The organism is Streptomyces sp. NPDC002643 (genome assembly GCF_053592555.1).
In genome coordinates, this window is the sequence record NZ_JBSFVY010000003.1 from 1 (window position 1) to 57,671 (window position 57,671).

General features: G+C 71.3%; 41 protein-coding genes, 1 tRNA gene and 2 pseudogenes (1 of these 44 running past the window's edge). 29 read left to right on the forward strand and 15 right to left on the reverse strand.

Annotation, left to right across the window (positions count from 1 at the left end; all coding sequences use genetic code 11):
* Positions 1 to 220 precede the first annotated feature (220 nt).
* The 6 genes from ACWD4G_RS04875 (at position 221) to ACWD4G_RS04900 (ending at position 7,352) form a co-directional block, all read left to right on the forward strand.
* The gene (locus tag ACWD4G_RS04875) at positions 221 to 778 is read left to right on the forward strand and encodes a beta-class carbonic anhydrase (protein WP_451290780.1); all 558 of its coding nucleotides are present in this window, start codon (positions 221 to 223) and stop codon (positions 776 to 778) included.
* A 370-nt stretch (positions 779 to 1,148) separates the two neighbouring features.
* Positions 1,149 to 1,628: an NAD(P)H-dependent oxidoreductase subunit E gene (locus ACWD4G_RS04880; protein ID WP_451290781.1), complete on the forward strand. Its 480-nt coding sequence runs from the start codon at positions 1,149 to 1,151 to the stop codon at positions 1,626 to 1,628.
* Complete coding sequence (locus tag ACWD4G_RS04885) at positions 1,625 to 3,238, forward strand: formate dehydrogenase beta subunit (protein ID WP_451290782.1); 1,614 nt, start codon at positions 1,625 to 1,627, stop codon at positions 3,236 to 3,238. The genes ACWD4G_RS04880 and ACWD4G_RS04885 overlap by 4 nt, the downstream gene beginning before the upstream one ends.
* The gene (fdhF, locus tag ACWD4G_RS04890) at positions 3,235 to 6,069 is read left to right on the forward strand and encodes a formate dehydrogenase subunit alpha (protein ID WP_451290783.1); all 2,835 of its coding nucleotides are present in this window, start codon (positions 3,235 to 3,237) and stop codon (positions 6,067 to 6,069) included. The genes ACWD4G_RS04885 and fdhF overlap by 4 nt, the downstream gene beginning before the upstream one ends.
* A 1-nt stretch (position 6,070) precedes the next feature.
* Positions 6,071 to 6,283: a formate dehydrogenase subunit delta gene (locus tag ACWD4G_RS04895; protein ID WP_451290784.1), complete on the forward strand. Its 213-nt coding sequence runs from the start codon at positions 6,071 to 6,073 to the stop codon at positions 6,281 to 6,283.
* 73 nt (positions 6,284 to 6,356) lie between these two features.
* The gene (locus ACWD4G_RS04900; RefSeq protein WP_451290785.1) at positions 6,357 to 7,352 is read left to right on the forward strand and encodes a LysR family transcriptional regulator; all 996 of its coding nucleotides are present in this window, start codon (positions 6,357 to 6,359) and stop codon (positions 7,350 to 7,352) included.
* A gap of 51 nt (positions 7,353 to 7,403) precedes the next feature.
* On the opposite strand, the gene ACWD4G_RS04905 is transcribed toward ACWD4G_RS04900, so the two are convergent.
* The gene (locus ACWD4G_RS04905; RefSeq protein ID WP_451290786.1) at positions 7,404 to 9,023 is read right to left on the reverse strand and encodes a FadD7 family fatty acid--CoA ligase; all 1,620 of its coding nucleotides are present in this window, start codon (positions 9,021 to 9,023) and stop codon (positions 7,404 to 7,406) included.
* A 254-nt stretch (positions 9,024 to 9,277) separates the two neighbouring features.
* On the opposite strand from ACWD4G_RS04905, the gene oxc reads away from it, so the two are divergent.
* Both oxc and frc read left to right on the forward strand, forming a co-directional pair.
* A complete protein-coding gene (gene oxc, locus ACWD4G_RS04910; protein WP_451290787.1) occupies positions 9,278 to 11,026 on the forward strand; it encodes an oxalyl-CoA decarboxylase in 1,749 nt (582 codons plus the stop codon).
* 66 nt (positions 11,027 to 11,092) lie between these two features.
* Positions 11,093 to 12,349, forward strand: a complete 1,257-nt coding sequence (frc, locus tag ACWD4G_RS04915) for a formyl-CoA transferase (RefSeq protein WP_451290788.1) — start codon at positions 11,093 to 11,095, stop codon at positions 12,347 to 12,349.
* A 106-nt stretch (positions 12,350 to 12,455) separates the two neighbouring features.
* Here frc and ACWD4G_RS04920 read toward each other — a convergent pair whose 3' ends face one another.
* Both ACWD4G_RS04920 and ACWD4G_RS04925 read right to left on the reverse strand, forming a co-directional pair.
* Complete coding sequence (locus tag ACWD4G_RS04920; protein WP_451290789.1) at positions 12,456 to 12,881, reverse strand: PAS domain S-box protein; 426 nt, start codon at positions 12,879 to 12,881, stop codon at positions 12,456 to 12,458.
* A 299-nt stretch (positions 12,882 to 13,180) separates the two neighbouring features.
* Positions 13,181 to 14,152 carry a 2-dehydropantoate 2-reductase gene (locus ACWD4G_RS04925; protein WP_451290790.1) on the reverse strand — a complete coding sequence of 324 codons (972 nt, stop codon included), beginning with the start codon at positions 14,150 to 14,152 and terminating at the stop codon, positions 13,181 to 13,183.
* Between the two features lie 300 nt (positions 14,153 to 14,452).
* On the opposite strand from ACWD4G_RS04925, the gene ACWD4G_RS04930 reads away from it, so the two are divergent.
* From ACWD4G_RS04930 to fusA, 3 genes are all read left to right on the forward strand, one after another.
* Positions 14,453 to 15,130, forward strand: coding sequence for a GntR family transcriptional regulator (locus ACWD4G_RS04930; protein WP_451290791.1), 678 nt, complete (start codon positions 14,453 to 14,455; stop codon positions 15,128 to 15,130).
* A gap of 127 nt (positions 15,131 to 15,257) precedes the next feature.
* Positions 15,258 to 15,342 (forward strand) — tRNA-Leu (locus ACWD4G_RS04935).
* A gap of 389 nt (positions 15,343 to 15,731) precedes the next feature.
* Complete coding sequence (gene fusA, locus ACWD4G_RS04940) at positions 15,732 to 17,822, forward strand: elongation factor G (protein WP_451290792.1); 2,091 nt, start codon at positions 15,732 to 15,734, stop codon at positions 17,820 to 17,822.
* Between the two features lie 147 nt (positions 17,823 to 17,969).
* On the opposite strand, the gene ACWD4G_RS04945 is transcribed toward fusA, so the two are convergent.
* Positions 17,970 to 19,340: a glycoside hydrolase family 43 protein gene (locus ACWD4G_RS04945; protein WP_451290793.1), complete on the reverse strand. Its 1,371-nt coding sequence runs from the start codon at positions 19,338 to 19,340 to the stop codon at positions 17,970 to 17,972.
* A 336-nt stretch (positions 19,341 to 19,676) separates the two neighbouring features.
* Between ACWD4G_RS04945 and ACWD4G_RS04950 the strand changes: the two genes are divergently transcribed.
* The 6 genes from ACWD4G_RS04950 (at position 19,677) to ACWD4G_RS04975 (ending at position 29,689) form a co-directional block, all read left to right on the forward strand.
* Positions 19,677 to 20,615, forward strand: a complete 939-nt coding sequence (locus ACWD4G_RS04950; protein ID WP_451290794.1) for a hypothetical protein — start codon at positions 19,677 to 19,679, stop codon at positions 20,613 to 20,615.
* A gap of 121 nt (positions 20,616 to 20,736) precedes the next feature.
* Complete coding sequence (locus ACWD4G_RS04955) at positions 20,737 to 21,189, forward strand: peptidase inhibitor family I36 protein (RefSeq protein ID WP_451290795.1); 453 nt, start codon at positions 20,737 to 20,739, stop codon at positions 21,187 to 21,189.
* A gap of 183 nt (positions 21,190 to 21,372) precedes the next feature.
* Positions 21,373 to 25,347, forward strand: coding sequence for an nSTAND1 domain-containing NTPase (locus tag ACWD4G_RS04960; protein ID WP_451291134.1), 3,975 nt, complete (start codon positions 21,373 to 21,375; stop codon positions 25,345 to 25,347).
* 158 nt (positions 25,348 to 25,505) lie between these two features.
* The gene (locus ACWD4G_RS04965; protein WP_451290796.1) at positions 25,506 to 26,474 is read left to right on the forward strand and encodes a C40 family peptidase; all 969 of its coding nucleotides are present in this window, start codon (positions 25,506 to 25,508) and stop codon (positions 26,472 to 26,474) included.
* 213 nt (positions 26,475 to 26,687) lie between these two features.
* Positions 26,688 to 29,180, forward strand: a complete 2,493-nt coding sequence (locus ACWD4G_RS04970; RefSeq protein ID WP_451290797.1) for an AAA family ATPase — start codon at positions 26,688 to 26,690, stop codon at positions 29,178 to 29,180.
* On the forward strand, positions 29,177 to 29,689 hold the full coding sequence (locus ACWD4G_RS04975; protein ID WP_451290798.1) for a hypothetical protein: 513 nt from the start codon (positions 29,177 to 29,179) through the stop codon (positions 29,687 to 29,689). The genes ACWD4G_RS04970 and ACWD4G_RS04975 overlap by 4 nt, the downstream gene beginning before the upstream one ends.
* A gap of 31 nt (positions 29,690 to 29,720) precedes the next feature.
* On the opposite strand, the gene ACWD4G_RS04980 is transcribed toward ACWD4G_RS04975, so the two are convergent.
* The 3 genes from ACWD4G_RS04980 to ACWD4G_RS04990 all read right to left on the reverse strand — a co-directional run bounded on the left by ACWD4G_RS04980 (position 29,721) and on the right by ACWD4G_RS04990 (position 32,825).
* Complete coding sequence (locus ACWD4G_RS04980) at positions 29,721 to 30,734, reverse strand: Gfo/Idh/MocA family protein (protein WP_451290799.1); 1,014 nt, start codon at positions 30,732 to 30,734, stop codon at positions 29,721 to 29,723.
* Positions 30,735 to 30,858: 124 nt separating this feature from the next.
* Complete coding sequence (locus ACWD4G_RS04985) at positions 30,859 to 31,620, reverse strand: SDR family oxidoreductase (RefSeq protein ID WP_451290800.1); 762 nt, start codon at positions 31,618 to 31,620, stop codon at positions 30,859 to 30,861.
* 26 nt (positions 31,621 to 31,646) lie between these two features.
* The gene (locus tag ACWD4G_RS04990) at positions 31,647 to 32,825 is read right to left on the reverse strand and encodes a phytanoyl-CoA dioxygenase family protein (protein WP_451290801.1); all 1,179 of its coding nucleotides are present in this window, start codon (positions 32,823 to 32,825) and stop codon (positions 31,647 to 31,649) included.
* A 219-nt stretch (positions 32,826 to 33,044) separates the two neighbouring features.
* Here ACWD4G_RS04990 and ACWD4G_RS04995 point away from each other — a divergent pair, with 219 nt between their 5' ends.
* The gene (locus ACWD4G_RS04995) at positions 33,045 to 34,097 is read left to right on the forward strand and encodes a LacI family DNA-binding transcriptional regulator (protein WP_451290802.1); all 1,053 of its coding nucleotides are present in this window, start codon (positions 33,045 to 33,047) and stop codon (positions 34,095 to 34,097) included.
* Positions 34,098 to 34,143: 46 nt separating this feature from the next.
* A pseudogene (locus ACWD4G_RS05000) lies at positions 34,144 to 34,350 on the forward strand (NADP-dependent oxidoreductase); the annotation flags it as partial.
* An 85-nt stretch (positions 34,351 to 34,435) separates the two neighbouring features.
* On the opposite strand, the gene ACWD4G_RS05005 reads toward ACWD4G_RS05000, so the two are convergent.
* Positions 34,436 to 35,269 (reverse strand): CDP-alcohol phosphatidyltransferase family protein, encoded by an 834-nt coding sequence (locus ACWD4G_RS05005; RefSeq protein ID WP_451290803.1) that lies wholly within the window; start codon positions 35,267 to 35,269, stop codon positions 34,436 to 34,438.
* 122 nt (positions 35,270 to 35,391) lie between these two features.
* Between ACWD4G_RS05005 and ACWD4G_RS05010 the strand changes: the two genes are divergently transcribed.
* The 5 genes and pseudogenes from ACWD4G_RS05010 to ACWD4G_RS05030 all read left to right on the forward strand — a co-directional run.
* Positions 35,392 to 36,372, forward strand: coding sequence for a zinc-dependent alcohol dehydrogenase (locus ACWD4G_RS05010; protein ID WP_451290804.1), 981 nt, complete (start codon positions 35,392 to 35,394; stop codon positions 36,370 to 36,372).
* Between the two features lie 166 nt (positions 36,373 to 36,538).
* Positions 36,539 to 36,937: a 6-pyruvoyl trahydropterin synthase family protein gene (locus ACWD4G_RS05015; RefSeq protein WP_451290805.1), complete on the forward strand. Its 399-nt coding sequence runs from the start codon at positions 36,539 to 36,541 to the stop codon at positions 36,935 to 36,937.
* Positions 36,934 to 38,208, forward strand: a complete 1,275-nt coding sequence (locus tag ACWD4G_RS05020) for a glycosyltransferase family 4 protein (protein ID WP_451290806.1) — start codon at positions 36,934 to 36,936, stop codon at positions 38,206 to 38,208. Before ACWD4G_RS05015 ends, ACWD4G_RS05020 begins: the two co-directional genes overlap by 4 nt.
* Positions 38,209 to 38,210: 2 nt before the next feature.
* Positions 38,211 to 39,266, forward strand: a complete 1,056-nt coding sequence (locus ACWD4G_RS05025; protein ID WP_451291135.1) for a class I SAM-dependent methyltransferase — start codon at positions 38,211 to 38,213, stop codon at positions 39,264 to 39,266.
* Positions 39,263 to 40,384, forward strand: a pseudogene (locus tag ACWD4G_RS05030) (lysylphosphatidylglycerol synthase transmembrane domain-containing protein); the annotation flags it as partial. The gene ACWD4G_RS05025 and the pseudogene ACWD4G_RS05030, both read left to right, overlap by 4 nt.
* A gap of 107 nt (positions 40,385 to 40,491) precedes the next feature.
* Here the strand turns inward: ACWD4G_RS05030 and ACWD4G_RS05035 are convergent.
* Positions 40,492 to 41,268, reverse strand: a complete 777-nt coding sequence (locus ACWD4G_RS05035; RefSeq protein WP_451291136.1) for a creatininase family protein — start codon at positions 41,266 to 41,268, stop codon at positions 40,492 to 40,494.
* A gap of 144 nt (positions 41,269 to 41,412) precedes the next feature.
* Between ACWD4G_RS05035 and ribA the strand changes: the two genes are divergently transcribed.
* From ribA to ACWD4G_RS05055, 4 genes are all read left to right on the forward strand, one after another.
* Positions 41,413 to 42,072: a GTP cyclohydrolase II gene (gene ribA / locus ACWD4G_RS05040; RefSeq protein WP_451290807.1), complete on the forward strand. Its 660-nt coding sequence runs from the start codon at positions 41,413 to 41,415 to the stop codon at positions 42,070 to 42,072.
* A gap of 109 nt (positions 42,073 to 42,181) precedes the next feature.
* Entirely contained in the window at positions 42,182 to 43,378 is a 1,197-nt protein-coding gene (locus ACWD4G_RS05045) for an NAD(P)/FAD-dependent oxidoreductase (protein ID WP_451291137.1), read from the forward strand.
* Positions 43,375 to 44,415, forward strand: coding sequence for a saccharopine dehydrogenase (locus ACWD4G_RS05050; protein ID WP_451290808.1), 1,041 nt, complete (start codon positions 43,375 to 43,377; stop codon positions 44,413 to 44,415). The genes ACWD4G_RS05045 and ACWD4G_RS05050 overlap by 4 nt, the downstream gene beginning before the upstream one ends.
* Before the next feature lie 42 nt (positions 44,416 to 44,457).
* Positions 44,458 to 45,612, forward strand: a complete 1,155-nt coding sequence (locus ACWD4G_RS05055) for a saccharopine dehydrogenase family protein (RefSeq protein WP_451290809.1) — start codon at positions 44,458 to 44,460, stop codon at positions 45,610 to 45,612.
* A 296-nt stretch (positions 45,613 to 45,908) separates the two neighbouring features.
* Here the strand turns inward: ACWD4G_RS05055 and ACWD4G_RS05060 are convergent, their stop codons facing one another.
* Positions 45,909 to 49,058: an AfsR/SARP family transcriptional regulator gene (locus ACWD4G_RS05060; protein ID WP_451290810.1), complete on the reverse strand. Its 3,150-nt coding sequence runs from the start codon at positions 49,056 to 49,058 to the stop codon at positions 45,909 to 45,911.
* Between the two features lie 211 nt (positions 49,059 to 49,269).
* Between ACWD4G_RS05060 and ACWD4G_RS05065 the strand changes: the two genes are divergently transcribed.
* The gene (locus ACWD4G_RS05065; RefSeq protein ID WP_451290811.1) at positions 49,270 to 51,405 is read left to right on the forward strand and encodes a tetratricopeptide repeat protein; all 2,136 of its coding nucleotides are present in this window, start codon (positions 49,270 to 49,272) and stop codon (positions 51,403 to 51,405) included.
* Positions 51,406 to 51,628: 223 nt separating this feature from the next.
* On the opposite strand, the gene ACWD4G_RS05070 is transcribed toward ACWD4G_RS05065, so the two are convergent.
* The 5 genes from ACWD4G_RS05070 to ACWD4G_RS05090 form a co-directional block, all read right to left on the reverse strand.
* On the reverse strand, positions 51,629 to 52,873 hold the full coding sequence (locus ACWD4G_RS05070) for a hypothetical protein (protein WP_451290812.1): 1,245 nt from the start codon (positions 52,871 to 52,873) through the stop codon (positions 51,629 to 51,631).
* Positions 52,874 to 52,972: 99 nt separating this feature from the next.
* Entirely contained in the window at positions 52,973 to 54,199 is a 1,227-nt protein-coding gene (locus ACWD4G_RS05075) for a serine hydrolase domain-containing protein (protein WP_451290813.1), read from the reverse strand.
* Positions 54,187 to 55,662, reverse strand: coding sequence for an MFS transporter (locus ACWD4G_RS05080; RefSeq protein ID WP_451290814.1), 1,476 nt, complete (start codon positions 55,660 to 55,662; stop codon positions 54,187 to 54,189). Before ACWD4G_RS05080 ends, ACWD4G_RS05075 begins: the two co-directional genes overlap by 13 nt.
* Positions 55,659 to 56,246 (reverse strand): TetR/AcrR family transcriptional regulator, encoded by a 588-nt coding sequence (locus ACWD4G_RS05085; RefSeq protein WP_451290815.1) that lies wholly within the window; start codon positions 56,244 to 56,246, stop codon positions 55,659 to 55,661. Before ACWD4G_RS05085 ends, ACWD4G_RS05080 begins: the two co-directional genes overlap by 4 nt.
* A 166-nt stretch (positions 56,247 to 56,412) precedes the next feature.
* A protein-coding gene (locus ACWD4G_RS05090; RefSeq protein WP_451290816.1) for an MFS transporter crosses the window boundary here: on the reverse strand, positions 56,413 to 57,671 show its 3' portion. It continues 91 nt past the right edge of the window; 1,259 of the gene's 1,350 nt are visible here — the last part of the coding sequence; its start codon lies off the right edge, out of view; it ends in the stop codon at positions 56,413 to 56,415.

Consider the following 57,671-nt stretch of genomic DNA (forward strand, 5'->3'; position numbering starts at 1 on the left):
CAAACTCTCCGACTCCCCCACCCACATCACCCCCTCCCCCCTCCTCGGCCAACACACCCACGACATCCTCACCAACGAACTCGGCCTAGAAGAAGGAGAGCTGGAGCTCCTCAAAGCCCAGGGAGTGATCTGACCACCCGCTTCCACCGCGTCCCGGGCATGGCGTCGACCGTCCCCGGGACGGTTCCCGTTCGAACCCGACCCAGTGAGGCAGCCCAGCATGTCGACACACGCCCCCCGTTTCGCCCAGCCCGCGCGCGACGCGGCACCCGGCCGCCCCAAGACCGTCATCGACCGGCTCGTGGAGTCCAACCACGCCTACGCCGCCGGATTCGCGGACCCCGGAATGGGCGCCTGCCCCGTCCTGCGCGTGGCCGTCGTGGCCTGCATGGACGCCCGTATCGACCTGCACGCCTCGCTCGGCCTGCAACTCGGCGACTGCCACACCGTCCGCAACGCCGGCGGTGTGGTCACCGACGACACGATCCGCTCCCTGACGATCAGCCAGCGTGCGCTCGGCACCCGCAGTGTCGTCCTCATCCACCACACCGGCTGCGGTCTGCAGACCCTGACCGAGGACTTCCGGCACGAGCTGGAACTGGAGGTCGGCCAGCGTCCCGCGTGGGCGGTCGAGGCCTTCCGGGACGTCGACCAGGACGTACGGCAGTCGATGCGGCGGGTGCGGACCTCCCCGTTCCTGCCGCACACCGACGACGTCCGGGGCTTCGTCTTCGATGTGACGACAGGTCTGCTGAGGGAGATCGATCCGAGGGCCTGAGCCGAGGATCGCCCGCTGGCACCGAACGCCGACGCGAATGCCGACGGCGAACGCCGACAGCTGACCCCGCCTCGCGTCGCGCCGAACCCTGGCGCCCAGCGGACGCATGCAGAATACTGTATGCAATCATTCTCGCCGCCGTCCGACGGCGGACCGGAAACCGGTCCCGAGGGGGTCACTCCGTGTCGTACCGCACCGCTCTCGCACAAGTCCTGACCCGTGTCGTCGCACCCTGCGCCGAACTGACCGGTGCGGAGCCAACGACGGTCCCCGTATGACTGTCGTCTGTATACAGAAGCCTGTATGGGGTATTGTTTCAGTCTCCTGCAAGCACTCGCCGGGGACCCGTGTGACGGAAGGCGAAGCGATCATGACGACCAGCGGGAGTGATGTGACGGTCGAGAGCGTGGTCCGGAAGGCGGTGGTCGATCACCGGGGCGAGCGCGGCGCGCTGCTGCCCGTACTGCACGCGGTCCAGGCCGAGTTGGGCCATGTGCCCCAGGAGGCGATACCGGTGCTCGCCGACGAGCTCAACCTCTCCCGGGCGGACGTCCACGGAGTGGTGACCTTCTACCACGACTTCCGCCGCGAGCCAGCGGGCCGCACCACGGTCCGTATCTGCCGTGCCGAGGCATGCCAGGCGCTGGGCGCCGACCGCCTGGTGAACTACACGCGCGAGGCCGGACTGAAGCTGGGCGAGACAACGGCGGACGGTTCGGTCACCGTCGAGCAGGTCTTCTGTCTGGGCAACTGCGCGCTGGGGCCATCGGTGGAGGCGAACGGACGGCTGTACGGACGGGTGGGCCCGGCCCGACTGGGCTCGATCCTGGGCGGGACGGTCTCCTCATGAACACCTCCTCGCACTCGGCGGCGACGGTCTACGTCCCCCGTGACTCGGCGGCCAGGTCCGTCGGCGCGGACGAGGTCGCCGGCGCCCTCCAACGCGCCGCCACCCGCGGCGACTTCGCCATCGACGTCGTACGCAACGGATCGCGCGGCATGCTGTGGCTGGAACCGATGATCGAGGTCGTGACCCCGCGAGGCCGCGTCGGCTACGGCCCGGTCGCCCCCGAGGACGTGGACGGACTCCTGGCCGCCGGGATGCTGGACGGCGCGGACCATCCGCTGCGGCTGGGCCCCGTCGACGAACTGCCCTGGCTGGCCCGACAGAACCGGGTCACCTTCGCCCGAGTCGGCGTGACCGATCCCCTGTCGCCGGAGGACTACGTCGCACACGGCGGGCTGAAGGGTCTGCGGGCAGCCCTGGCGATGGCCCCCGCCGATGTGGTCGCCGAGGTCGCCGAGTCCGGACTGCGCGGCCGCGGCGGCGCCGGATTCCCGGCCGGCATCAAGTGGAAGACCGTACTCGACTGCGCCGACGAGCTGAAGTTCGTCTGCTGCAACGCCGACGAGGGCGACAGCGGGACCTTCGCCGACCGCATGGTGATGGAGGGCGACCCGTTCCTGCTCATCGAGGGCATGACGATCGCCGCGCACGCGGTCGGCGCGAGCGAGGGCTATATCTACATCCGCTCCGAATACCCGGACGCCATCGCCACGATGCGGGAGGCGATCGGGATCGCCCGCGAGCAGGGCTGGCTCGGCGGGAACATCCTCGGCTCCGGACTCGCCTTCGACCTGCACATACGCGTCGGCGCCGGCGCGTACATCTGCGGCGAGGAGACCTCCATGCTGGAGAGCCTGGAGGGCAGGCGGGGCATGGTCCGCGCGAAACCGCCGATCCCGGCGATCGAGGGCCTGTTCGGCAAGCCGACCGTGGTGAACAACGTACTGACCCTCACCACCGTCCCGGTCGTCCTCGCCGACGGCGCCAAGGCGTACCAGGACCTCGGCGTCGGCCGCTCCCGAGGCACCCAGGTCTTCCAGCTCGGCGGCAACATCGCGCGCGGCGGCATCGTCGAGACCGCCTTCGGTGTCACCCTGCGCGAGCTGATCGAGGACTACGGCGGCGGAACCCGCACCGGGCGCCCCGTACGCACGGTGCAGGTCGGCGGGCCGCTCGGGGCGTATCTGCCCGAGGCGCAGTTCGATCTCCCCATGGACTACGAGGCGTTCGCCGAGGCCGGCGCGATGCTCGGGCACGGCGGGATCGTCGTGTTCGACGACACCGTCGACATGGCCGCGCAGGCCCGCTTCGCGATGGAGTTCTGCGCCGAGGAGTCCTGCGGCAAGTGCACCCCGTGCCGGGTCGGCGCGGTGCGCGGCGTCGAGGTGATCGACAGGATCGTCGCCGGCACACACCGCGACGAGAACCTGGCCCTCCTCGAAGACCTCTGCGACCTGATGACCGACGGCTCGCTGTGCGCGATGGGCGGACTGACCCCGATGCCCGTACGCAGCGCCCTCACCCACTTCCCCGACGACTTCCTCGGCGGCCGTCGGCTGCTGGACATCCACCCCGTGACCGCGAGCGGCGTGCGGAAGGAGGGCACGGCATGAGCCTGCTCAAGGAACCCGACTTCGGAACCCCGGAACGGCCCGGCCCGGCGACGGTGTCGGTGGAGATCGACGGACTGCCGGTGACCGTCCCGGAGGGCACCTCCGTGATGCGCGCCGCCGCCGAGGCCGGAGTCGACATACCCAAACTGTGCGCCACCGACAGCCTGGAGGCGTTCGGCTCCTGCCGGCTGTGCGTCGTCGAGATCGACGGCCGGCGCGGCACCCCGGCCTCCTGCACCACCCCGTGCGCCGACGGGATGAGGGTGAGCACCCAGACCCCGAAGGTGGAGAAGCTCCGCCAGGGCGTCATGGAGCTGTACATCTCCGACCACCCGCTGGACTGCCTCACCTGCCCGGCCAACGGCGACTGCGAACTCCAGGACATGGCGGGCGTGGTGGGGCTACGGCAGGTCCGCTACGGCTACGAGGGCGAGAACCACCTCGACGCCGAGAAGGACACCTCCAACCCGTACTTCGACTTCGACCCGTCCAAGTGCATCGCCTGCTCCCGCTGCGTCCGCGCCTGCGGCGAGATCCAGGGCACCTTCGCCCTCACCATCGAGGGCCGGGGCTTCGACTCCAAGGTCTCGCCCGGCGCCGGCGAGACCTTCATGGACTCGGAGTGCGTCTCCTGCGGCGCCTGCGTGCAGGCCTGCCCGACGTCCACGCTCCAGGAGCGCTCGGTCGTCGAACTCGGCATGCCCACCAGGTCGGTGGTGACCACCTGCGCGTACTGCGGCGTCGGCTGCTCCTTCAAGGCCGAGCTGCGCGGCGACGAACTCGTGCGCATGGTGCCGTACAAGGACGGCGGGGCGAACGAGGGCCACTCCTGCGTCAAGGGCCGCTTCGCCTTCGGCTACGCCACCCACCCCGACCGCATCCTCAAGCCCATGGTCCGCGACCGGATCACCGACCCGTGGCGCGAGGTCGAGTGGGACGAGGCCATCGGCACGGTCGCCCGGCGTATGCGGGAGATCCAGGCCCGGCACGGCTCGGGCGCGGTCGGCGCCATCACCTCCTCGCGCTGCACCAACGAAGAGGTGTACGTCGTCCAGAAGATGGTCCGGGCGGCCTTCGGCAACAACAACGTCGACACCTGCGCCCGGGTCTGCCACTCGCCGACGGGATACGGGCTCAAGCAGACCTTCGGCGAGTCGGCGGGCACCCAGGACTTCCGTTCGGTCGCCGAGGCCGACGTCATCATGGTGATCGGCGCCAACCCCACCGACGGACACCCGGTGTTCGCCTCCCGGATGAAGCGCCGGCTGCGCGAGGGCGCCCAGCTGATCGTCGTCGACCCGCGCCGCATCGACCTCGTACGCTCCCCGCACATCGAGGCCGAACACCACCTCCAACTGCGGCCCAGCACCAATGTCGCCGTCGTCAACGCCATGGCGCACGTCGTCGTCACCGAGGGCCTCGTCGACCGGTCCTTCGTGGACGCGCGGTGCGAGGGCTTCGACGCGTGGGCGGAGTTCATCGCCCGCCCGGAGAACAGCCCGGAGGCCGTCGAGGAGATCACCGGCGTACCGGCCGCCGAACTCCGCGCCGCCGCCAGGCTCTACGCCACCGCACCCAATGGCGCCATCTACTACGGTCTCGGCGTCACCGAACACAGCCAGGGCTCGACCATGGTCATGGGCATGGCCAACCTGGCGATGGCGTGCGGCAACATCGGCCGTGACGGCGTCGGCGTGAACCCGCTGCGCGGCCAGAACAACGTCCAGGGCTCCTGCGACATGGGCTCCTTCCCACACGAGTTGCCCGGCTACCGGCACGTCTCGGATGACGCGGTCCGCACGGTCTTCGAGAACCTCTGGGGCGGAACCCTCCTGCCCGAGCCGGGACTTCGCATCCCGAACATGTTCGACGCGGCGATCGACGGCACCTTCCGCGGCTTGTTCGTCCACGGCGAGGACATCGCCCAGTCCGACCCGAACCTCCAGCATGTCACGGCCGCGCTCAAGGCCATGGAACTGGTCGTCGTCCAGGACCTGTTCCTCAACGAGACGGCCAAGTTCGCGCATGTCTTCCTGCCCGGGGCGTCGTTCCTGGAGAAGGACGGCACCTTCACCAACGCCGAACGCCGTATCAACCGCGTCCGCGCGGTGATGAAACCGAAGACGGGCAAGCACGAGTGGCAGATCGTCAGCGAGATCGCCACCGCCATGGGCTACCCGATGGCGTACGACCATCCGGGCCGGATCATGGACGAGATCGCCGCGGTCACCCCGACGTTCACCGGAGTCTCCTTCGAACTGCTGGACAAGCTCGGCAGCGTCCAATGGCCGTGCAACGAGCAGGCCCCGGAGGGCACGCCCATCATGCACGTGGACGAGTTCGTGCGCGGCAAGGGCAGGTTCGTGGTCACCTCCTATGTGCCGACGAACGAGCGCAGCACCCGCCGCTTCCCGCTCGTCCTCACCACGGGGCGGATTCTCAGCCAGTACAACGTCGGCGCGCAGACCCGCCGTACGGGCAATGTTTCCTGGCACCCCGAAGACGTCCTGGAACTGCACCTGCATGACGCCGAGGTCCGCGGCATCAAGGACGGCGACATGGTCACCCTCGCCAGCCGCGTCGGGGAGACGACACTGCGCGCGGAGATCTCCGACCGGATGCCGGCCGGCGTCGTCTACACCACCTTCCACCACCCGGTGACCGGCGCCAACGTGGTGACCACGGAGAACTCCGACTGGGCGACCAACTGCCCGGAGTACAAGGTGACCGCCGTCCAGGTCGGCCTCGCCCGCCCGGACCGGCCCAGCGACACCGAGGTCACCGAGGTCACCGAGGCCACTGAGGACGAGCTCGTGACGGTGGTGGACTGAGATGACAGCCACCGTGCCGTCGGAGCGCAGGATGGCGAACGACATCGCCAGGAACCTCGCACACCTGCCCGAAGAACGGGCCGCCGAGGAGATCGCCGGCCACATCGGCCGGTTCTGGGACCCACGGATGCGGGCCAGGCTGTACGAGTTCGTCGACTCCGGAGCCGACGGCCTCGACCCCCTGGTGGTGGCCGCCGTGAGGCTCCTGCGCTGACAGTCCGCGCCCGCGACCGCCCGCCGAGGGACGTGCGGCCGCAGGCGCCCCCTTGGGCAGAGAGGAGTCGTTCATGCTGTTCCGGCAGCTCGAATACTTCGTGGCGGTGGCGAGGGAACGGCACTTCGCCCGGGCGGCGCAGTCCTGCTACGTCTCCCAGCCCGCGCTCTCGGCGGCGATCGCCAAGCTGGAGCGGGAGCTGAACGTCACGCTCATCAACCGGGGGCACACCTACCAGGGCCTCACCCCGGAGGGTGAACGGCTGGTGGTGTGGGCCAAGCGCATCCTCGCCGAACAGGACGCGTTCAAGGCCGAGGTGGCCGCCGTGCAGTCCGGCATCACGGGCACCCTGCGCCTCGGTACGGACCCGACGGCCTCCACGACCCTCGCGCTCCCCGTGGCCGCGTTCTGCGCGGCCCACCCGCTGGCCAAGGTGCAGGTACGGTCCCGGCTGTCGACGAAGGAACTCCACCGCCAGCTGCGCGACTACGAACTCGACGTCGCGATCGCCCACTTCGACCCCGGCGACCAGGAAGGCCTCCAGGTCGTCCCCCTCTACCAGGAGCGCTACACACTGCTGGTGTCGGACGACCATCTGGTGGCCCAGTCCACCACCGTGACCTGGGCGGACGCGGCCCAACTGCCGCTCGCGCTGCTGACGCCCGACATGCGTATCCGCCAGATCGTCGACACCGTCTTCGCGGAGAAGGGGTTCGTGGTGACCCCGCAGGTGGAGACGGACTCCATCGCCTCCCTCTACGCGCACGTGGGCGGCGGCGAGTGGGCGAGCATCGTGCCGCACACCTGGCTGCGCGCGATGCCGGTGATCGGCCGGACCAGAGCCCTGCCCCTGGTCGACCCGGAGGCCGGCGCCCAGGTCTCGGTGGCGATCCACGCGGCCACCCCCGGCTCGGTGGCCGCCCGAGCCTTCGTCAACGCGGCGACGGGCCTGTCCCTGGACGACTTCTTCGCCCGGCCCCTCCCGGCCGCGGCGGCCGACCGCAGGGTCCGTGTACCGCCTCCTGACCGTCGCCGTCGCGGCGCGTACCGGGCCCGCAGGGCCTCCTGACCGCCCCCGTCACGGCGCGTCCGATCCCGTACGGCCTCCTGACCGCCCCCGTCACGGCGCGTGCCGATCCCGCACGGCCCTGCGGTCCAGACCCCCCTTCGCGGTGTACGGCAGCGCGGCGACCAGCTCGATCCGGTCGGGCACCTCGAACGCGGCCAGCCGGTCCCGGCAGTACCGCAGGATCTGCGCCGCCCCGACCCCCTCGCCCTCGCCCTCGCGTACGACCACGGCGGCCCCGACCCTCCCCCACCCTTCGGGCGGGGGGACCCCCATCTCGCTTCGCTCGCCGTACACGGGGTCGGGGACGGCGAACACGGCCGCCTCGGCCACCCCCGGGCAGCCGGCGAGGACGTCCTCGACACGCTCGGGCGAGATCTTCCGGCCGCCCCGGTCGATGAGGTTCTCGATCCGCCCGGTCAGGGACAGCTGGCCGTCCTCGTCCAGCGCGCCCAGGTCCCCGGTGCGCAGCCACCCGTCGACGAAGGTGTACGCCGTCCCCTCCCGGTCGGCGAGATAGCCGCGGGCCACGGTGGGCCCCCGCACCCACACCTCGCCCTCGACACCCACGGGACAGACCCGCCCGCTCCGGTCCACGACCCGGACCTCGACCCCCGTCGGACGGCCGACCGACCCGTGCTTCAGCGCGCCCCGGCCCGGCAGCGGCTCACTGGTCGCCTGGTGCGAGGACTCCGTCATCCCGTACGCGGACAGCAGCGGCACGCCGAACGTGCGCTCAAGTGCCCGCTGGGTTGCCGTGTTGAGGGGAGCGCTGCAACTGCGGACGAACTTCAGCGGGGGCGCCTGTGCGCCCGGGTCCTCCCGCTCGGAGCGGTCCAGCAGGATCTCGTGGATGGCCGGGACCGCGGTGAACCAGGTGGCCGACACGGCACGCATGTCGTCCCAGAACGTGCCCGCCGAGAACCGTCCCCGCTCGGGCAGCAGCACACAGCCCCCGCCGGCCAGGGACGCCAGCAGCGCCGCGAACAGCCCGTGGCCGTGGAAGAACGGCATCACCGCGACCGTCGCGTCGTCCGGGCCCAACTCGTAGGCGGCACAGATGTTGTGGACCGACGCCGCCACATTGGAGTGGGTCAGCGGGACCATCTTCGCCCGGCCGGTGGTTCCGGCGGTGAACAGGACGAGGGCGTCCTGCTCCGACAACTCCTCGGCCGCACCCCGTACACGAGGAGCGGCACCGGGATCGAACGCGACCGCCGCCGTGCCCGCCCGGGAGACGTCCACGCGCACCGGCCAGGCCGGCACCGGAAGCGGGACACCGGTGGCATCGGGCCCCACGAGCACGGCCCTCGCCCCCAACGCCTCGATCCTCGCGGCGAGTCGGGTCGCGGGCAGCGCCGGATCGAGCGGAGCGACCACGAGCCCGGCGCGCGCCGAACCGAGCAGCGCGACGACGAACTCCGCGGTGTTGGCGCAGATCAGGCCGACCGCGTCACCGCGCCGCAGCCCGGTCCCGGCGAGCCGGGCGGCCACGTCGCCGGCCAGGGCGCCGAGCCCCCGGTAGGACAGGTGCACCCGCTCACCCGTGACGACGAGGGCACGGGCGTACGGGCGGGTCCGCACCTGCGCGTCGAGGAGATCGACGAGGCCCGTGACCGTCGGAGGCCGGTACCCGTCCGCGTCCCGCACGGATGCCGCGGCAGCGACGGCCATGACCCCACCCCCTCGCGCCGGATTCATGAAGCGGTCCACTGCGAGCCTGCGGCGGCACACGGCGCACGTCCAATACGCGCTGGCGAACGGTCGATAGCGGCCGTCTATCAAGGGAGCTGCAAGGCCGTGACCAGCCGTCGATAGACGCTGTTTATCGGCTGGTCGCCGATGGGTCTTGGACGCGGGCGGGCGCGCTGCGGATCGTGAGAGAAGTAGCCGCTCCGGCAGGACCTGCCCAAGGAGGACCTCGGACCATGACCGCCCCCTCGCCCCTGGAGACCGCGGCAGCAGCCGACGTTCCGACCGAGCTCACCGACGGGTACCACCTGGTCGTCGACGCGCTCAGGATGAACGACGTCGACACCATCTACGGGCTGGTCGGCATCCCGATCACCGACCTGGCCCGCCTCGCCCAGGCCCAGGGCATCCGCTACATCGGCTTCCGTCACGAGAGCAACGCCGGACACGCGGCGGCCATCGCCGGCTACCTCAACAAGAAGCCCGGCGTCGCCCTGACGGTGTCGGCACCGGGCTTCCTCAACGGCCTCGTCGCGCTGGCGAACGCGACCACCAACTGCTTCCCCATGGTCCAGATCTCCGGCTCCAGCGAGCGCCACCTCGTCGACCTCAAGCAGGGCGACTACGAGGAGATGGACCAGCTCGCCGCCGCGCAGCCGTTCGTCAAGGCCGCCTACCGGGTCGGCCGGGTGGAGGACATCGGCCGGGGCATCGCCCGCGCGCTGCGCACCGCGATCTCCGGGCGCCCCGGCGGTGTCTACCTCGACATCCCCGCCGCGGTGCTCGGCGCCATCATGCCCAAGGCGGAGGGCGACAAGACGCTGAGCCGCCTCGTCGACCCCGCCCCGCGCCAGCTGCCCGCGCCGGACGCCGTGGACCGCGCCATCGAACTGCTGGCCTCCGCCGAGCGCCCGCTGGTGGTGCTCGGCAAGGGCGCCGCGTACGCGCGGGCCGACGCCAAGATCCGCGAGTTCATCGAGTCCACCGGCATCCCGTACGTACCGATGTCGATGGCGAAGGGCCTGCTGCCCGACAACCACCCCCAGTCGGCCGCCACCGCCCGCTCCCTGGCGCTGAAGAAGGCCGACGTCGTGATGCTGATCGGCGCCCGCCTCAACTGGCTGCTGGGCCACGGTCAGACGGGCTGGAACCCCGACGCCAAGTTCGTCCAGATCGACATCGACCCCAAGGAGATGGACAGCAACCAGCCCATCTCCGCCCCGCTCGTCGGTGACATCGAGTCGGTCCTCGACGTGCTCGCCGACCGCACCAAGCCCGGCCAGATCCAGGCCCCGCAGGCCTGGCGGGACGAACTCGGGGCGCGCTCGGCGCAGAACGTCGCCAAGATGGCGGGGCGCCTGGAGGCCGACCCGCACCCCATGCAGTTCATGGGCGCCCTGAAGGCCGTACGCGACGTCGTGCGCCGGCACCCGGAGACGTACATCGTCAACGAGGGCGCCAACGCCCTGGACATCGCGCGCAACGTCATCGACATGCACGTGCCGCGCCACCGTCTCGACAGCGGCACCTGGGGCGTCATGGGCATCGGCATGGGCTACGCCATCGCCGCCGCCGTGGAGAGCGGCGCCCCGGTCGTGGCCGTCGAGGGCGACAGCGCCTTCGGGTTCAGCGGCATCGAGATCGAGACGATCTGCCGTTACAACCTGCCCATCGTCACCGTGATCATGAACAACGGCGGTGTCTACCGCGGCGACGACGTCAACCCGTACGACGACGCCCCCTCGCCCACGACCCTCATGGCGGCCGCCCGCCACGACCTGCTGATCGAGGCGTTCGGCGGCAAGGGCTACCGCGCGACCACGCCCGCCGAGGTCACCGCCGCCCTCACCGAGGCCCTCGCCTCCGGCGGTCCGGCGCTCATCGACTGCGTGATCGACCCCTCGGCCGGCACCGAGAGCGGCCATATCTCGCACCTGAACCCCAAGGGCATCACCGTCGGCAACATCACGCCGGCGAAGAAGTGACGACCCCTGTACCTCGAACTCCCGCTCCGTACGCGTACGTTCATCGTTCACGAGAAGGAAGCAGACATGAGTGAAAAGCCGCTCGCCGGAATCAAGGTGATCGACTTCACCGGGGTCCAGGCCGGTCCCGCCTGTACGCAGATGCTCGCCTGGTTCGGCGCCGACGTCCTGAAGGTGGAGCGCCCCAACGGCGGCGATGTGACGCGCCGTCAGCTCCGGGACATCGAGGACCTGGACGCGCTCTACTTCACGATGCTCAACAGCAACAAGCGCTCCCTGGCCATCAACACCAAGACCGCCGAGGGCAAGGAGGTGCTGGAGAAGCTCATCAAGGAAGCCGACGTCCTGGTGGAGAACTTCGGCCCGGGCGCCCTGGACCGCATGGGCTTCTCCTGGGAGCGCATCCAGGAGCTCAACCCGCGCCTGATCTTCGGCTCGGTCAAGGGCTTCAGCGACCAGTCGTCCTGGAGCGACCTCAAGGTCTACGAGAACGTCGCCCAGTGCGCGGGCGGCGCCGCCTCCACCACCGGCTTCTGGGACGGCCCGCCGACCATCTCCGGCGCCGCCATCGGCGACACCAACACCGGTATGCACTTGGCGATCGGCATCCTCACCGCGATCATCGACCGCAACAAGACCGGCAAGGGCCAGAAGGTCTCCGTCTCCATGCAGGACGCCGTGCTCAACCTCTGCCGCGTCAAGCTGCGCGACCAGCAGCGCCTGGAGCGGGTCGGCCACCTGGAGGAGTACCCGCAGTACCCGGGCGGCGAGTTCACCGACGTGGTGCCGCGCGGCGGCAACGCGGGCGGCGGCGGCCAGCCCGGCTGGGTGCTCAAGTGCAAGGGCTGGGAGACCGACCCGAACGCGTACATCTACTTCACCATCCAGGAGCAGAACTGGAAGCGCACCGCCGAGGCGATCGGCCACCCCGAGTGGGCCGAGGACCCGGAGTACGCGACCGCCCGCGCCCGCCAGAACCACATCTTCGAGATCTTCGAGGAGATCGAGAAGTGGCTCGCGGACAAGACCAAGTACGAGGCGGTCGACATCCTGCGCGAGTGGGAGGTGCCCTGCGCCCCGGTGATGAGCATGAAGGAGATCGCCTACGACGAGGACCTGCGCAGGAGCGGCACGGTCGTCGAGGTCGAGCAGAAGGGCCGCGGCACGTATCTGACCGTCGGCAGCCCGGTGAAGTTCTCCTCCTTCCAGCCCGACGTCGTCGGCGCCCCGCTCCTCGGCGAGCACAGCTCCGAGGTCCTGGTGGAGCTGGGCTACGACGAGGAGACCATCGGCCGGCTGAAGGAGACCGGCGTCATCGTCTGACCCGGTCCGTCCCACGCGAAAGCGGCCGTGGCCTCTCGGGCCACGGCCGCTTCTCCGTTGCCGGTGCTCCGGTGTTGTCCGGCGCTCCGGCATTCCGCGCCACGGCTCAGACCGTGGCCTCGGCGCGCCGCCGCATCAGCTCCCGCTCACGCGCGCGTCGGGCGGTGACGTCCCGGATGACCGCGCCGACGTAGGTGCTGCCGTCGGGGCCGGGCAGCAGCACCACGCTGAACTCGATGGACAGCTTGCGGCCGTCCGCCGCCAGCGCGGGAACGTTCAGCAGGTCCGCCGTCCCGTACTTGGTGGACCCGCGCTCCATGGCCTCCTGGAAGCCGTCCCAGTGACGCTTGCGGTGCCTCTCGGGGATGATCACGTCCAGACTGCGACCGTCCACATCGGCCGCCGGGAACCCGAAGATGCGCTCCGCACCCCGGTTCCAGTAGCGGATCAGTCCTTCGCCGTCGATGATCACGATGCCGTCGGGCGCCTGGGCGGCCATTCCCAGCACCACCTCGGGATTCAGATCTTCCATGTCGCCTCCGAGCCGGGGCCATTGGATGCTGAACGTATGTGACGGCAGTATACAGATAATCGTATACAGAATCCAAGGGCCTTTCTTCGCGCCCGGTCCCGTCGAGTGGGCCATACCCGGCCCATACGACTGAGGCGGGACCTCGGCGGCGCAGGGGGCGCTCCCCGCCGCCGGAGGTCCCGCCGTCGTGCAGCGGGGGGCCGGTCAGCCCCGGGTGGCCGCGCCCCGCAGGGTGATGCGGTCCGCTCCCGCGTGCACGTTCATGGAAGTGCCGTCCCGTGTCGGCGAGTCGGGCCGCCTCATGCGGCGGCCCGGTGGGCGAGGAGGTCGCTGATGGCGTGGACGGTCCGGAGGGTGGGGACCTGGGTGCTGGTGATGCCGGCGAGTTCGATGACGGCGGTGAGGAGGACGTCGAGTTCGAGCGGTTTGCCGGCTTCGAGGTCCTGGAGGGTGGAGGTGCGGTGGTCGCCGACGCGTTCGGCACCGGCCAGGCGGCGTTCGATGGACACGCCGACCTCGCAGCCGAGGGACTCGGCGACGGCGAGGGTCTCTTCCATCATGGTCCGGATGACATGGCGGGTGCCGCCGTGGTGGCACATCTGGCGCATGGTGGCGCGGGCCAGCGCGCTGATCGGGTTGAAGCTGATGTTGCCGAGCAGCTTGAGCCAGATGTCGTTGCGGAGATCCCTTTCCATCGGGCACTTCAGCCCGCCGGCCTGCATGGCGTCGCTGAACGCCCGGCAGCGGGCCGAGATGCCGCGGTCGGGTTCGCCGACGGAGAAGCGGGTGCCCTCCAGGTGGCGGACCACGCCGGGGGCGTCCAGTTCCGTGGCGGCGTAGACGACACAGCCGATGGCGCGTTGCGGGGCGAGCACCGCGCTGACCGCCCCGCCGGGGTCGACGCTCTCGACGCGATGGCCGTCGTGCGGTCCGCCGTGGCGGTGGAAGTACCACCAGGGGATGCCGTTCTGGGCGGCGACGACCGCGGTGTTCCGGTGGAGCAGGGGCTCGATGAGCGGCCCGCACGCCGCGTACGAGTTGGCCTTCAGCCCGAGGAAGACATAGTCGACGGGGCCGATGTCGGCGGGGTTGTCGGTGGCGTGGGCGTGGGCGGTGAAGTCGCCGCGAGGGCTGAGGATCTTCACGCCGTGGCGCCTCATGGCCGCCAGATGCGGTCCACGGGCGATGAGGTGGACGTCGGCTCCTGCGCGATGCAGGGCGGCGCCGACGTAGGCGCCGATGGCCCCGGCGCCGAGAACTGCGACTTTCACTGGATGGCGCTCCGTTCGGTCGAGGGTGTACCGCGGAACTGTCGAAAAATGTCGACGAAATATTGTCTACAGGATGGAAGGTAGGGCGACAAGGGTTCGGGACACCGCCCGACGGCGATCGAACGCCTCGTGAGGTGCGGCGATCCCCGGCCCCTCCGGGGCGCGTGAGCTGCTGCTACGCCTCTCGCGAAGGGGGCCATCGCCTCCTGTCCAGACGTTCATGGGCCGTAGACTGTAGGCGAAAGCCAATTCATACTTGGCTCTTGCGTTCAGCGATGACGCTGCTGAGAAGGGGGCCTGATGTTGTCGACGACAGGACTGCCGCAGGGCGCGGTGCCCAAGCTCGAACGACCCGGCCCGCTGCGGGACCGCGTCTACGAGGCACTGCTCGAACTCATCACCACCCGTGCCCTCCAGCCCGGCCAGCACCTGGTGGAGAACGAACTCGCGGGCCACCTGGGAGTCTCCCGGCAGCCGGTGCGCGAGGCACTCCAGCGGCTGAACACCGAGGGGTGGGTCGATCTGCGCCCTGCCCAGGGCGCGTTCGTGCACGAGCCCACCGAGGAGGAGGCCGACCAACTCCTCACCGTCCGCACACTGTTGGAGGCCGAGGCCGCCCGGCTCGCCGCCGCCAACGCGGGGGCCGCCGCCATCGGGGCGCTGGAGGAGATGTGCGCGGAGGGCGAGCGCGCGGTCGCCGCCGACGACGTGGACGCCGCGGTCGCGATGAACGCCCGGCTGCACGCGAAGGTGATGGAGCTGGCGGGCAACGCCGTACTGGCGGAGCTGGCCGCACAGGTCGACCGACGTGTCCGCTGGTACTACACACCGATCGCCCGGCAGCGCGGCCGCCAGTCCTGGACCGAGCACCGCGAGCTGATCGCCGCGATCGCGGACCGCGACGAACAGCGCGCCACGGCCGTCATGCGCGCCCACACCGAACACACCCGGAAGATGTACCACGAGCGGGAGAAGTAGGGATCTGCCCGGGCGTCCGGGACCACTGTCCCGAGGCACGGATACGCAGGTGAAAGGCACTCCGAAAGCTTGGTATTGTTGTCCGTGTCGCCACGGGGAACACCCCTGGCAAGGCGGCAGACACCTAGTCCGGGTGGCGGAATGGCAGACGCGCTAGCTTGAGGTGCTAGTGCCCTTTATCGGGCGTGGGGGTTCAAGTCCCCCCTCGGACACAATCACCGCACCGACCGGTTCCCGGTCGGTGCGTTTTTTGTCTGCGGGAGCAAAAAACGGGATGCCCCGTCGCCGTCGGCTTCCCTAGACTCGCCACACATCGCGCCCCGCACGATCTTGTGGCGTGTTGTGTGATGAGTGATCAGAGACCAGAAGCGAGGGGAGCCCGGCCGTGTGTGAGCGCACCGGTGTCGTTGTTCCCCGTTCCCGGTACGAGGTGATCCTCGTGTCCTCGCCGGTCCGGTGCCCGCTGCGCGGCCGGTACCGGATGTCCGTGACGCACGTCTGACGTCGACCGCCGCCCGGCGGTGACCCCTGTACAGACCCTGTCAGACCCCGTCCGGGAATCGCGCTGCCCTGATACAGCTCAGCTGAAAGGCCACGGGCCATGCGCAGCAACGTCAACAACCCTCTGTCCGCCGTCCGCAACCTGGGCATCCTCGCCCACGTCGACGCCGGCAAGACCACCGTCACCGAGCGGATTCTGTACGCCACCGGGACCACGTACAAGCGCGGCGAGGTGCACGACGGCACGACCGTCACCGACTTCGACCCGCAGGAGCGCGATCGTGGGATCACGATCTTCGCGGCGGCCGTGAGCTGTGCCTGGGGCGGGCATCGGATCAACCTGATCGACACGCCGGGGCACGTCGACTTCGCCGACGAGGTGGAGCGTTCGCTGAGGGTGCTCGACGGGGCGATCGCGGTGTTCGACGCGGTCGCCGGGGTCGAACCGCAGAGCGAGTCGGTGTGGCGCCAGGCCGACCGGCACGGCGTACCGCGCATCGCCTTCGTCAACAAGCTGGACCGCGCGGGCGCCGACCTCGACTCGGCGGTCGGCTCCATCCGGGATCGGCTCCATCCGGCCCCGCTGGTCGTGCAGTTGCCGATCGGTGCGGAGGACGGGTTCCGCGGTGTGGTTGATCTCGTTCGGATGCGGGCCCTGACCTGGGATGACGATGGTGGTGGCGCGGCTGCGGAGGGGGACGTACCGGACGCCCTGCGCGACGAGGCCGAGCGACGTCGGCGGCGGCTGGAGGAAGCCGTCGCGGAGCTCCACCCCGTGGCGCTGGACGAGTTCTGCGCGGAGTCGACCCTCTCCGCCGGCACGCTCGCCTCGGCCCTGCGGGACCTCACCCGCACCGGCGACGGCGTGGTCGTGCTGTGCGGCTCGGCGTACCGCAACCGCGGTGTCGAACCGCTGCTCGACGCCGTCGTGGCCTATCTGCCCTCGCCGCTGGATGTACCGCCCGTACGCGGTACGCACGACGGCATGGAGCAGGAGCGGGCCGCCGATTCTCGGGCGCCGCTCGCCGCGCTGGTGTTCAAGGTGAGCGCCACACCCACCGGACGGCTGACCTGTCTGCGGCTGTACTCGGGGACGATCCGGAAGGGGGACACCGTGCTGGACGCGGGGACCGGCCGCCGTGAGCGGATCGGGCGGATTCTGCGGGTGCAGGCCGACCGGCACGCCGAGGTGGACCATGCCGTGGCCGGGGACATCGTCGCTGTCATCGGGCTCAAGTCCGCCCGGGCGGGTGCCACCCTGTGTGCGCCCGGCGCCCCGCTGCTCCTCGAACCGCCGACCGTCGCCGAGCCCGTGGTGTCGGTCGCGGTGGAGGCGCGCCGGAGTACGGACACCGATCGGCTGGCGTCCGCGCTCGCGCGGCTCGTCGAGGAGGACCCCTCGCTCGTCGTGCGCACCGATGCCGAGACCGGGCAGACCGTGCTGTCCGGCATGGGCGAACTGCATCTGGAGGTGGCCGTGGAGAAGGTCCGGCGGAGTGCCGGGCTGGACGTCGCCGTCGGCCGGCCCCGGGTGGCGTATCGCGAGACCGTCGTCCGTGGTCTGTCGGGATTCGTCTTCCGGCATGTCAAACAGGACGGCGGGGCGGGGCAGTTCGCCCATGTGGTCCTCGATGTGGAACCGCTGAAGGCGGAGGAGGAGGGGGACGGCGTGGGTGCCGCCACCGGGTTCGCGTTCCGGTCGACCGTCGTCGGTGGGCGGGTGCCGCAGGAGTTCGTGCGTGCGGTCGAGGCCGGTTGCCGTGACGCGCTCGCCGAGGGGCCGCTCGGGGGGCACCCCGTGACCGGGGTGAGTGTCACCCTCGTCGACGGGGCGACCCACTCCAAGGACTCCTCGGAGATGGCGTTCCGGACCGCCGGGCGGCTGGCGCTGCGCGAGGCCATGCGGGGGAGTGCGATGGCTCTGCTGGAGCCCGTCGTGGATGTCACCGTCACCGTGCCCGTGGATGCCGTGGGTGGGGTGCTCGGGGATCTCGCCTCGCGGCGGGGGAAGGTGACGGAGTCTGTCGCGCGGGGTGGGTCCGTGGTGGTCACCGCGATCGTGCCGTTGGTCGAGTTGTTCGGGTACGCGACTCGGTTGCGTAGTCGTACGCAGGGGAGGGGGACGTTCAGTAGTCGGCCCAGGGGTTACGCCCCCGCCGCCCCTACCCATCCCGTCCCTCAAGGGGGGTGACCCCCCTTTTGACCCCCCGAGCGCCTTATAGCTCGGGTTCGGCCGTGATCTTGCGACCGGCCGTGCGCGGGGGTTGATCGCGCGGTTCCCCGCGCCCCTGTCAGGGGCGCGGGGAGCCGGGGGCTCGCAAAGAGCCGTTCGCTGGGATTACGCCCAGGGGCTCACCGATGTGAAGCTGCTGTCGGCTCGGAACGTGTCCGTTGCCTGGTACTGGTCCACCCTCAGTTCGTAGTTGTAGTGGCGGAGGTAGCGGCCCGGGTAGTTGTACGACTCCAGGCGGACCGAGCCTGAGGTCGTGCCGGGGCGGGCGCAGTAGGTGGCGTCCTTGTCGAAGACCGTCGTGCCGTTGTCCGTGTCGAAGCGGACCCGGAAGTCCCAGTGACGGAGGTAGCGGCCGGAGGAGTCGCGGAAGGAGTAGCAGTTGGAGTCCGCGAGACCGGGCACGATCGTGAAGGTCGCGCTCTGCTTGACGGCGGTGGTGCTGGAGGACGTCACCGGGTCCACGTAGCCGAGGCTGTCGGAGCGGACCACGGCGTAGCGGCTCGGGTAGTTGACCGACTGCAACGACCGGGTGGTGTTCGTCGGCAGGGTGACTCCGCCGGAGACCGTCTCCTTGAGGACCGTCAGATGGCGTACGAAGCCCGTCAGGCCCGGGAGTTCGGTCGGGGTCGACCAGGTGGCGAAGGTGTCGTAGCTGTCGCTGTACCAGTACTTCCCGGCGCCGTAGGCGTCGTAGTAGATCCGCCAGCCGCCGTTGTCGAGCTGGACGAGGGCCGGGCCCTCCATACCGGAGCCGAAGCCGGCCCAGTCGCCGGTCTTCTGGATGGTGTACGGGCCGGTGAGGCTGGAGGCGGTGGCGTACTCGATGTACTTCGTCGTCTCGTTCTTGGTGAACGCGTGGTACGTGGAGCCGATCTTGACGATGAAGGTGTCGATGTAGTTCGGGCCGATGCCGGAGAGCAGGGTCGGCGTCGACCAGGCGGTGAGGGCGGAGTTCGTCGCCGTCAGCTTGTACGGCTTGAAGATCCACTCGCCGTCGGCCGCGATGGACGCAGACAGGATGATGTTGACGCTGCCGTCGGTGTCGACGAACCACTCCGGTGCCCAGGCGCGCTGCAGACCGCTGATCGGGACCGTGTAGTCGTACAGGAAGGTCCAGTTGAGGCGGTCGGTGGAGCGGGCGAAGCCGATGGTGGTGGACAGCGCGGACCAGGTGCGCGTGGTGTAGGTGAGGTAGTAGTAGCCGTCCGTGTGCTTGAAGATGCTGGGGTCACGGATGAGGCCGGAGGGTGGGGTGTATGCCGGTCCCTTCTGGAGGGTGAAGCCGGTGGCGTCCGGCGAGTCGTAGACGTACATGTTCGACTCGCTGCTGTTGGTGAACGCGGTCATGGTGTACCGCGTCGCCTGCCCGGCCGGTGGATGAGCGGCTCCGGCCGGGGCGGCGAAGACGGTGGTCAGGCCCAGCAGGGCGGCCACCGAGGTGAGGAGGGCGAGGACCGCCCTGAGGGTTCTGTTCAACGCTCGTCCCATTTCTGCGTGAACTGCCCTGAGGCGTGGGGTTGTTGTTCGAAATGTCGTACATCGTGCGGAACTTCGGTCAGAAGATAAGAGGGGGGCATGTTCGCGTCAATGGATTGCGCCAGGCTTTCTGTGAGATGAGATTCCGCTTGACTCCCCGCGTTGCCTCCCGCCCCGCGTTTTCCCAGGTCACCACCCGTTTCCCGGCCGTCTCACAGGAGGGCAACAGGAAACCCGTCGACCCCGGTGAGCAGCCGGGCAACTCTGGATTCGTCAGCACGCGGCAAGACCACGCAGCAAGACCACGACCAAGCGTGAGGCTGGGGGGATCGGCCCATGAGACGGGCGCTCATGTCTCTGTGCGCGGTGGTGGCGGCCACCGCGGCCGTCACCACCGGATGCGCCGGCGGAGACGGCGGAGGTGACAGGGGTGACGGCGACGGACGGGCACACAAGGGGCCGCGACCCGAGGCGCTGACCTGGCGGCAGGAACTGCGCGTCACGGACGCCCAGCAGCGCCTGACCAAGCGGTGCATGGAACGGCACGGCTTCGAGTACTGGGAGGACCGCCGGCTGACGCTGGAGGAGAGCCGTCCGGTGCGCTTCGTCCAGGACGATGTGGCATGGGCCCGCGCGTACGGGTACGGGGGCCGGATCGACGCCAAGAACCAGAAGGCCCGCGAGAGCAACCCCATCGGCACCTACCGCCAGGGCCTCTCCCCGTCCCGGCGTGCCGCCTTCGACGTCGCCCTCGACGGCGGCGACGACGCCCGTATGCTCACCGCGCCCCTGCCCGGAGGCGGAGAGATCCGCAAACGACTCGGCGGCTGCACCGAGGAGGCCGAACGCAAGCTCTACGGCGACCCGGCGGAATGGTTCCGCACCGCAAAGATCGCCATGGGCCTCAACTCCCTCTACGCCGAAGACCTCATGCGGGACCGACAGCTGACCGAGGCGCTACAGGCATGGTCGGACTGCATGAAGAACGCCGGACAGTCGTACAAGGACCCGCAGGCGGCCCGCGACGCCGTCCGGGTCAACACCGGCCGGCTGGGCGAGGCCCGCGCCGACGAGGCGTTCACCGCTGAGCGGAGGACCGCCGTCGCGGACGCCACCTGCGCCCGCGAGACCTCCCTGCGGGCCGTGGCCTCGGCCCGGGAGACGTACTACCAGGACCGCCTGCGCGACCGGTACGGAAAGGATCTCGACACCTACCGGCGACTCGGCCGGCAGGCCTATGACCGGGCGGTGCGCGTCGTCCCCGAGCGCCGCTGACCACGGGCGCCCACCGACGCACACCGCTCAGGGTGACGCAACACCGGGCGACCCGCCCGGCGTACGTCGCCTCGCACCACCGCACCACCCACGCACATCGACCAAAACGAGGGGAAACACCATGCGCAAGTTCACCGTCACGGCAGCGCTTCTCGGGCTCACCGCCCTGGGCGTCGTCGTACCCGCCGCCACCTCCCAGGCGGCCGAGGGCGCCGTCGCCGGCCCCGGCTGCAACAGCAAGTGGGGGCCGCGCAACGGCAACATGTACGCCTGGCAGGACCTGGACTGCACGGGCACCCTGCTGATCACCGCCTCGGGCAACAGCGCCAACTGGGGCGCCGCCGCCAACGACAAGGCCACCTCCGTCATGAACCGCGGCTTCGTCGGCAGCCTCGACGTCGTGAAGTTCTTCGAGAACGACAACTACGGCGGCGGCCACGCCTGCCTTCTGCCGGGTGAGCTGTACGCGGACAACCTGACCGACAACAGGTTCACCAACGGCGTCGTCGTCAACGACAACATCACCTCTCACAAGTGGGTGAACACCCCCGACTGCGGGGCCATCCTCACCTGACGCACACCCAGGGGGGAACGAACGTCCGGAACCGTCTGCCCGCGGTTCCGGACGTTCGTGTGTTCACCCCTGTTCCGGGACCGTGTTTTCGCCGCTCCGGGTGAAAGGCTTGGCCGCCCTCACCGCCCCGACAGTAACCTGGGCATCCGCCGTCTCACGGCCCGTACTGCCTTGGGGGACACCTTGGGGGACCCGCAGCTCGGAGATGTACCGGACCACCACGACGAAAGGGATCGGCAGGCGCTGACCACGCCCTCCTTCCCCGACCGACTACGAAGACTGCGACAGGAACGCGGCCTCTCCCTCGCCGATCTCGCCCGGCGGACCCACTACAGCAAGGGCTATCTCAGCAAGATCGAGACCGGTACGAAGCGCGCCACCATCGACGTCGCCCGCCTCTGCGACCAAGTCCTGGGCGCCGAGGGCGAGTTACTGAGACTCGTGGAGCAGTCGCCGGCGCCCGACAAGGAGAGCGCGCGGGAGACGGACGCCTCCGAACGACACTCCGACGCGACCTGCCCCTACCGGGGACTCTCGGCGTTCACCCCCGAGGACGCGCAGTGGTTCTTCGGCCGGGAGCGGGCCACGGCCGCACTGGTCGAGCGCGTCTTCGAACGGGTCGGCGGCGGACCGCTGATGGTGGTCGCCCCCTCGGGCGCCGGCAAGTCCTCCCTGCTCAACGCCGGTCTCGTCCCCGCCCTGAGGCGCGGCGACCTCCCCATGCCCGGCGCCGACCGCTGGCCCGTCATCGCCCTCACCCCGACCTCCCGCCCCCTGGACGAACTCCTGGAACGCACCGCCAAGTCGGTCGGCGGCGACCTCGGCCTCAGCGCGGAGGAAATGCGCGAGAACCCGTACGCCCTCCTCGACGCCGTACGCGCCATGGCGGACGAACAGCCGACACGCGCCATGCTGGACGAACAGCCGACACGCGCCATGCTGGACGAACAGCCGGTACGCGACACGGTGGACGAACCGCCGGTGCGTCCCGCGGCGGACGGAGCGACCGCCGCCCCCGGCGACCGGCGGCCCCCGCCGCCCCGGCCGGTGCTGATAGTCGACCAGTTCGAGGAGCTGTTCACGCTCTGCTCCGACGAGGACGAGCGGCGCGCGTTCGTACGGGTGCTCAGTGCCATCGCGACCGCCGGGCCGCAGAAGGGTGCGCATGACCCCGCCGTCGTGGTCCTCGGCGTCCGCGGTGACTTCGCCGGCGACTGCCTCGGCCTTCCCGAACTGGCGCGGGTCCTCACCGACGGGCTGTTCGTGCTGCCGCCGATGTCCGTGGCGGAGCTACGGGAATCGATCACGCGTCCGGCGGAGTTGGCCGGTGTCACCCTCGAACCCGGCCTCGTCCCGCTGCTGTTGCGCGACGCGGGGCTGCGGGTCGGGCTCGGCGCCGACGAGACGCCCTCCGGTGCGCTGCCCCTGGTCTCGCACGCGCTGCTCGCCACCTGGCAGCGGCGTCAGGGGGCCGCGCTGACCGTCGACGGATACGAACGGGCCGGCGGTATCCGGGGCGCGGTCGCCCGGACCGCCGAGAACGTGTTCGCCCGGCTGTACCCGGCCGAGCAGAAGACGATCCGCCGCATCCTCTCCCGACTGGTACTGATCGTGGACGGGGCCGGGGCGACCCGCCGGCGGATGAGCAGGGCCGCGCTGATGAGCGAACTCACCGACGCGGACGGGGCCGCCGCCGCCCTCGACGCCTTCGTACGGGCCCGGCTCATCACCCTGGACAGCGACACCGTCGAGATCACCCACGAGGCCCTGCTGCACGCCTGGCCCCGGCTGCGCGACTGGGTCCACGCCGACCGCGCCGGACTGCTGCTCCATCAGCAACTGGCCCACGCCGCCGACGCATGGGAGCGCGAGCACCGCGACCCGTCCGCCCTCTACCGGGGCACCCGGCTGGAGACCGTACGGTCCTGGGCCGACGAGTCCGACGGCCGGCGCCGGCTCGGGCCCGCGGAGGAAGCCTTCCTGAGGGCCAGTCAGGCCGAGGAGGACGGACGCAGGAAGCACGCGCGACGGCAGGTCCGGCTGCGGCAGTCCCTGCTCGCCACCCTCGCCGTCCTGCTGGGGCTCGCCGTCACCGCCGGCGGGATCGCCTACGAGCAGCGCGAGGGCGCCCTGGACCAGGAGCGGGTCGCCCGTTCGCAGGCGCTCGCCGTACGGTCCGCGTCGCTCGCCGGGGGCCGGCCGGAGGCGTCGATGCTGCTCGCGGAGGAGGCGTACCGGGCCGGAGCCACCGCCGAGGCCCGCGGCGCCGTGCTCAGCACCCAGTCCCAGCCCTTCACCGCCCGACTCGGCGGCCACCGGGGACCCGTCAACTCCGTGGCCTTCGCGCCGGACGACCGTACGCTCGCCACGGCCAGCTCCGACGGCACCGTGACCCTGCGCTCCACGGCCGACGGCCACCGTACGCTCGCCACGCTCACCGTCCCCGGACGCGTCCGCTCGGTCGCCTTCGCCCCCGACGGCCGCGCCCTCGCCGCCACGTCCACGGACGCGCCGGTGAGCCTGTGGGGCGTCGCCGACCACCGCAGGAAGGCCCTGCTGGACGAGCGTACGAAGGGTGCCCGCGCGGTGGCCTTCGACCCTCGGGGGCGGATACTCGCCGTCGCGACCGCCGACGGGACCGTTCAGCTGTGGGACATCACGGCCGAGCCCCGGGCCACCGCCTCCCTCACCGGCCACGACGGGCTCGTCAACGCCCTGGACTACGCCCCCGATGGCCGGACCCTGGTCTCCGCGGGCGCCGACCGGACCGTACGCCTCTGGGACACGGACCGCGCCCGGGAGGCGGAGGTGCTGGAAGGGCACAGCGACGAGGTGCTGGGCGCGGCGTTCTCCCCGGACGGGCGGCGGGTCGCCTCCGCCGGTGTGGACCGGACCGTACGGCAGTGGGACGTGCGCGACGGCCGGGAGACCGCGCGGTTCTCCGGCAGCAGCGACGACATCAACGCCGTCGCCTACACGCCTGACGGCGACACGGTCGTCGGCGCGGTCGGCGACGGCACGACCAGGCTGTGGGATGTGCGCAGCGGACGGCAGACCGTCGTGCTCGCCGGGCACACCGACTATGTCCTCGGCGTGGCCATGACCTCCGACGGGGCGCTGCTCGCCACGGCCGGCTTCGACCAGTCCGTCGTCCTGTGGGACCTCGGCGGCCCGGTGCTGACGGCCCGTCCGTTCACCGAGGTCTGGCAGACCGAGTACAGCCCGGACGGGAAACTCCTGGCCACCGCCGACGCCGATCATACGGTACGACTGTGGAACGCGGCCGATCACCGACTCCTCGGCACGCTGAAGGGCCACACCGAGACCGTCTTCTCGGTGGCCTTCGCCCCCGACGGCCGCACCCTCGCCTCGGCGGGCTCCGACGGCACGATCCGTCTGTGGGACGTGGCGACACGCAAACCGCTGGCCGAGCTGACCGGGCACATCGGCCAGGTCTTCGCCGTCGCCTTCGCCCCAGACGGCCGCACCCTCGCCTCGGCCGGCGCCGACCGCGCGGTCCGCCTGTGGGACGTCGCGCAACGCACGCAGCTGGCCCAGTTGGACGGTCACGAGGACTTCGCCAACGATGTCGCCTTCAGCCCCGACGGCCGCACCCTGGCGAGCGCCGGCGACGACCTGACCGTACGCCTCTGGGACGTCGTCACCCACCGCCCGCTGGCCACCCTCACCGGCCACACCGGCGCGGTACGGGGCGTCGCCTTCGGCCCCGACGGCCGGACCCTCGCCAGCAGCGGCAACGACGGCACCGTACGCCTCTGGGACGCACGCGAACACCGCTTCGAGGCCGCGCTGAACGGCCACACCGGCGCGGTACGGGGCGTCGCCTTCGCCCGCGACGGCCGGACCCTCGCCAGCAGCGGCAACGACCGCACGGTACGCCTGTGGGACGTCGCCGCCCGGCGGCCGTGGGCCACCCTCACCGGTCACACCAACGCGGTCTGGGGTGTGGACTTCGCCCCCGACGGCCGTACGGTCGCCAGCAGCAGTACCGACGGCACCGTACGGCTGTGGGACCTCGACCCCGGGGCGCGGCTGGAGAAGATCTGCCGACTGCGCGCCGGGATGGACCCCGGTGAACGCCGGGCACTGGTGCCGGAGGTGGCCCTGCCTTCGGGGTCGGCGTGTGTACGGGGCTGATGGCGAGGACGCTTGAACTCCCTGCTCGGAAGGGGTTTCCCAGGTGTTTCCCCGTTGCCCGTCGGGACGGGGAGACGACCGGGTCTCGACGGGCTGGGCACAGGGGCAGCAGGCTGCTCACAGACCACGCGAACGAACCTGACCACACCGTTCACGTGATGATCCACATCAACTCACCTACAGGAAACGGGGGTTCCGGCATGGTGCGCCGGACCGGACTCATCCGCACACTGATCGCACTCCTGGCCTTCCTCCTCTGGGCGCCGGTGTCCACGGCCGTCGCGGCGTCGGCGTCGGCGTCGACGTCGGCTTCGGCGTCGGCTTCGGCGTCGGCGGCACCCGCCGCGGCCGCCGACGACTGCCGTGCCCTCGCGCCGGGCGCCTCGGCCGCCGCCGAGCGGGCCATCGCCGCCGCCTGCGCCGAGGTCGCGGCCGGCACCTGGTACACCTGGGGCGGCGGCCACGGGGCCCAACCCGGCGCCACCTATGGGCAGGTGGACCCCAGTGACCCCGAGGACAGCAAGCACGACCCCGAGCGACGCGGTTTCGACTGCTCGGGCCTCGTCCGCCACGCCTACGCGCAGGCCACCGGCGAGGACATCATCAACGGCGTGGCGAGCCAGCAGTACTACACGCATCGCGCCGCCGAACGCTTCACCGCCGCCCAGGGCCTCGCCCCGCTGCTGCCCGGTGACCTGCTGGCGTGGGGCACCTCCAAGGACCTGCACCACATCGCCATCTATCTCGGCGCGGGCAAGATGGTCGAGGCCAAGGAGTCCGGCACCAAGATCATGGTCAGCGATGTGCGCCTGAACGGCAGTTACTACGGCGCCGTCCGCGTCAACACCGGCGAGGTCACCGGCCACATCCACCGGACCTGGGGCACCGGCGTCTGGACGAAGGCGGAGCCCCGCCTGGCGGCCGCCCGCGTCTACGCCTTCCCCGGCCCCACCACCATCCGCGTCCAGTGCCAGAAGCACGCCGAGTGGGTCTCCTCCGAGGGCTACGAGAACGACGTCTGGTCCTACCTGCCCGACTACAACGCCTGGATGACCAACATCTACATCCAGGGCCCGGCCTGGCTGGAAGGGGTACCCGACTGCAAGGACGTGCCGGACGCTCCCTGACACGAGGGCGAGGGCGAGGGCGGCGGCGAGGGGCGAGCGCGGCGAGGTGGGGGCGGGGGCCGAGTTGGGTGACCCGGGTGGGGCGGCTACCCTCCGAGGGATCGGGGGCACCGAGCGCATCGCCCTCGCCGTAACCCGCCCGTCCCCGCAGTGTTTTCACCCGCCCCCGCCTCAACTCCGCCGCGTGCCGCCGCCCGACGAGGAGCGCAAGTCATGACCGCTGGACCCCTGCCCGACGCACCCGAGGAGCCCGGACCCGACGCGCACGCGGAGCCCGGACCCGGGGCACCTGCCGAGTCCGGACCCGGGGCACCTGCGGAGCCCGGCGCACCCGAGGAGACCGAAGGGCAGGGACTGCGCGGGCTCATCGGGGCCAAGCTCGCCGGGTCGGGCCTGGACGCCGAGACCCGTGCCGTGCTTCTGGAGGCGCTAGGCGAGGAAGGGGCCCCGGCCGGCGCCCGCGCGCAGCGCGCCTATCTCCAGTCGGTGACCGTCGGCGGCTTCCGGGGCATCGGCCGCACCGCCCGGCTGCCGCTGCGCCCCGGCCCCGGCCTCACCCTCGTCACCGGGCGCAACGGCTCCGGCAAGTCCAGCCTCGCCGAGGCCGTCGAGATCGCGCTCACCGGCGACAACGCCCGCTGGAGCGGCCGTACCGACATCTGGCGCAGGTCCTGGCGCAATCTGCACGACGGGGCGGAACCCCAGGTCGCCGTCGAGCTGTTGATAGAGGGCGAGACCGAGCCGGCCACCGTGCTGCGCACCTGGAAGAGCGAGGACGTCGCCGACTCCACCGCCGAGCTGGAGCGCCCGGACAGCGCCCCGGTGCCGTTCGCCGACCTCGGCTGGGCCCAGGACCTCACCACCTACCGGCCCTTCCTGTCGTACTCCGAGCTGGGCCAGATGATCGGCGGCCGGCCCAGTGAGATGTACGACGCCGTCGCCTCCATCCTCGGTCTGGAGCAACTGACCGCCGCCACCAAGCGGTTGCAGGAGGAGTCCCGCGCCTGCGAGGCGCCCGCGAAGGCGGCGACGGCCGAACTGCCCACGCTGCTGGAGCGGTTGGCGGCCGTGGACGACCCGAGGGCACGCGAGGCCATGACGGCGCTGGAGGGCCGTACCAAGGATCTGGCCCGTCTCACCGAACTCGCCGTCGGCGCCGGGCGCATGGACGACGAGCTGCTGGCCGACCTCCACCGTCGGGCCGAACTCACCGGCCCCGACCAGCAGTCGGTCGCGGAGGCCGTGACCCGGCTGCGCACGGCCTCGGCCGCCGCCGACGATGTACGCGCCACCTCCGCCGAGGACGCCTGGCAGCGTGCCGAGCTGCTGTCCAAGGCGCTCGACCACCACCGGGCCCACCCGGACGCCACCGCCTGCCCGGTCTGCGGCGAGGGCGGACGCATCGACGGGGAGTGGGCGCAGCGGGCCGCCGAGCAGATCGCGCTGCTGCGCGCGGAGGCCGAGACCGCGCGCTCCGCCCGACGCGAACTGTCCGACGCCGTCCAGGCCGTACGCCACCTCGTCGTCCCGCCACCCGCCTGGCTGCCGTCCGCGCTCGCCTCGGCCTGGGAGGACTGGCTCCGGTGCCGGACCGTCGACGACCCGGCGACCCTCGTCGAGCGCGCCCCGGCCGCCGCCCGTACGGTCGCCGACGCCTGCCGGAGCATCCGGGAGCAGGCCGCCGCCCGGCTCGCCGAGCTGGACGAGGCATGGCGGGGCTGTGCCGGGGCGCTCGCCGCCTGGCTGGAGAAGGCACTGGCGGCGGAGGCGGCCAAGCCTCGCCTGGCCAGGGTGAAGGCGGCCCAGAAGTGGCTGAGGGCCGCCCATGACGAGATCCGCGCCGACCGGATGCGGCCCATCGCCGACCAGGCGCAGACCATCTGGTCGCAGTTGCGCCAGCAGAGCAATGTGTCCCTCGGGCCGGTGCAGTTGGCGGGCGCGGGCTCGGCCCGCAAGGTCTCCCTCGATGTGACGGTCGACGACATCGACGCACCCGCGCTCGGCGTCATGAGCCAGGGCGAACTGCACGCCCTCGCACTCGCCCTCTTCCTGCCGCGCACACTGCTGCCGGAGAACCCGTTCCCTTTCCTCGTCATCGACGACCCCGTGCAGTCCATGGACCCGGCCAAGGTCGACGGACTCGCCCGGGTCCTCGCGATCCTCGCCGAGACCCGCCAGGTCGTCGTCTTCACCCATGACACCCGGCTGCCGCAGGCCCTGAAGTATCTGCGGCTGCCCGCCACCATCATCAACGTGGAGCGCCGCGAGCGTTCCGTGGTGCGCGTCCGCTCCGGCGACGACCCGGTCAAGCAGGCCCTGCACGACGCCAAGGCCCTTGCCCGCACCCGCGATCTGCCGCCCCAGGTCACCGCCCGCGTCCTGCCCGGCCTGTGCCGTACGGCACTGGAGGCCGCCTTCCTCGAACCGGCCCGGCGCCGCCTCCTCGCCAAGGGCATCCCGCACGCCGAGGTCGAACGGCTCATCGGCAAGGCCCACCGGCTCTCCGACCTCGCCTCCCTCACCCTCTACGGCGAACCGGACCGGCCCGGCGAGGCCATGAGCGACCTCGCCCGCGCCTTCGGCGACGACGCCCGTGCCCTGATCGCCTGGTGCAACAAGGGTGCGCATGAGGCCGTACCGGCGCGGGATGTCGACGACACGATTCGCCGTACGGCCGAGCTGGCGCGGGCGGTGCGTGGCCTGTGACCGCGCACGTCTCCGGCTCCCGGCCCACTGCAGCCTCCGGTCCTCGGCCCGCCCCCGCCGGGCCGGCCTCCGCCTCCGCCGGGTCCGCCTCTGGCCCCCGGCCCGCCCCCGCCGGGTCGGCCTCCGCCTCCGTCTCCGCCTCGCCCGAGGAACTGCTCGCCGGCGCCGACCGGTTGCTCGGTACGGCGACCGTCTCCGCCACCGGGGTCTGGCCGCGTGCCGCCGCACTGCTGCTGCGGCACGCCCTGGAGGAGGCCCTGCGAAGCTACTGGCGCCGGACCCGCCCCGAGCTGGCCCGCTGCCCCATGCACGCCCAGGCCCTCTGCCTGGAGACCTACCTCGGCCCCGACACGGCCCGCCGCTGGTCCACGCTATGGGCGGGGCTCAGCCGGGCCTGCCACTACCACGGCTACGAACTCTCGCCGACGGCAGGGGAGTTGCGTGCCTGGCGAGACGAGACGGAACGGCTGCTGGGCGAACTGGCGGTGACGGCGAGGGACACGCGGTGAGGACGACCGACGGAGCGCCGACTGTCGGAGCCTAGGCCGTAGCCGTCCCGCGGACCTCCTCCAGGCGTACCGGCCTGCGCTCCGCCACCGACAGGGTGCAGGCCTCGGCGATCCAGCTGGCCTCGATGGCGTCCCTGACCGTGCAGGGGGAGGTGCGGGTGCCGGCGACGACCTCGGTGAAGGCGGTGAGTTCGGCGCGGTAGGCGGGGGCGAAACGGTCCATGAAGAAGTTGTGCGGGGGACCGGAGGGGAAGGTCACGCCCGGCTCCGCCGAGCGGAGGGGGAGTTGGGCGTCGAGGCCCGCCGCGATGCTGTCCTTCATGCCGTGCACTTCGAGGCGTACGTCGTAACCCCGGGCGTTGTGCCGTGTGTTGGAGATGACGCCGATCGTGCCGTCGTCGAAGGTGAGGAGGGCGGAGGCGGTGTCCACGTCGCCCGCCTCCTTGATGTAGTCCGCGCCCTTGTTGCCGCCCGTCGCGTACACCTCGACGACCTCGCGGCCCGTCACCCAGCGCACGATGTCGAAGTCGTGCACCGCGCAGTCCCGGAAGATACCGCCGGATACCGCCACATACGCCGCCGGCGGCGGAGCCGGGTCCAGGGTCGTCGACCGTACGGTGTGCAGCGCGCCCAGCTCACCGCTCAGCACGGCCTCACGGGCGGTCACACAACCGGCGTCGAAACGGCGGTTGTAGCCGATCTGGGCCTCGATACCGCTGTCCTCCACCGCGCGCAGCACGGTGAGGCTCTCCTCCACCGTCTTCGCCACCGGCTTCTCGCAGAACACCGGGATGCCGGCCCGGACCGCCGCCAGGATCAGCCCCGGGTGCGCGTCCGTCGCCGCCGTGATCACCACACCGTCGATCCCGGACGCGAACACCGCCTCCGGCGAGTCGGCCACCGTCGCCCCGAACTTCTCGGCCGCCGCCGTCGCCGCCGCGGCCACCGGGTCGGAGACCACCAACTCCTCCACGACGTCCAGCCCGGCGAGAGTACCGGCGTGGAAGGCGCCGATACGGCCCAGCCCCAGGATGCCAATGCGCATGGCCAATGTCCCTTTCAGATGTGCAGAGTGCAGATGTGCGGAGTGCAGATGTGCGGATGCGGATGTGTGGATTGCTGATGTGCAGGTGAGGTGGAGAGAGAAGCGGGTCGGGTGCGGAAGCGGCTCAGTCGGCCGCGCCCACCACGTTCTGGTCCCAGTCGATGACCGAGCCCGTCACCACGCCGCTGCGGTCGGAGAGCAGGAAGACCACGAAGTCGGCTATCTCGTCGACCTGCCCGAGTTTGCCCATCGGCAGGCCCTGTGCCGCCCGTTCCCGCCAGTCGTCGTCCGCCCCGTGGAACTCCCGCTGGATCGCGTCCTCGCCCTCGGTCTCGGTCCAGCCGATGTTGAGGTCGTTGATCCGGATACGGTCCCAGCGGTGGGCGTGGGCGGCGTTGCGGGTGAGGCCCGCGAGGCCGGCCTTCGCGGCGGAGTACGGCGCCAGGTGGGGCGGGCCGCCGTGTGCGCAGTTCGAGCCGATGTTGACGATCGTGCCTGGCGACTTCCGGGCCACCAGGTGGGCCACGACCGCCTGCATCGCGAAGAAGGGCGCGCGCAGGTTGATCGCGATATGCGCGTCGAACAGCTCCGGCGAGGTGTCGAGCAGCGAGCCCCGCGAGGTCAGACCGGCCGCGTTGACCAGGCTGTCGATCCGGCCATGGGCCTCGATCACCCGCTCCACACTGCCGCGCACCTGCGCCGGGTCCGTCAGGTCCGCCCGTACGAACGTGGCGCCGGTGTCCGAAGTCAGTTTCTCGCCGAGTTCGCCGCGACGGCCCGTGAACGCGACGGTCGCGCCCTCGCGCAGAGCCGCGCGCACGATGCCCGCACCGACGCCCTGACTGCCGCCGTTGACGAGGACGACCTTGTCCTCCAGTAGTGCCATGGGGGAGTTTCCCTTCGAACCGCTCTTCATCGTGTACGGCGGCGTTCGGCGCCCGCGCGCAGTTCCTCCGTCAGCCGCTCGGGGGTCCACTCCTCCGACACGGCCCGCCACATCAGGTCCGCCTGGGACGGCGGGGCCAGGCCGTCGACCGGGGGGTCGCGGTCCAGGTTGGTGGGGAAGGCGTAGCCCTCGGCGGTGGCGGCCACCACCTGGCGCAGCCACTCCTCGGCGGCGCCCTCGGCCTTGCGGCGCAGCAGCGCCGGGTAGACCGCGTTCGCCATGGCCTCGCGGTCCACGCTCTCCATGGCCCGCCCGAACGCGGAGGAGATCTGGAGCAGATTGGCCATGCGCCGGATGCCGGTCGAGTGGTTGTGTCCGGCGGCGTGGAAGAGGGCCGGGTTGAAGAAGACCGCGTCGCCCTTCTCCAGCGGGAGCTGGACGTGGTGTTCGTCGAAGTGGGCGATGAACTCGGGGAGCCGCCACGCCAGATAGCCGGGCTCGTACTTCTGCGAGTGCGGCAGGAACAGGGTCGGGCCGGACTCCACGGGCATGTCGCAGTGGGCGACCGCGCCCTGCAGGGTCAGTACGGGGGAGAGCCGGTGGACGTGCGCCGGGTAGGCGGCGGCCCGCTCCTGGCCGAGGAAACCGAGGTGGTAGTCGCGATGCGCGCTCTGCGCCGCGCCGCCGGGGTTGACCACGTTGATCTGGGAGGTCATCTGGTAGCCGGGGCCCAGCCAGGCCTCGGAGACCAGCGCGAGCATGTCGTTGGCGTAGTAGTCGACGAACGCCTCCGGCGCCCGTACGGCCATCTTCTCCAGCGCGTTCCACACCCGGTCGTTGGCGCCCGGCTTCGCGAAGTGGTCGCCGCGGGCCGTGCCCGACGCCCGCTCCTCCTCGATGATCGCCTCGAACGCCGCCGTGGCCGCGTCCACGACAACGTGATCTGTGAAGGCCCGCTTCAGTACGACCACTCCGGGGCCGTCGAGCAAGGCGTGCACCAGCTCCGACCGCACCGCGCGGCGCTCGGGGCCGGCGGACGCGTCGCGCAGCCGCTCGCTGTCGTAGACGAGGACGTTGTGGTCGACGCCCTCCGCGTACGGGTGGTCGCGGGGGTCGGTGGTACGCCCGACCAGAGCGCGGAACTCTTCGAGGTCGCAGTCCGTCTCGGACAGCCAGGTCCGTGAGCCCGCAGCGGTGAGGGCCATGTCGGGTCCTTTCACAGGCTTGGTCGTACGGTGGCTCGTCGTGCCGCACGGCACTTTCGTCGCGCCGTCGTCTCTGCCAGTCTTGGCAAGCGGACCCCCTCATACAACCCGCAGCGGTCCATCAAAAAACCATCATCACCTCCATCGCCTTCGTCACCGCCGTAGCCATCGTCACCGCCGTCACCTCCGTCATCGTCATCCATATCCGGGAAGCGCAGCATGGGACACCCCTACACGATCCGTGAGATAGCCCGTCAGGCCGGACTCAGCCAGGCCACCGTCGACCGGGTGCTCAACGGGCGGGGCGGGGTGCGGGAGAGCACCGCCCGCGAGGTGCGGCAGGCGATCAAGGACCTGGACCGGCAGCGGACACAGGTGCGCATCGGCGGCCGTACGTTCATGGTCGACATCGTGATGCAGTCGCCCGACCGCTTCTCGACGGCCGTACGGGAGGCGCTGGAGGCGGAGCTGCCGTCGCTGCACCCGGCGGTCGTGCGGTCGCGGTTCCACTTCCGGGAGACCGGGTCGGCCTCGGACATGGTCCGGGTCCTCGACCGGATCGGGCGGCGCGGCTCGCAGGGCGTGATCCTCAAGGCGCCGGACATGCCGGAGGTCACCGCGGCGATCGAACGGCTGGTCGCGACCGGCATCCCCGTCGTCACCCTCGCGACCGATCTGCCGGGCAGCCCGCGCAGCGCGTACGTCGGCATCGACAACCGGGCGGCGGGCGCGACCGCCGCGTATCTGATCCGGCAGTGGCTGGGCGAGCGGCCGGGTGCGGTGCTGGTGACGATCAGCCGCGGCTTCTACCGCAACGAGGAGGAGCGTGAGATGGGGTTCCGGGCGGCGATGCGGGCCGCCGAGCCGGGGCGGACGCTCGTCGAGGTCACCGACAGCGACGGACTCGACGCCACCCAGCGGGAACTCGTCCTCGAAGCGCTGCGGAAGGAGCCGGACATCGGCGCCGTCTACTCCATCGGCGGCGGCAACACGGCCACCCTCGACGCCTTCACCGCGCTCGGCCGGGAGCCGCGGGTCTTCGTCGCCCATGACCTCGACCACGACAACACCCGGCTGCTACGGGAACGCCGGCTCTCCGCCGTCCTCCACCACGACCTCCGCCAGGATCTGCGCCGCGCCTGCCAGACCATCATGCGCGCCCACCACGCCCTCCCGGACGACGGCCCGTTCCTGCCCTCGGCGATCCAGGTGGTCACCCCGTTCAACATGCCACCGGGCGCGGGGAACGGGGGCGTGCCGGGAGCGGGGTAGCGCCCTCCTCGGCGGCCCGTCTCCCACCGGCGCACCCCATCGGTCGCACGGGGCCGGCGCGTACGCCGACTACGTCACCGCGCCCGCCCGGGCCTTCGTGCCCAAGCCGGCGGACATCGACCACGTCCAGGCCGGCGCCCTCCCTCTGGCCGCGCTCACCGCCCGCCAGGCATTCGTCGACACCGCCGACCTGCGCCCCGGGCAGCGCGTCCTCGTCCACGCGGCGGCCGGCGGCGTCGGCCACCTCGCCGTGGGGTGACACCCGGTCCGACGTGGTGGGTCGGGGTGTGGTGGGGTCCCTGAGCCGGGCCCCTCATCACCTCGACCACGCGTGCGGGTCAGCTCCTGACGAGCTCCGCCTCACGGCTCTGGACCATGGTCTCCACCGTCACACCGACGGGCCCGGCCACAGCCATCGCCCCCGTCTCCGCCACGACCGCCGCGCCCGGCACCGTCCGCCCGTCCCGCGTGCGGTACAGCCAGACGATGTCCCGCCCGAACGACCAGACCAGCGACCCCAGCGCCACCGCCACCACACCGAAGCCCGCCGCGTACGGCAGCAGCCCGGAGGCGGCGACCAGCAGGAACACGCCCTGGATCGCGGCGACCGTCTTGCGGGCCATGCTGTGCGGGAGGTCGCCGTTCAGCCACGGCAGCAGCTTGGCGGCGGCGACGAACGCGTACCGCATGAGGCCGATGAGCATGACCCACGGGCCCAGCGACATGGAGACGTAGACGCTGAGCACCAGGATCAGGAAGGCGTCGACCTCCATGTCGAAGCGGGCGCCCAGCGCGGTGGAGGTGCCGGTGCGGCGGGCCACCTTTCCGTCGACGCCGTCGAGGATGAGGGCCACGGCGGTCAGGGCGACGAAGAGGGAGACCGGCGGCGAGCTCTCGAAGGAGTCCGCGACCAGCGCCGTCACGGCGCCGACGAGTATCGCCCGGCCGAGCGTGACACGGTTGGCGGGCCCGAAGGTGCGGGTCCGGGTGCGCAGCAGGGCCCGGTTGAGGACGGCCCAGGTGGCGATCGCGAACGCCAGCCCGGTGAGCCAGCCCGCCGGTCCCAGTCCGATCGCCGTGCCCAGGAAGGCGAGGAGCAGCACCTGGGCGCCCGCGCCCACGGTCGTCTCCGAGAGCAACAGCCGGCCGTCGTATGTGTTGATCAGGGCCACCGCGAACCTTCCGAACGTGTGTATGAACGTGTCTCTGGAAGAAATGATCATCGCCGCGTACCGTGTGCGCGACTCCACCGCTGCGTACGTGGAGAATCGCCGGACCGTTCACGGAGACGCACATGAAACCGACAGCCAATGCCTTCTGGCTCAGCTCACCGGGGCAGGGCGAGATCCGTACGGAACCCCTCACCGCACCCGCCGAGGGCGAAGTCCTGGTCCGCGCGCTGTACTCGGGAGTCAGCAGGGGCACGGAGACACTCGTGTTCCGTGGCGCGGTGCCCGAGAACCAGTACGCGGCCATGCGCGCGCCCTTCCAGAAGGGCGAGTTCCCCGCTCCCGTGAAGTACGGCTACCTCAGTGTCGGTCAGGTCGAGGAAGGGCCCGCGGAACTCGTCGGCCGGGCCGTCTTCTGCCTCTACCCGCACCAGAGTCGCTACGTCGTCCCCGCGAGCGCCCTCACCGTCGTACCCGACTCCGTGCCCGCCTCGCGCGCCGTGCTGGCCGGGACCGTCGAGACCGCCGTGAACGCGCTCTGGGACGCGGCCCCGCTGATCGGTGACCGGATCGCCGTCGTGGGCGGCGGCATGGTCGGCTGCTCGGTGGCCGCGCTGCTCGCCCGCTACCCGGGCGTACGGGTCCAACTCGTCGACGCCGACCCGGCCCGCGCCGGCATCGCCCACGCGCTCGGCGTGGACTTCGCACTGCCCGGCGAGGCGTCGGGCGAGTGCGACCTCGTCGTGCACGCCAGCGCCAGCGAGCAGGGGCTCCTGCGCTCCCTCGAACTCCTCGCCGCCGAGGGCACGGTGATCGAGCTGAGCTGGTACGGCGACCGCCGCGTCGCCCTGCCGCTCGGCGAGGCCTTCCACTCGCGCCGCCTGACGATCCGCAGCAGCCAGGTCGGCACGGTCTCCCCGGCCGCGCGCCCCGGCCGTACCTACGCGGACCGGATGGCGCTCGCGCTCGAACTCCTCGCCGACGCCCGCTTCGACGCGCTCATCACCGGAGAGTGCGCGTTCGAGGAACTTCCGCAGGTCATGCCACGGCTCACCAACGGCGAGCTGCCCGGCCTGTGTTACCGGGTCCGGTACGACTCCGAGTGACCCATGGACCGGTCAGCGCGTCCGCCCCACCCGCCCCTGAACTGCCCGAACGGAACGCTGACCTCCAAAGAAACCGCAAAGGTCGGCTGAACACCGGGTAGGGAGCAGCCGTACTACACGGCATGCCCCGGCCCGGGGCAGACGTACCGCACTGGAGGGTCGTCCGTTGTTCAGCATCACCGTCCGCGATCACATCATGATCGCCCACAGCTTCCGCGGGGAGGTCTTCGGACCCGCGCAGCGTCTGCACGGCGCCACGTTCCTCGTGGACGCCACCTTCCGGCGCGCCGAGCTGGACGACGACAACATCGTCGTAGACATCGGGCTGGCCACACAGGAGCTCGGGGCCGTGGTGAGCGAGTTGAACTACAGAAACCTCGACAACGAGCCCGACTTCGCCCACACCAACACCTCGACGGAGTTCCTGGCCAAGGTCATCGCCGACCGGCTCGCCGGGCGCATCCACAAGGGCGCCATGGGCGAGAACGCCAAGGGCATCGCCGGGATCACGGTCACCCTGCACGAGTCGCACATCGCCTGGGCGAGTTACGAGCGTGCCCTGTGACCGACATGACCATCGACCGCAGGACGGCCGTGGGGGCCGACTCCCAGATGAACAGCGCCATCGCCCAGGTGAACGGGGGAGAGCAAGTGAAGCTCGCGAACGGGGCGGAGCAGGTGCGGCTCGGCTATGTGCCGGTGCAGAACGCGGCGTTGAAGAACGCCGCGATCATTCCCATGTCGCTGCGCTCGGTGCACTTCGTGATGCCGGGCGGCGTCGACGACCCGTCCCGCCCCAGCGGCGGCAACGCCTACGACCGCCGGATCTGCCTCGACCTCCCCGGCTTCGGCTGGCAGGTGCACAAGCACGCCGTCGACGGCAGCTGGCCCCGCCCGGCCGCCGAGGCCCGCGCCGAACTCGCCCGTACACTGCGGGAACTGCCCGACGGCACGGTCGTCCTGCTGGACGGCCTGGTCGCCTGCGGGGTCCCCGAGATCGTGCTGCCCGAGGCCGAACGCCTCTGCCTGGCCGTGCTGGTGCACCTCCCGCTCGGCGACGAGACCGGCCTCGATCCCGAACTCGCCGCCGAACTCGACGCCAAGGAGCGCGAGACCCTGCGGGGCGTGTCCGCCGTCATCGCCACCAGCGACTGGGCCGTACGCCGGCTCGTCTCGCACCACGGGCTCGCCCCCGAGAGCGTCCATGTCGCCACCCCCGGCGCCGACATCGCGCCCCTCGCCTCCGGCACCGACGGTGTCTCACGGCTGGTGTGCGTCGCCGCCGTCACCCCGCGCAAGGGCCAGCACCGCCTGGTCGAGGCCCTCGCGACGGTCACCGACCTGCCGTGGAGCTGCCATCTGGTCGGCGGTATCGACCAGGACCCCGAGTACGTCGACCACATCCGCACCCTGATCGCCGAGTTCGGCCTGCAGGACCGCCTCCACCTCGCCGGACCGAAGGCGGGCGCGGAACTCGACGCCACCTACGCAACCGCCGACCTGATGGTCCTCACCTCCTACGCCGAGACCTACGGCATGGCGGTCACCGAGGCCCTCGCGCGCGGAATCCCCGTCCTCGCCACCGACGTCGGCGGCGTCCCGGAGGCGGTGGGGCGCGCTCCCGACGGCGGGGTGCCCGGCATCCTCGTACCGCCGGAGAACCCCGCGGCCATCGCGGCGGAGCTGCGCGGCTGGTTCGGGGAGGCCGATGTACGGCGCCGGTTGAAGGCGGCGGCGCGCGGGCGCCGGGCCGCGCTGGACGGGTGGGCGACCACGGCCCGCAGCCTGGCCCATGTCCTGGGCAGGTTGCGGCACGAACCTCGGAGGGCGGCATGACCATGTCTGCCGAAACGGCGACTTCTGGCGGGACGGCCGCCGTCCCGGGAATGGGCGGGGGAACGCCCGCTGCCGCCGGGCTGGGGGTGCCCGCCCCCGGTCCGGCCGGTGACACCTTGGCCGGTAGGTCCGCCTCCGCTTCCGCTGGTGACGCCTCGGCCGGTACGTCCGCCTCCGGTGCCGCGCTGAGCATGGCCGGGCGCGGTGGTGACACGCCGGAGCCCGAGGGGCACCAGTACGCGCCGCGGTGGCTGGAGTTGCGCGAGAGCGCGGACGCCGCCGCACGCGCCGTCGACCTGCTCGACCCGCTGCGCATCCGGCTCGCGAATCTGCCGTGCCGGGCGAAAGGCCTCGTCATCCACGACCTCGGGTGCGGCACCGGGTCGATGGGCCGCTGGCTCGCGCCCCGGCTCGACGGCGCCCAGCAGTGGGTGCTGCACGACCAGGACCCCGAGCTGCTGCGGATCGCGACCGCGCGGGCGCCACGGGCCGCCGCCGACGGCAGCCCGGTCACGGTCACCACACGACGCGGCGACATCGGCCGCCTGACGGCGGACGACCTCGCCGGTGCGTCCCTCGTCACCGCCTCCGCGCTCCTCGACGTCCTCACCCGCGACGAGATCGACACGCTCGCCGATGCCTGCGCCCGCGCCGGGGTCCCGGCCCTGCTGACCCTGTCGGTCGTGGGGCGTGTCGACCTCGTCCCGGCCCACCCGATGGACACCGAGATCGCCGAGGCCTTCAACGCCCACCAGCGGAGCAGCGATCTGCTGGGACCGGACGCGATCACCGTGGCCTGCGAGGCGTTCGCCCGGCAGGGCGCCACGGTGCGGGTCCATCCGAGCCCCTGGCAACTCGACGCCGGCCACACGGCCCTGACCGAGGAGTGGCTGCGCGGCTGGGTCGGCGCGGCCCGCGAACAGCGCCCCGACCTCACCGACCGCGCCACCGCCTACCTGGACGACCGCCTCCGCTCCAACACCGCAGGCGACCTCCGCGTCGTCGTCCACCACAGCGACCTGCTGGCACTGCCGAGGCCGACGGGCGGGGCATCATGACGGCACCGGTGGAGGAGGCGGTCACGGTGCGTTCCCTGGTCGTCGAAACCTGGGAGCGGTCTCGTGTGGCCCTACCGGCGAGGGCGACTGGGGCGAGCGCGTCGGCAACGACCCGTGCCCTGAAGGGGCGCGGGGCGGAACATTCTGCGGCTCCGCCGCGCGGGCGCGACCAGCCACGACGGCGCCGCAGCCGATCGACGGCAGGTCTCGGCCCCGCGCCGGAGCCGCATAGCGACACAGCCGTGCGGGAAACCCCCGCGGCGGAGCCGCATCGCCCCCACCCCACCGCCAAACTGACCCGCGCCCTCCGTACCCACTTCGGTTCGATTGCCGGAACGGTCATCCTGGCCGTCGTCGTCTGGCGGCTCGGCACCGGCGTGTTCCTCGACGGCATCCGGCGCATCGACGGCGGAACCCTCGTCGCGGCCCTCGCCATCGGCGCCGTCACCACGGTATGCAGCGCCTGGCGTTGGTGCGCGGTGACGCGGGCGCTCGGGATCGGGCTGCCGCTGGGGCCCGCCGTCGCGGACTACTACCGGGCGCTGTTCCTGAACGCGGCGCTGCCCGGCGGCGTCCTCGGCGATGTGCACCGGGCCGTACGGCACGGGCAGGACTCCGGGGACATGGGGCGCGGAGTACGGGCCGTGGTGATCGAGCGGACCGCGGGCCAGTTGGTGCTGGCCGTAGTCGGCGTAACGGTCCTGCTGACCATGCCCTCCCCGGTGTTGGACGAGACCCGGCATGTGACGGGCCTCCTGGCCCTCGGCGTACTGGGTGCCCTCGCCGTCTGGGCGGCGCTCAGGATGGGCCGCGGCTCCGGACGGCGGAGTACCCGACACGGCCGTGTCCGGGCGGCGTTCGCCGAGGCGGGCGAGGTGCTGCTGGCCCGCCGCAGCGGCTCCGTCATCGTGATCTCGTCGCTGGTGGTGCTGGCCGGGTTCGTGGCGATGTTCCTGCTCTCCGCCCGCGTCGCCGACTCGGCGGCCACCCCGTCGGCCCTGCTGCCCCTCGCCCTGCTGGCCCTGATCGCCATGAGCCTGCCGCTGAACGTCGGCGGCTGGGGCCCCAGGGAAGGCGTCACCGCCTGGTCCTTCGCCGCCGCCGGTCTCGGCGCCTCCCAGGGGCTGACCGTCGCCGTGGTGTACGGCGTGCTCAGCTTCGTGGCCGCCCTGCCCGGGGTCCTCGTCCTCGTCGTCCGCTGGTACGGCTCCCTCAGGGCCCGCCGTCAGCCGTCCCTGTCGCCCTCCGAGCCCTCCGAGCCCTCCGAGTCGTCCGAGTCGTCCGAGGTGACCACGGAGAAGTACGCCCCGAAGGAATCCACCAGCCCCGCCAACAACTCCTTCCCCTTCGCGGCGGACGCGAGGGACGGACGGCCGATGACACCGGAATCGGTGTAGGCCGACATACCGAGGGAGAGGAGATGACGGCGGTCGTCGGCAAGGAAATCGGTGGTCTCGTGACCGGACCTGACCAATTCCGGATGGCAATGCAGAAGTATGGAGGTCTCTATTTCTCCCGCATGCATATCACTGAGCAACGAGGTCTCCACACCGGCCCGTTCGCGAGCGGCGTCCCAGTCCTCCATGGCCGGGAAAAGCGCCATGCGATGTCCCTCCGCGGTGGATTCCTGGACGACATTTCCCAGGACGTAATTCCCGCCGTGCCCGTTGACCACGACCAGCGCCCGCACCCCAGAACGACGCAGGGAGGCGGCGATGTCGCGGACCACGGCGTGCAGGGTCGGCGCGGAGATGCTGACCGTGCCCGGCCAGGCCGCGTGCTCGTGCGAGCAGGCCATGGTCACCGGCGGCAGCAGGTGCACCGGGTACGCGGCGGCTATCTCGCGGGCTATGGCGCAGGCCACCAGCGTGTCCGTGGCCAGCGGCAGATAGGGGCCGTGCTGCTCGAAACTCCCGACCGGAAGCACCGCCACCTGACTGCCGAGGCCCTCGCCCCGCGCCGACACGTCCGCCGTGGTGTCGGCGGGCAGCAACCCGGACACGGTCGCCGGCGCCCCCACGGCCTGCGAATCGGACTTCGAATCGGACCTCGAACCCGAACTGCTCATCTCTTCCCGGCCTTTCGTCTCTGCTGATGCTCCGTCATTTTCGCATGACGTCAGGACTCACCAGATAGGAACCAGATCATGACAGAAAATGTTGGTGTACTCGGCGCGAATGCCCAGTCCTCCGGTGCCGTACGCGTGGTGAATGCCCCGCTGCCCACGACCTACGGCGACTTCGAGGCCGTAGGCTATCTCGACCAGGACCGCGGCGAGGAACAAGTGGCGCTGGTGTACGGCGACATCAGCGGCGGCGAGGAAATTCTGATCCGGCTGCACTCCGAGTGCCTGACCGGTGACGCGTTCGGCTCCCAGCACTGCGAATGCGGTGAGCAACTCGACAGCGCGCTGAGGGCGATAGTCGCCGAGGGCCGGGGCGTCCTCGTCTACCTCCGGGGCCACGAGGGCCGGGGCATCGGGCTGCTCGCCAAGCTCCAGGCGATGAAGCTCCAGGCGGAGGGCCTGGACACCGTCGAGGCCAACATCGCGCTCGGACTGCCGGTGGACGCCCGCGACTACCGGGTGGCCGCCGAGATGCTGCACGACCTCGGCGTACGGTCGGTGCGGCTGATGTCGAACAACCCGCGCAAGCGGGAGGCGCTGCTGCGGCACGGCATCGACGTCGCCGAGCAGGTACCGCTGTTGATCACGCCGTGCGAGGACAACATCACCTATCTGCGCACCAAGCGTGAGCGACTCGACCACTATCTGCCGCACCTGGACGCGGTGGTCCGCTCCTCCTGAGCACCACCGCCCACCTGCGCCGCCGGGGTCCGCGCGGCGGCCGTCTCGGGGGCCTCTCCGAACTCGGCCGCCGCGCCCGCCGCATGAACGTTCGCCTCGTGTGGAAGACCTGACTGACGTCGGGCGAACCGCCCGCGGTCGGACGAAGGGAGCCCTGTTGGTGATCCGCAGCGCACGGGTCGTCGTCATCGGCGGCGGAGTCATCGGCACGAGCATCGCCTATCACCTGGCCGCCGCCGGAGTGGACGACGTGGTCCTCGTCGAACGCGACGAACTCGCCTCCGGCTCCACCGCACGGGCGGCCGGCGGCGTACGCGCCCAGTTCTCCGACGAGCTCAACATCCAGCTCGGCGCCCGCAGCCTGGAGGCGTTCGGCCGCTTCGGCAAGGAACTCGGCCACGACATCGGCCTCCACCGTGTCGGATACCTCTTCCTCCTCTCCACCCCCGACGAGGTCGCCGCGTTCGAGGCGAGCGTCGAGAAGCAGAACGACCTCGGCGTACCCAGCCGTATGATCGACCCCGCCGAGGCCCAGCGGCTCTCCCCGCTGATCAGCACCGAGGGACTGCTCGCCGCCGCGTTCTCGCCCGACGACGGGCACTGCACCCCCGAGTCCGTGGTCCACGGCTACGCCGCCGGGGCCCGCCGCCACGGGGCGACCGTGCTGCGCAACTGCGAGGTCCTCGGCATCGAGACCTGGCGGGACACCATCACGGCGGTGGTCACCAACAAGGGCCGAATCGTCACCGACACCGTCGTGTGCGCGGCCGGCGCCTGGTCACGAGCTGTCGGAGAGATGGCCGGAGTCGACCTCCCCGTGGAGCCGCTGCGCCGCCAGATCGCGGTCACCGAGGCGGTCCCGGACCTCCCTCCGAGCCTCCCCATGACCATCGACTTCACCAGCAGCCTCTACTTCCACAGCGAGGGCCCGGGCCTGCTCGTCGGCATGTCCGACCCCGACGAACGGGCCGGCTTCGCCACCGACACCCATGACCGCTGGATACCCCGGCTGTTCGAGGCCATGGAACACCGCGCACCCCGACTCCTCGACCTGCGCCGCACGGGTGGCTGGGCGGGCCTGTACGAGATCACACCGGACCACAACGCCCTGATCGGCGAGGCCACTTCCTGCTCCCGTTTCCTCTACGCGACGGGCTTTTCCGGCCATGGTTTCCTTCAGGGCCCCGCCGTCGGCGAGGTGGTCCGCGACCTGTACCTCGGGCGCGTACCCTTCGTCGACATCAGCCCCCTGAGCGTCGACCGTTTCACGGCCGACGCACCCCGTCCGGAGGTCAACCTCGTATGAACCGGCTCCACTTGTGGCTCCGCCATGAGACCCGCTCCACCGAACGCCGCACCCCGATCGTGCCGAACGACGCCCGCCGCCTCGTGGAGAACGGGGTGAGGCTGACCGTCGAGGAGTCCCCCCAGCGGATCTTCCCGATCGAGGCGTACGAGGAGGCCGGGTGCGCGGTCGCGGCGGCGGACTCGTGGAGGTCGGCGCCGCCGGACGCGGTGATCGTGGGCCTCAAGGAACTCCCGTTCGAGCCGGCCGAACTGCCCCACCGCCACATCTACTTCGGCCACGCCTACAAGGGCCAGCCCGGCGCCGAGACCCTGCTGCGCAGGTTCGCGCGCGGCGGCGGTGCGCTCCTCGACCTCGAATACCTGGTCGACGAGCAGGGCCGCAGGCTCGCCGCCTTCGGCTTCTGGGCCGGCTATCTGGGCGCGGCCCTCGCGGTGCTCCACCACCGGGGTGCCCTGAGCGCCCCGCTGGTCCCCACGACGAGGGAGGAGATGGAGGCCCGACTCCGCTCCTCCCGAGGCGAGTTGAGCGCCCTGGTGATCGGCGCCCTGGGCCGCAGCGGACGCGGTGCGCGGGCCGCGCTCGCCGAGGCCGGGATCGAGCCGACCTGCTGGGACCTGCCCGAGACCCGTGACCTGGACCGCGAAGCCCTGCTCGCCCACGACCTGATGGTCAACACCGTGCTGACGACAAGCCCGGTCCCGCCCTTCCTGACCGACAAGGACCTCGACACCGACCGCCGACTGCGCACCCTCGCCGACGTCACCGTCGACGTCGGCTCCCCCATGAACGTCCTGCCGATCTACGACACCACCACCGACTGGGACCACCCCGTACGACGGCTCCGCGAGCACCCCCCGCTCGACCTCATCGCCATCGACAACCTGCCCTCCCTGCTGCCCCGTGAGGCGAGCACCGACTTCTCGGAGGCACTGCTCCCGCAGTTGTCGGCCTTCGACGAGCCCGGGGCGAACGGCCCATGGGCGCGCTGTCTGGACCGCTTCCATCAGACGAACCGTGAACTCGGCATCGAGTAAGTCGTATCGGCATCGAACAAGTCGCAGAAGGAGAGTTGCCCGATGACTGACGTCGTTCCCGCGAGCGGCACCGTCCACTGGGTCGGAGCCGGACTGTCCACGGGCAGCGGCCTGGCGTCGCTCTGCGACACCGCCGGGTCCGTACGCCTGTGGCACCGCACCGAGGAACGCGCGGAACAGGCCCTGGCGGCACGGGGGTTGGCGGGGCGGGCGGAGCCGCGCGCGTACACGCTGCCCGCGCTGGCCGCCGAGCTGGCGCCGGGAGACGTCGTCGTCTCGATGCTCCCGGCCCCGGAGCACGCGTCGCTGCTCGGGGCCTGTGTGAAGGCGCGGGCCCACTTCGCGTGCTCCAGCTATGTCTCGGACGCGGTTTTGGACCTGGTCCCGGCGGCGGAGGCGGCCGGTGTCACGGTCCTCACCGAGGCGGGCCTCGACCCGGGCATCGACCATCTCTTCGCCCACAGCCTGATCGCCGGGGCGAGCGAGGCGATCGGCGCGGAGACGGCCGCCTCGTACTCCCTCACCTCCTACTGCGGCGGCGTCCCGGCCGTGCCGAACGACTTCAGGTACCGCTTCAGCTGGGCCCCGGCCGGAGTACTGGGCGCGCTGCGCTCCCCGGCGCGCTATATCGAGGACGGCGCGGAGACCACGGCCGTACGCCCCTGGGCGGCGACGCGTACCCACGTCATCGACGGCGAGACCTTCGAGGCGTACCCCAACCGGGACAGTCTCCCGTTCATCGACCAGTACGGCTTCCCGCCCACCTGGAAACCCCGGACCTTCGTCCGGGGCACCCTCCGTCTGGACGGCTGGCTGGCGGCCTGGGCGGAGGTCTTCGCCGAACTCGACCGGGGTGACGACGACCGCATCGCCGCCCTGGCCCGGGAGCTGGCGGCCCGCCACCCCACCACGGACGCCGACCGCGACCGAGTCGTCCTGGCCGTCACCCTCGACGTCCGTTCCGGCGCGGGTACCGAGTGGTCCGGCGGCTACCTCCTCGACGTCACCGGCACGGACGAGGAAAGCGCCATGTCCCGCCTGGTCTCCCGCCCCCTGGCCCTGGGCGTCCGCCACATCCTCGACGGCTCCCTACCACCCGGTCTGAGCCGAGCGGCGGAGACGGGCGAGCGATCGGAACAGTGGCTGACCGAACTGGCGGGGGACGGGGTGGCGTTCACGCTGAGAGTGGCTGAGTGAGGGGGGGCGGGGGCGGTGTGAGTGCCGCCCCCGGTGTGTTTGTCAGGCGGTAGTTCCTCCGGAGCCGCTGGACATCACGATGATCGTCGGGATGCAGGTGAGGAGCGCGATTGCAAATATCGCAAACGCCTGCCGGGCGGGGTCTGCCACCTTGTCGATCTCTCTCAACAGTAACCTCTCGCGTTGTGCTTAGTGCATGTGTGCGAGCCGGGAACGGGTGTTCCCAGTGGCGCGAGTCTAGAGGATCTTGGTGACACATGCCGTCTCGGCGGAAAAGTTGTCGATCTCGCGCTTGGTTACATGTGCAACTGATCATAGTTGATCACTGGTGGGCAAATCCGCTCTAGTTCTTTCTCGGCCAGTGCCTCCTCCTCTGCCGAGTGGATGCGTCGGGCCGCTTCCCGGGCGGACGTGAGGTGGTGTGTGGCCTCCGCGTGGCGCCCGCGTGTGAACTCGCAGCTGCCCAGCGCGCGCTGGGCCTGGATCTCCTCCAGGGCCGCACCGATGTCCCTGGCCAGGGCGAGCGCGCGTCCCAGGTGGTCCGCGGCTCGATCGGTGTCGGACACGCTGTGGTGGGCACGCCCGAGCCGGGTCAGGGTGATCGCCTCGTTCTTGCGTGCCCCCATGCGGCGGAAGACCGGCAGCGCGGCCTCGCAGAGCCTGATCGCCGTGGTGGCGTCGCCCGTCGCCAGGTGGGCCTCGGCGATGTTGATCTGGACGATCGCGCGGTCCGAGGGGTTTCCGGTGCTCTCCACGATCCGCAGCGCGCGTTCCAGCGTCCGACGGGCGCCTTCCGGGTCGCCGGTCTGGATCAGCAGATGGCCGACGTTGTTGAGTGTCCTGGCGAGCATGCCCTGGTCGTCCGCGAACTCGAAACCGGCGATCGCGGCCTGGAACCAGGTCAGTGCCTGCTTGTGCTCGCCCAGGTAGAGCAGGCAGATGGCGATGTTGTTCTGGCAACGGGTCTGCCGTCGGCGATCCCCCGTCGCGGTGCACAGCGTCAGGGACTCCCGGTGGAAGTCCAGCGCCTTGGGGAACCGTCCCAAGTGCCAGTGCAGCGTGCCGAGTTCACGCAGCGCGTCGGCCTCGGCGTTCCGGTCGCCGACGGTCCGCGCACACCTCAGCGCCTCCCTGGCGGTTCGGTCCGCCTCCTCGAAACTCCCGGTCGCCGTGTACGCCGTACTCAGCTCCAGCAGCGCCCGGCACAGGGCGTCGGCACGACCGACGTCGCGCCAGTGGTCGATGGCCGCCTCGTGGGGTCGTACGGCGTCCGTCCAGTAGCCCTCGCTGTTGAGGAACCCGGCCAGGACATGGCTCAGTTGGGCGGCCCGCGCTCGTGCCCCGTGCTGCCGCAGATACCGCTCGGTGCCGAGCAGGCTCTGTCGCTCGGCGGTGAACCAGGCCAGGGCGTCGGCGGCGGTCCGGGGCGCGGGGAGCCGTGGTGTCGCGGGCGTGGTGCCGGTGTCGTTCGCGGTACCCGTGGTGGGCGGGCGCAGACGTGTCCGGCGTGGGTACAGCAGCCGGTCGCAGTGGTCCGCCGTGCGGAGGTAGTGGTGGACCAGCCGGGCCCGTGCCGCCTCGCGGTGCTCGTCGCTGTCCTGTCCCGTGCACAGCAGATGGGCGTACTCGCCGAGCAGATCGTGGAAGCGGAAGCGGTTGGGGGCCGGTTCCTGGAGGACGTGGCACTGGAGGAGCGATTCGAGGAGCCGTTCCGTCTCGTCGAGGGGGCGGCCGAGGAGGGCGGCTGCCGCGTCGGGGCCGAACTCGGGGCCCGGGTGGAGGCTGAGCAGACGGAAGGAGGACCGCTCGGCGGGGGAGAGGCTCTGGTAGGAGACCTCGAAGGCGCGGGCGATCTCCGAGTAGCCGTCGCGGATCTGGGAGAGGCGGTCCGTGGTGCGCGACAGCAGGTCGCGCAGGACGGCGGGATTCCAGGAGGGGTGCGCGCTCAACCGGTTGGCGGCGATCTCGATCGCGAGGGGCAGATAGCCGCACAGGGCGACGATCTCCCGCAATTCCTCCGCTTCCGCCACCGCCTCGGCGCTCGTGGTGTCCCTCGGTGCTTCGAGCCCCGCGAACTCCCGGAACAGGGCAACCGCGTCCGCCTCGGGAAGCACATCGAGCGCCAGGGAACGTCCGCGCGGCAGACCGACCAGCCGACGGCGACTGGTGATGAGGACGAAGCACTCCGTCGAGCCCGGCAGCAGGGGCCGTACCTGCGCGGGGCCGGCCGCGTCGTCGAGGATGATCAGCGCGCGCCGGTGGCCCAGGGCCCGGCGCCAGAGCGCGGCGCGCTCCTCGACATCGGCCGGGATGGAGGCCGGGGGCACTTCCAGGAGCCGGAGGAGGGTCGCGAGCGCGGCTCCGGGGGACAGCGGCTCCTGCCCCTGGGCGTTGGCGCGCAGATTGACGTAGAGGGAGCCGTCCGGGAAGCGGTCGCCGAACTCATGGGCCGCGCGGATCGCGAGCGCGGACTTGCCGACCCCGGCCATCCCCGAGATGGACTCCAGGGTGACGACCGCGCCGTCGCGTGCGGCCGTGTCGATGGCGGCGCGGATACGGTCCATCTCGCCGCGGCGGCCGACGAGCGGTGCCTGCCGGGGGAGATGGTCGGGCACGGGGCGCGTCCGGTGGGGTCGGAGCGCGGACGGGGCGCGGACGCCGGACAGGACGTGGCCGTGCGCGGGTCTTCGGACGAGGTCGTCAAGCGGCCCCCGGCCAAGGATGTGCCGGTGGAGGCGGACGAGTTCCTCGCCGGGGTCCGTGCCGAACTCGGATCGCAGGACGCGGCGCACATTCTGAAAGAAGTGCAGGGCCTCGGCGTGCCGCCCGCTGCCGTAGTACGCGATCATCAGCTGGCCCGCGAGGGCCTCGTCACCGCGATACTCGTCGACGAGCGTCGCCAGCTCGCCCGCCATCTCGGCGAACCTGCCGAGCCTCAGTTCCACGTCGACGCGCGCGGTGACGACACCGCGTCTCTTCTCCGTGAGAGCGTCGCGGGTCCGCTGCGCCCACAGCCCGCGCAGGCCGGCCAGCGGCTCCTCCCAGAGACGCTCGGCATCCCGCAGCAGCGCGGCGGCCCGTAGGTCGTCGCCTTCTCCCGCGATGGTTCCGGCCCGCCTCGCCAGCCCGAGCAACCGGTGCCAGTCCACGGAGTCGGGGTCGGCGGTCAGCGTGTAGGTGTGGGTGCGATGAGTGATGCGTGGGGCCGCCGAGCCCGGTGAGGCCGTACGGATCGCGCGGCGGATGCGCGAGACATAGGTGTGGACGTTCTCCCGGGCGCGTGCCGGGGGATCGTCCCAGAGCCGGTCGACGAGGCTGTCCAGCGATATGGGACGACCGACGTCCAGGGCGAGGGCAGCCATGATCAACTGCATTTTCGCGGAACCGAGACCGAGCCGGCCCTCCGGAGTGCCGAGGCCGACGGGGCCGAGAACATGGATCTCCACCAGCGTTCCTCTCGCCGGCACCCGTTCCTGCACTGCGCAGACTGCACAGGATGACACCTGGTCACCGGGGAATCCATATGTCACTCGAACGGTAGGCCGAATCTTTCTCCTTTATCCGGGAGCGTTGGCGGGTAGGGCATCTGCGATGCGTGTACGCGGCATCCGTCGGCGCCCGTCGAGGGCGCGGAATTCGACCACGGGGGCGCAGGGAATGGGCGGCGGCACGAAGGGGATCGGCCGTACCGAGGGGAACGGCGGTGGCGGAGCCGTGGCGAACAGCCTCGGCGGAACCGCGAGGGTCACCGGCCCCGTCGTCCAGGCACGCGACGTGCACGGCGGCATCCACACCCATCTGCCGTCCGTTCCCACGATGCCGGTGCCCCGCCAACTTCCCCCCTCGGTACCCCATTTCACCGACCGGGAGAGCGACCTCGCCGCACTGGGACGGCTGCTGCCGCGTCGCACGGGTCTGGTCGTCGTGACCGGGCCGGCCGGTGTCGGGAAGACCGCCCTGGTCACCCGGTGGCTGCGGCGGATCGGCGACGACTTCCCCGACGGACAGCTCTACGCCGACCTGCGCGGCCACGACCTCGCCGAAGCGGCGGGTCCCGGCGAGATCCTCGGGCGGTTCCTGCGCTCCCTGTATCCCGGCCCGGTACCGGCGGACACCGCCGAAAAGAGCGCCCTGTGGCGCTCGCTCACCGCGGGGCTACGGCTCGCCGTCCTCCTCGACAACGCCTGTACGGCGGCCCAGGCCCGGCCGTTGCTGCCGGGCTCGGACGAGAGCCTGGTCGTGGTCACCGCCCGCCGGAGACTCACCGGACTCGGTATCGACGGGGCCGTCTTCCACACCCTGGACGTGATGCCGCCCGACGCGGCGGAGGAACTGCTGATCCGGGGAGTGGGCCGGGAACGCGTGGCCCGCGACCCGGCGGCGGCACGCGAAGTGGTCAGCCTGTGCGCCGGGCTGCCCCTGGCGCTGTGCGTGGCAGCGGCCCGACTGGCCGCACGCCCCCGACAGCCCTTGCGCGCCATGGCCGAGGCACTGGCCCGGCCGGCTGACCGACTGGCCGTTCTGGCCGTGGAAGGAGAGACGGCGGTGCGTGGCGCACTCGACGAGTCCTACCGGTCCCTGCCCGCCCCGGCGGCCCGGCTCTACCGTCTGCTGGGACTGCTGCCCACCCCCGACCTGGACAGCAGGCTCGCCGCGGCGGCCGGCGCGCTGACCCTCGACGAGGCGGACGGCCTGCTCGATGTGCTCGTCGAGACCCATCTCCTCCAGGAGCTGGGGGAGGACCGCTACCGCTTCCACGACCTCATTCGCCTCCACGCCCGCCAGCACGGAACCGACCACGAACGCGAAGAGGCACTGCGCGGGGCGGGCGACTGGTACCTCGCGGCCGCCACCGCCGCCGAACAGCTCATCACCCCCGCACAGTTCACTCTGGAACGCGCCGACGAGAACTGGCCGGACCTCGAACCACCGTTCAGCGACGAACCCGGAGCCCTGGCGTGGCTCGACCACCACCGACTGAATCTGATGGCCGTACTGCGTGCCGCGGCCGAACGACAGTGGTCCACGCTGACCTGGCAACTCGTCGACGCCATGTGGCCGCTCTTCCTGCGTCTGCGCCACTACGACCTCTGGATCGAGGCCCATGAACTGGGGCTCGCCGCGGCCCGGCGAGCCGAACACGCCGAGGCCGAGCGTCAGATGCTCAACTCCGGTGCCATCGGTCTGAGCGCCGCACGTCGCCTGGACGAGGCGATCACCTGGTACGCCGCCTCACGCGACGCGGCACGCGCCGCGGGGGACCGGCGTGACGAGGGGCAGGCGCTGCTCGGCCTCGGTGCCGCCCATTTCGAGGCCGGACACCCCACCGAGGCCGTTCCACGGCTGGAACAGGCCATTGCCCTCTGGGAAGAGGTGGGATATTCGCGGGGCACGGGGCTGGCCCGGATCGTGCTGGGCGAGATCGCGCTGTCCACGGACGAACCACGGGCCGCCGTCGCCCACTTCGAGCGAGCCCACGGCATTCTCACCGAGGCGCGTGGGCCGCATGACGCCGCGCGTGCCCTGGCCTTCCTGGGGCGGGCCCGGGCCCGTGCCGGAGAGTACGAGGACGGCGCGGACCAACTCCGCACCGCCCTACGGACGTTCGAACGATCGGGTGCGCTGCACTGGCAGGCCCGCACGCTGGAGATGCTGGGGCAGTCCGCCGAGGACGCGGGCGACGTGACCGCCGCCCGCGACTACTACGGAAGAGCCCTTCCGCTGTCCACGACGGTCAGCACGGCGGATGCGCGCCGGGTGAGGGCACGGCTGGAAGGTCTGGCCGAGTCCTGACCCGCGCGCGTACGGCACGCGGCGAACCAGCTGCCGTCCGACAGCGGAAGCAGGACGACAAGGCAGCCGGGGTGGGCGGCGAGCAGCCCCACCGCCTCTCCCGCCGCCGAGCGGACGGTCGGCCTCGGCCGGTGACCGAGGAGAACGTCCGCCAGGTCCAGCCGGACCGCCGGGCCGTCCACATCGAGCCACAGCCAATCCGGGAAAAGGATGCCGTCGCCGTTCACGCGGACACTCCGAGGGGTGCGTCGGGCCAGATCAGGGCCGGGTCCGGTGGGGGCAGCGGGCGGGGCAGTGGATCGTGGGCCGGTTGGCCGAGGCCCAGCAGCCGGTACAGCAGCGCGCGGATGTTGCGGTTGAACCGGCCCGGCTCGGAACTGATCCGGGCCGCCAGCGCCTCGTACGCGGCACGGTCGTACTCGGCCGCCGCGTAGGCGAATTGGCCGGTCAGCGGATGGAACGGCGAGAGTGTCGGCGCGAGCAACGCCAGGTCGGCGGCCGGGGAGGCCGGATTCGTCTCGTTCTCCGCCGCGCCGGCCAGCAGGATCGGGGCTCCGGTGAGCGTGGCGTACAGGGTGACCGAGCCGTGGTCGCCGATGACGAGGTCGGCGGCGCAGAGCACGGGGCGCCAGTCCATGTCCGGGGGCACCACCCCGAGTCCTCGCTTCATACAGGCGGCGAGCCAGGCGCGTATCTGACGTGAGCCGTGTCCCGACCAGACATTGGGGTGGACGAGGACGGCGAGCCGGTGGATGTCGGAGCGCAGCTCGTCGATCAACCGGGGCAGCAGGGTCTCGAAGCGGGCGAAGGACGACTCCGGACCCCATGTCGAGGTCACCGCGATGAGCCGCTGTCCCGCCCGCAGCCCCAAAGCCCGCCGGTAGGCGTCCCGTTCGGGCAGACTCGCCGCGATGAGGTCACGGGCCGGGTCGCCCACGACATGGGCGACGGGCAGGGCTTCGGGGCAGGAGCGGGCGAGTGCGTCGCGGTCGTCCTCGTGCGCCAGGACGACCGCGGCCGGGCGCTTCCCGCCGGGCAGGAGATCCTCACGGCGCAGGCCGAAGACCGGGGAAGCCGCCATCCCGGCGAACCGCTTGAGGAAACGGGCGCCGTGCGGCAGCAGCACCATCCTGGCACGGACCCGGTCCATGGCCCGGGGCCCGGCCGCGACGGCCAGATCGAAATCGGTGCGTACCGCCTCCTCCCAGGGCAGCACCACACCGCCCGAACGTCGTACGTACCGCTCCGTGCCGTCGCCCAGTTCATGCGGCGGCACCGTGAACACCACCTGGATGCGGAAGTCCGACTCCAGCAGCGCGACCACGTCGAGCAGACGCTTGACGTAGGTGACGGTGTGGGCGACCACCAGGACGGTTCTGCGCCCGGTCAGTGTGAGCCACTGCCGGGCCGGAGTGCCCGGGAACTCCGCGAGGCGCGCGGACCGGGCTGGCGTACTGAATGCCGACATGACATCCCCCGTGTCGTACAGCCGATTGGGTACGGTCCGCTCATCCCCACGCGACTGGACGGGGTCCTTGCCCGGTCCTTGACGAATCCTTGCAGGGCCTCAGTCCACCACTGCCTCGTGCACCAGTCGCTTCAGTTCCGGATAGACCGAGTTCGACGACCGGCGGCGTACCTGGGTCAGGAACTGGACGGTGAGGTCGCGGTGGGGGTCGACCCAGAAGGTGGTGGTGGCGGCGCCGGTCCAGCCGAAGGTGCCCGGGGACGAGGGGCTTTCGGTGACGGTGGGGTCGATGACCACGGAGACCCCGAGGCCGAAGCCGACGCCCACATTGCCGGGCTGGCGGTGGAAGGGGCTGCCGTGGGTGTGGATGTCGGCGCCGCCCGGGAGCTGGTTGGTCGTCATCGCGGTCACGGATTCCGGGGAGAGGAGGCGGACGCCGTCGAGTTCGCCCCGGCGGCGCAGGAACTCGGCGAAGCGGTGGTAGTCCCGGGCCGTGGCGACCATGCCGCCGCTGCCGGAGAGGAAGCGCGGCCGGCCGCGCAACGGCAGCCCCGGCACCGGCTCGATCGAACCGTCCTCCCGCTCGCCGTACAACTCGGCCAGACGGCCCGCCTGTTCCGGTGTGACCTGGAAACCCGCGTCCGTCATCCCCAGCGGCCCGAGAATCCGCTCGGCGAAGAACTCGTCCAGCGCCTGCCCCGACACCACCTCCACGACCCGGCCGAGGACATTGGTGGAGACGGAGTAGTTCCACTGCGAGCCCGGCTCGAACTGCAGCGGCAGACTCGCGTACTCCCGGCATGTCTCGGTCAGATTGGCGCCGGGCCGTACGGAGTTCTCCAGGCCCGCGTCGCGGTAGAGCGCGTCCACGGGGTGGTTGTAGTAGAAGCCGAAGGTCAGACCCGAGGTGTGGGTCATGAGGTGGCGGACGAGGATCGGCTGCCCGGCCGGGCGGGTCCGCGTCTCGGCGCCCGCCCCGGACTCGTACACCCGTGGCTCGGCGAACTCCGGCAGATAGCGGGCCACCGGGTCCGTGAGGGACAGCTTCCCCTCCTCGACCAGTATCAGCGCCGCGACGGACGTGACCGGCTTGGTCATGGAGTAGATCCGCCACAAGGTGTCCGGCTCGACCGGGAGTCGGGCCTTGCGGTCGCGTAGGCCGTAGGTGGTGAGGTGGGCGACGCGGCCATGGCGGGCGAGGGAGAGAAGATAGCCGGGGAGGCGGCCGTCGTCGACCTGGCGGGCGAGGTACTCGTTCAGGCGGGCCAGCGTCCTCGGATCGAGTCCGGCCTCGCTCGGCTCTACCTCTTGGCTCAGTCGTTCCATGGTGGTTCTCCTCCGGTTGGCCCGGGTCGCGGCTCGCGTACCTGCTTGCCCTCATCGTTCCGTACAGGCCGCGTTCCACCCCTCACGGGACCGGCGGGTCGAGGCATTCGACCGGCAAGTGGTGCACCCAGCGCCGATACGACGGCCAGCGCGAACAACGCCGGCCCCGTACCGACCGGCATCAGTGTGGCCGCCGTGGCCACACCCAGCGTCGGCCCGACATTCATCGCCGTCTGCTGCAGCCCGCCCACCACCCCCGCCGACTTCTGCGGCGCGTGCTCGACGACCACGGCGGTGCCCGTGACCATCACCGCGACGAATCCCGCGCCCAGCAGCAGAAAACCCCCGCCGATCACGACCTCCGACGAGCCCGGCCCCAGCCGTGCCAGGACCAGCACCGCGCCGGTGAGCAGCACGGTTCCCATCAGCGTCGTGGCCCGGGCGCCCCATCGCCGGAGCAGCACCGCGGTGACCGGCGCACCCAGGATCATCATCGCTCCACCGGGCAGCGCGAGCAGGCTCGCCCGCAGCGGCTCCATACCGAGGACGTCCTGGAGGACATGACTGCCGACGAACAGCGCGCCCAGCATCGCCGCCGACGCGCACACCAGCACCCCGAGCGCCGCACCGACCGTCCCCGACCCCAGCACGGCGGGCGGCAACAGCGGGTCGGGGGTACGCCGTTCATGTCGTACGAGCGCACCGGCCGCCATGGCCGCCGTCAGCAGACCGAGGACACCGGACGCCGTCCAGCCGTGCTCGGAGACCCCGACGAGCGAGTGCACCAGCGCGGCCAGGGCGCCGGCGAGCAGGGCGGCGCCGGGGAGGTCGAGGGGAGAGGAGGCTGACGTCGATGGCCGAGGCGCCCTCACCACCAGCGCGAGGACGCCCATCACCAGCGCGGGTACGACGTTGAGGAAGAACACCGCCCGCCAGCCGAACCGGTCGACGAGGACGCCGCCGACCAGGGGACCGGCCGCGGCGGCCACACCGATGGCGCTGGTCCGCAGGGCGACGGGCATGCCGAGCCGGTCGGGCGGGAAGGCGGCCCGCAGCATGCCGAGGGTGGCGGGCTGGAGCAGCGCCCCGAAGACGCCCTGGACGACCCGGAGCGCGATCACCCAGCCCGCGTCGGGGGCGAACCCGATACCCGCCGAGGCCACCCCGAAGCCCAACACGCCCCAGCCGAACACCCGTTGATGGCCGTACCGGTCCCCGAGCCGCCCCGCGAACACCAGCAGACTCGCCACCGCGATCAGATAGCCGGTACTGGTCCACTGCACCTCGGCGAAGGATGCGTCGAGGTCGCGCCGCAGGCTCGGCTGGGCGATCGTCAGCACCGTTCCGTCGAGGGCGACGATCACGGCACCGAGAACGCTGTTGGCGAGGGTGAGCCGCCGGTGCGAGACGGGCACGACCGGCCCGTGATCGACGGCCCCCGCTATGACAGCCGTCTTCTTCACCGCTGCTCCTCGGCACCCAGATGGGCCTCCAGGGCGGTACGCAGAAGCGGTGTGAAGTCATCGGCGCCCGTGGTGAGTTGGAGACTTCCCCAGGTCCACAGCTGGGCGATGCCGTACAGGTTCGCGAGGAGCGCCCCCGCCACGAGCCGGGCGTCGACGTCGGGGCGGGCCCGGCCGACGAGGTCCACGAGCGTCCCGAACACCGGAAGGCTGGCCTCACGCAGTCCCAGCGTTCCGCTCTCCAGCAGATCGTGACGGAACATCAGCTCGTGCATGCCCCGGTTGGTGAGCGCGAAGTCGAGATACACGCGCCCCAGCACCGCCACCTGCTCACGCGGGCTCGCCGTACCGTCCCCGATCGCCGTGGCCCCTCTGGCCGCCAGGTCCTCGAAGCCCCGGCGCGCGATGGCCGACAGCAGCTCCAGATGCGTCGGAAAGTACCGCCGAGGCGCCCCGTGCGACACCCCGGCCCGCCGCGCGATCTCCCGCAACGACAGCGCCCGCACACCCTCCGAGGTCACCAACTCGACACCGACATCGACCAGCCGGGCCCGCAGCCCGGTGTCCCGCTCCCGCTCAGTCATAGACACTGTCTACCAGGAAGCAGTAGACACTGTCTATCGGGCTGTGGGCGGTGTCTGCCGATGGTGTGCGAGGTACCGGACATGCATGAGGTCCCGAGCGCCTCGGAAGGCGCTTCGGGACCTCGGTGGCGACTGCTCAGCAGCTCATTCGGGTGTCTCGCGGGCGTCAGGCCGCGACCCGCTCCCGATCCGCCCCCGCGCTCGGGGCCCGGGTGCCGAGGAGTTCCGTCGGGATCTTGTGGGTCTCGCGGGCGGTGAGGGCGGCGAGGACCGGCGGGACGCAGAGGGCCGCGGTGAAGAGGGCCACGGCCGTCCAGTCGTCACCGTCGGGGCCGGCGATCTGCGCGGCGAAGGTCACCGCGAAACCGGCGATGGCGAAGCCGATCTGCGTACCGATGGCCATACCGGACAGCCGGACCCGGGTCGCGAACATCTCGCCGTAGAAGGAGGGCCAGATGCCGTTCGCCGCGCTGTAGACGACACCGAAGGTGACGATGCCGAGGATCAGGACCAGCGGGTAGTTGCCCGTCGAGATCGCCCAGAGGTAGACGAACATCATCACCGCGCTGCCCGCCGAGCCGATCAGGAACACCGGGCGGCGGCCGATGCGGTCCGAGAGCGTCGCCCACAGGGGGATCGCGCCCAGCGCGACCAGGTTGGCCAGCGCGCCCACCCACAGCATCGACGAGCGGGACATCCCGACCGCGTCGCTCGTGCCGTACGCCAGCGCCCACACCGTGAAGATCGTGGAGACCGAGGCCACCAGCGCGCCCGCGATCACCCGCAGCACATCCGCCCAGTGCTCCCGCAGCAGCACCGCCAGCGGCAGCTTCGCGACACCCTCGGAGGCGGTCTGCCGGGTGAAGGCCGGGGTCTCCTCCAGCGTGCGCCGGATGACATAGCCGACGACCGCGACCGCGATGCTCAGCCAGAACGGGATGCGCCAGCCCCAGGACAGCAGCTGGTCCTCGGGGAGCGCGGCGATCGGGATGAAGACCAGCGTGGCCAGCAGCTGCCCGCCCTGCGTGCCGCTGAGGGTGAAGCTGGTGAAGAAGCCGCGTCGGTGCGCCGGCGCGTGTTCCAACGTCATCGAATTGGCGCTGGCCTGCTCACCGGCCGCCGATATGCCCTGGAGCACCCGGCAGAGCACCAGCAGCACCGGGGCGAGCGTGCCGACCTGGTCACGGGTGGGCAGACAGCCGATCAGAAACGTCGACAGACCCATCAGGATCAGCGTGAAGACCATGATCTTCTTACGGCCCGCCCGGTCGCCGAAGTGGCCGAGGAACAGCGCGCCGATCGGCCGCGCCGCGTACGCGACACCGAACGTGGCCAGCGACAGCAGGGTCGCCGTCGCCGGGTCGGACTCGTCGAAGAAGACCTCGGGGAAGATCAGTGCGGCGGCGCTGCCGTAGATGAAGAAGT

Bases quoted from the DNA above. Each gene is read 5' to 3' on its own strand.
- frc (WP_451290788.1), top strand. From the start codon at position 11,093: ATGAGTGAAAAGCCGCTCGCCGGAATCAAGGTGATCGACTTCACCGGG.
- ACWD4G_RS04880 (WP_451290781.1), top strand. From the start codon at position 1,149: ATGACGACCAGCGGGAGTGATGTGACGGTCGAGAGCGTGGTCCGGAAG.
- ACWD4G_RS04875 (WP_451290780.1), top strand. From the start codon at position 221: ATGTCGACACACGCCCCCCGTTTCGCCCAGCCCGCGCGCGACGCGGCA.
- ACWD4G_RS05065 (WP_451290811.1), top strand. From the start codon at position 49,270: ATGGGCGGCGGCACGAAGGGGATCGGCCGTACCGAGGGGAACGGCGGT.
- ACWD4G_RS04965 (WP_451290796.1), top strand. From the start codon at position 25,506: ATGATCCACATCAACTCACCTACAGGAAACGGGGGTTCCGGCATGGTG.
- ACWD4G_RS05010 (WP_451290804.1), top strand. From the start codon at position 35,392: ATGAAACCGACAGCCAATGCCTTCTGGCTCAGCTCACCGGGGCAGGGC.
- ACWD4G_RS04955 (WP_451290795.1), top strand. From the start codon at position 20,737: ATGCGCAAGTTCACCGTCACGGCAGCGCTTCTCGGGCTCACCGCCCTG.
- ACWD4G_RS04950 (WP_451290794.1), top strand. From the start codon at position 19,677: ATGAGACGGGCGCTCATGTCTCTGTGCGCGGTGGTGGCGGCCACCGCG.
- ACWD4G_RS05075 (WP_451290813.1), bottom strand. From the start codon at position 54,199: ATGGAACGACTGAGCCAAGAGGTAGAGCCGAGCGAGGCCGGACTCGAT.
- ACWD4G_RS04990 (WP_451290801.1), bottom strand. From the start codon at position 32,825: ATGGCCCTCACCGCTGCGGGCTCACGGACCTGGCTGTCCGAGACGGAC.
- ACWD4G_RS04885 (WP_451290782.1), top strand. From the start codon at position 1,625: ATGAACACCTCCTCGCACTCGGCGGCGACGGTCTACGTCCCCCGTGAC.
- ACWD4G_RS05025 (WP_451291135.1), top strand. From the start codon at position 38,211: ATGTCTGCCGAAACGGCGACTTCTGGCGGGACGGCCGCCGTCCCGGGA.
- fusA (WP_451290792.1), top strand. From the start codon at position 15,732: ATGCGCAGCAACGTCAACAACCCTCTGTCCGCCGTCCGCAACCTGGGC.
- ACWD4G_RS04905 (WP_451290786.1), bottom strand. From the start codon at position 9,023: ATGGCCGTCGCTGCCGCGGCATCCGTGCGGGACGCGGACGGGTACCGG.
- ACWD4G_RS04900 (WP_451290785.1), top strand. From the start codon at position 6,357: ATGCTGTTCCGGCAGCTCGAATACTTCGTGGCGGTGGCGAGGGAACGG.
- ACWD4G_RS04995 (WP_451290802.1), top strand. From the start codon at position 33,045: ATGGGACACCCCTACACGATCCGTGAGATAGCCCGTCAGGCCGGACTC.
- ACWD4G_RS04980 (WP_451290799.1), bottom strand. From the start codon at position 30,734: ATGCGCATTGGCATCCTGGGGCTGGGCCGTATCGGCGCCTTCCACGCC.
- ACWD4G_RS04930 (WP_451290791.1), top strand. From the start codon at position 14,453: ATGTTGTCGACGACAGGACTGCCGCAGGGCGCGGTGCCCAAGCTCGAA.
- ACWD4G_RS05055 (WP_451290809.1), top strand. From the start codon at position 44,458: ATGACTGACGTCGTTCCCGCGAGCGGCACCGTCCACTGGGTCGGAGCC.
- oxc (WP_451290787.1), top strand. From the start codon at position 9,278: ATGACCGCCCCCTCGCCCCTGGAGACCGCGGCAGCAGCCGACGTTCCG.
- ACWD4G_RS04970 (WP_451290797.1), top strand. From the start codon at position 26,688: ATGACCGCTGGACCCCTGCCCGACGCACCCGAGGAGCCCGGACCCGAC.
- ACWD4G_RS04895 (WP_451290784.1), top strand. From the start codon at position 6,071: ATGACAGCCACCGTGCCGTCGGAGCGCAGGATGGCGAACGACATCGCC.
- ACWD4G_RS05050 (WP_451290808.1), top strand. From the start codon at position 43,375: ATGAACCGGCTCCACTTGTGGCTCCGCCATGAGACCCGCTCCACCGAA.
- ACWD4G_RS04920 (WP_451290789.1), bottom strand. From the start codon at position 12,881: ATGGAAGATCTGAATCCCGAGGTGGTGCTGGGAATGGCCGCCCAGGCG.
- ACWD4G_RS05085 (WP_451290815.1), bottom strand. From the start codon at position 56,246: ATGACTGAGCGGGAGCGGGACACCGGGCTGCGGGCCCGGCTGGTCGAT.
- fdhF (WP_451290783.1), top strand. From the start codon at position 3,235: ATGAGCCTGCTCAAGGAACCCGACTTCGGAACCCCGGAACGGCCCGGC.
- ACWD4G_RS05070 (WP_451290812.1), bottom strand. From the start codon at position 52,873: ATGTCGGCATTCAGTACGCCAGCCCGGTCCGCGCGCCTCGCGGAGTTC.
- ribA (WP_451290807.1), top strand. From the start codon at position 41,413: ATGACAGAAAATGTTGGTGTACTCGGCGCGAATGCCCAGTCCTCCGGT.
- ACWD4G_RS04985 (WP_451290800.1), bottom strand. From the start codon at position 31,620: ATGGCACTACTGGAGGACAAGGTCGTCCTCGTCAACGGCGGCAGTCAG.